The organism is Cupriavidus sp. FW305-3-2-15-C-LB2, from assembly GCF_058787575.1.
The window spans coordinates 111655-167732 of the sequence record NZ_JBYSZW010000006.1 but is presented as its reverse complement, the minus strand read 5'-3'; the positions used below and the strand labels follow the sequence as shown (position 1 = coordinate 167732).

The following is a 56078-nucleotide window of genomic DNA, read 5'->3' as shown; positions in this document are numbered from 1 at the left end:
CAGGCCGGCGCGGCGCGTTTCCACCGTGACCTTGTCGGCGACGATAAAGGCCGAGTAGAAGCCCACGCCGAACTGGCCGATCAGCGCGGCGTCCTTCTGCTGGTCGCCGGAAAGCTGCTGGAAGAATTCCTTGGTGCCCGAGCGGGCGATGGTGCCGAGGTTGTGGATGGCCTCGTCGCGGCTCATGCCGATGCCGTTGTCGGTGATCGTCAGCGTGCGCGCCTTGGCGTCGGCCTCGATGCGGATCGCCAGGTCGGCGTCGTTCTCCAGCAGGGACGGGTTCGCGATCGCCTCGAAGCGCAGCTTGTCGGTGGCGTCCGAAGCATTCGAGACCAGCTCGCGCAGGAAGATTTCCTTGTTGCTGTACAGCGAGTGGATCATCAGGTGCAGCAGTTGCTTCACTTCCGCCTGGAAGCTCATCGTCTCGTGCGGTGCGGTCATGGTTCTCCTCTTGGAAACAGGCGAATCTGGAAAGTCGGTGTGGCCACGGTCCTGTGGCCGGTGCCGCCAGACATAGGGCCGCCCGGGCCATTTTTCAAGGCCCGGGTGCTGCCGGGATGTGACTTACAGGCGTTCTAGCAGGCGCGCCAGGAAGGCCAGCATTTCCGGGTGGCCGCTGCTGGCAACGTTGAAGCGCATCCAGCCCGACGGCATCTGCGACGGCGAGAACAGGCTGCCCGGGGCGAACAGGTAGCCCTCTTCATGCCCCGCGGTGGCGATCGCGTTGGTGTCGCGGCCGGTATCGGCCCACAGGTACATGCCGGCGTGCTGGCCGGGAAAGAGCCGCAGGCCCAGGCGCTCCAGCTCGCGCCGGGTCTCGTCGCGGGCGCGGTCCAGCCGGGTGCGCACGCGCTCCACATGTTTGCGGTAGTGGCCCTCGGTCAGCACCTTGTACAGCACGCGTTCGTTGATCTCCGGCGTGGCCAGCCCCGCCAGCAGCTTGCTGTCGGTCAGCGCCGACGCCGTCTCCGGGTGCGCGGCGATAAAGCCCACGCGCAGGTTGGCCGCCAGCGTCTTGGAAAAGCTGCCCAGGTAGATCACCCGGCGCAGCTGGTCCAGGCTGGCCAGCCGGGTGGCGGCGTGGCCGGGCGGGCACAGGTCGCAGTAGATATCGTCCTCGACGATCAGGAAGTCGTACTGCTCGGCCAGGCGCAGCAGCTGGAAGGCCTTGGCCGCCGACAGCGAGGTGCCGGTGGGGTTGTGCAGCACCGAGTTGATCACGAACAGCTTGGGCCGCCGCGCCTGCACGATGCGCTCCAGCGCCTCCAGGTCCGGCCCTTCGGCGGTGTACGGCACCCCGATCACCTGGGCGCCCTGCGCGGCAAAGCGGCCGAACATCACGAACCAGGCCGGGTCGCCCACCAGCACCGTGTCGCCGGGCTGCAGGTAGAGCCGCGCGATCAGGTCCAGGGCCTGGGTGATGCCCGAGGTCAGCACGATCTGCTCGGCACTGGCACCGATCTCCAGTTCTTCCAGCCGGGTGCGCAACTGCTGACGCAGCGGCAGGAACCCCTGCGGCGTGCCGCTGGCCAGGAAATGGTTGCCGGGCTGGCGGCCCAGCCCGCGCAGCGCGCTGGCAATCAGTTCGCCGTCGAGCCAGTCATTGGGCAGGAAGCCCAGCCCTGGCGCCTTGTGCGCCTCGGCGGTATGGAACATGCTGCGCAGCAGCCAGGTTACGTCGATATTGCGCGCCACCGCCACGCCGCCGGACACCGGCGCCGCGGGCGCGGCCGGGGCGCGCTCGCGCACGTAGAAGCCGGAGCCGCGGCGCGATTCCAGGTAGCCCAGCGCCACCAGCCGCTCATAGGCCTCGACCACAGTAAAGCGAGAGATGCCCTTCTCCTGCGCCAGCTGCCGGATCGACGGCATGCGCATGCCGGAGCGGAACACGCGCTCGTCGATGCGCATGCGGGCCCATTCGGTCAGCTGCTCGACCAGCGTCATCTGCGCCGAGGGGATCGGATCCGGGAAGCGCTCGGTGGGCGGCACCACCAGCCGCAGCGCGCGGCCGGAGGCATGCCCCGATGTGCCTTGGGCGTCGCCTCCGCTATCCTTCTGACGGGCGACGGTGGCGGTCTCGCTGCCGGCGTCGCCGTCCCTGCTGTTGGCATCCATGTGCTGCTCCTGCAACTGTACTGAATACGATCCGCTCAACTGTACCGGTACTGTACCGACTACCTTGTCTACCATCAAGCCACGATGAAGCTCGCCCTCGATCACCTCGTCATCGCCGCGCCCGACCTGGACGCCGGCACGGACTACGTTGCCGGCCTGCTGGGCATTGCGCCCCAGGGCGGCGGCGCGCACACGGCCATGGCCACGCACAACCGGGTGCTGGGCATGTTCGGCGGCGTCTACCTGGAAGTGATCGCGGTCGATCCGGCCGCCGCCGCGCCGGCACGCCCGCGCTGGTTCGGCCTGGACACCGAGGCCGTGCAGCAGCGCCTGCGCGACGGCCCCTTCCTGCTGCACTGGGCCGCGCGCGTGGAACGCCCCGCCGACCTGGGCCGGTGGCAGGCGCAGTACCCCGAGCGCATCGCCCCGGTCATCCCGATGACCCGCGGCGGCCTCCACTGGCGCATCACCGTGCCCGAGGACGGTAGCCTGCCGGCCTGGCCGGGCGAAGCCGACAGCGCCGGCGACGGCCTGCTGCCCAGCCTGATCCAGTGGGACGTGGCCAGCTACCCCGGCGTCAGCCTGCCGCGGCAGGACCTGGCGCTGCGCAAGCTGTCCGGGCGCCACCCGCGTGCCGAGCTGCTGCGCCAGGGGCTGGCCTGGCTGGGCACCGACCACCTCATCGCCATCGAGCAGGCCGACGGCCCGCCTGAACTGAGCGCCGAAATCGAAACCGCGCAGGGCATCCGCACCCTGCGCTAGCCACACCCGGAACAAGCCCACCAGGAGACCCCCGATGTCCGCCACCCGCAAGCGCTTCGACGAAGACCCCTACCTCGACCACTGCACCGCCACCGTGGTGGCGGCCGGCGCCGAAGGGATCGAACTCGACGAAACCGTGTGCTACGCGCGCAGCGGCGGCCAGGCCGGCGACACCGCCACGCTGGCGCTGGCCGACGGGCGCACGGTGGCCATCGCCGACACCATCTACGCCGAAGACCGCAGCCGCATCCTGCATGTGCCCGCACCGGATGCGCCGCTGCCGCGCGTGGGCGAGCGCGTCACCGTGACCATCGACTGGGCGCGCCGCCACAAGCTGATGCGGCTGCATACCTGCCTGCACCTGCTGGGCTCGCTGATCCCGGTGCCGGTGACCGGCTGCGGCATCTCGCCGGAGTCGGCGCGCGTCGACTTCGACCTGCCGGAATCGACCCTGGACAAGGCCGACCTGACCGAACGCCTGAACGCGCTGATCCACGCCGACACCGCCGTGCGCACCACGCTGATCACGCCGCAGGAACTGGCCGCCCAGCCCGAGCTGGTGCGCACCATCGGCGCCGCGCCGCCGGCGGGCACGGCCAGCATCCGCATCATCGAAATCCCCGGGGTGGACCGCCAGCCCTGCGGCGGCACGCACGTGGCCAACACCAGCGAGATCGGCGCAGTGGTGGTGACCAGGATCGAGAAGAAGAGCCGCACCAACCGGCGCGTGGTGGTCGCGTTCGCGTGATGGCGTCCGGCTTGCTCACCGGCCTGACGGCCGCGCAGTTCCTGGCCCTGCTGACCCTGCTGACGGTGGGCCTGTTCACGCCCGGGCCCAACACCACCATCGCCGCGGTCACCGGCGCCAACTTCGGGCTGCGCGCCACGCTGCCGCACTGCGTGGGCGTGGCCTTCGGCTTTGCCAGCATCCTGGCGCTGTGCGCACTGGGCGTGGGCGCGCTGATCCTGGGCCAGCCCGCGCTGGCCGCCAGCGTGCACCTGGCCGGCGTGGCCTACCTGCTGTGGCTGGCGTGGAAGATCGCGCGCAGCACGGTGCTGGCGCAGAAGCAGGTGCTGCGCCCGCTCAGCGTGTGGCAGTCGGCGGTGCTGCAGTACGCCAACATCAAGGCGTGGATGCTGGCGCTGGCAGTCGCGGCCTCTTACATGACGGGCGCGCCCTCGCCGCTGCAGCGCGTGCTGCTGGTGTGCGGCTTGTTCGCAGTGCTGGGCTTTGTCAGCAACGGCGTGTACGGCGTGCTGGGCGCGTCGTTGCGGCAATGGCTGCAGCAAGGCCAGCGCGTGAGCTGGTTCAACCGCGCCATGGGCGCGGCGCTGGCGCTGACCGCGCTGTGGATTGCGGTCAGCGCCAGCCCGGGCGTGCCGTGACCCGCGGCGATCCGATTCCGAGCCGATGACAACCAAGACCCCGACCATGCCCGCCAGCCGCCCCGCTTCTCCGCCACTGACGTCTGCCCCACCGGCCTCCGGCGGCATGCTGCTCGGCTTTGTCGGCGTGGCGATCTTCAGCCAGACGCTGCCGTTCACGCGCATGGCGGTGGCCGAGCTGGACCCGGTCTTTGTGGCACTGGCGCGCGCCGTGCTGGCCGCGCTGCTGGCGCTGGCGCTGCTTGCCTGGCGCGGCGCGCTGTCCGCCAGCCGCCGCCCGCGCGGCGGCCAGTGGCCGCGGCTGGCCGTGACCGCGCTGGGCGTGGTGGCGGGTTTCCCGCTGTTTTCTTCGCTGGCGATGCGCGAGGTGCCGGCCAGCCACGGCGCCATCGTGATCGGCCTGCTGCCGCTGGCGACCGCGGTATTCGCCGCCTGGCTCGGGCGTGAGCGGCCGTCGCCGGCGTTCTGGCTGTCGGCCGTGGCCGGCAGCGCGCTGGTGGTGGGCTTTGCCGTCTGGCAGGGTGCCGGCGGCCTGCAGCATGCGGACTGGTACCTGTTCGCCGCCGTGGTGCTGGGCGCGCTGGGCTATGCCGAGGGCGGCAAGCTGTCGCGCGAGCAGGGCGGGCTGGAAACCATCAGCTGGGCGCTGGTGGTGTCGCTGCCGGTGCTGGTGCCGGTGGTGGCCTGGCTGACCCTGCGCGACCTGCCGACAATAGCCGCGGCGTCGCCGCGCGCCTGGGGCGGCATGGCCTATGTGTCGGTGTTCTCGATGTTTGTCGGCTTCCTTTTCTGGTACGCCGGCCTCGCAAAAGGCGGCGTGGCGCGCGTCGGCCAGATACAATTGCTGCAGCCGTTCCTGACGCTGGCGGGCGGTGCGCTGATCCTGGCCGAGCCGCTTGACGCCCCCACCATCGCCTTCGCGGTGGCGGTGATCGCCGTCGTGGCCCTCGGCCGCCGCGCCGCCGTGCAGCAAAGCGCACCCGCCCCCGCCCCGGAAACGCCACCGATCCTCCCTGGACGCATTCACTGACTGGAGCCTACATGTCCGTCTACGACACCCTTGCCCGCCTCGGCATCGAACTGCCGGCCGTCAACGCCCCCGCCGCCGCCTATGTAATGGCCGCGCAAACCGGCAACACCGTGTTCCTGTCGGGCCATATCGCCCGCAAGGACGGCAAGGTATGGACCGGCAAGCTGGGCAAGGACATCGATACCGAGTCCGGCAAGGCCGCAGCGCGCGCGATCGCCATCGACCTGCTGGCCACGCTGCACGCGCATGTGGGCGACCTGAACCGCGTCACCCGCATCGTCAAGGTGATGAGCCTGGTCAACTCGACTCCCGAATTCACCGAGCAGCACCTGGTCACCAACGGCGCCTCGGAGCTGCTGGCTGAAGTGTTCGGCGACAAGGGCAAGCATGCGCGCAGCGCCTTCGGCGTGGCGCAGGTCCCGCTGGGCGCCTGTGTCGAGATCGAGATGATCGCCGAAGTGAAGGCGGCCTGAGGCCCGCATGCGCATCGACAACCTGCCCTTCGGCACCACCGACTGGTCGGCCATCGCGCCGACCCGCCACCCCGGCGAGCAGGGCGAGGCCACCTGGCGCACGCGCCAGTTCGGCGACATCCGCGTGCGCATGGTCGAATATTCGCCGGGCTACCTGGCCGACCACTGGTGCAGCAAGGGCCATATCCTGTTCGTGCTGGACGGCGAGCTCCATACCGAGCTGGAAGACGGCCGGCAGTTCGTGCTCGGCGCGGGCACCAGCTACCAGGTAGCCGACCAGGCGGAAGCGCACCGTTCGTCCTCGCCGAAGGGCGCACGACTATTTATCGTTGACTGAGCGGCAGGCTTGCCGCTCAGCCCAGAACTCCCCCAGACCACAAGAGACACATCATGAAATGGGCCATCTCCCGCCGGGCACAGCAACTGACCAGCTCGGCCATCCGCGAAATCCTGAAGGTCACCGAGCGTCCGGAAGTCATTTCGTTCGCCGGCGGCCTGCCGTCGCCGGCCTCGTTCCCGGTAGCGGCCATGGAGGCAGCGACGGCCCGCGTATTCGCCGACAACCCGCAGGCGGCGCTGCAATACGCCGCGACCGAAGGCTACCTGCCGCTGCGCGAGTTCGTCGCCAGGCGCCATGGCGCGCCGGTCGAGCGCGTGCTGATCACCACCGGCTCGCAGCAGGCACTGGACCTGATCGCCAAGGTGATGATCGACCCGGGCAGCAAGGTGCTGGTGGAAACCCCCAGCTACCTCGGCGCGCTGCAGGCGTTCTCGCTGTTCGAACCTGAGTTCGTCTCGATCCCCAGCGATGACAAGGGCCTGCTGCCCGAGGCGCTGACGCCCGAGCTGACCGCCGGCGCGCGCTTCCTGTACGCCCTGCCCAACTTCCAGAACCCGACCGGGCGCCGCCTGCCGCTGGAACGCCGCGAGGCGCTGGTGGCCCGCGCCAAGGAACAGGGCGTGCTGCTGGTCGAGGACGATCCCTACGGCGCGCTCAGCTACACCGGCGACCAGCTGCCCAGCCTGCTGTCGATGAATCCGGACGGCGTGATCTACATGGGCTCGTTCTCGAAGATCCTGGCCCCCGGCATGCGCCTGGGCTACGTGATCGCCCCGCCCGAGCTGCACTTCAAGCTGTGCCAGGCCAAGCAGGCGTCTGACCTGCACACGCCGACCTTCACCCAGCGCGTGGCCTACGAGACCATCCGCGACGGCCTGCTCGACACGCATATCCCGACCATCCGCGAGCTCTACGGCAAGCAGTGCCAGTACATGCTGGATGCGCTCAAGCGCCATATGCCCGAGGGCGTGACCTGGAACGAGCCCGAAGGCGGCATGTTCATCTGGATGGAGCTGCCCGAGGGCCTGGACAGCATGGTGATCCTGGAAGAAGCCGTGAAGCGCAACGTGGCCTATGTGCCGGGCGCGCCGTTCTACGCCAGCAACCCGAAGCGCAACGCGCTGCGCCTGGCCTTCGTCACGGTGTCGGCAGAGCGCATCGAGCAGGGCGTGGCCATCCTTGGCGAGCTGTTCCGCGAAGCCATCGCCGCGGCCGCCGCCAGGCAACCGCGCGCGGCCTGAAGCCCGGGCGCGCATCACCACTGGAGCCGAAATGTTGCGTATCTGGGGCCGACTCTCCTCCATCAACGTGCAGAAAGTGGTCTGGTGCGCGCGCGAGCTGCACCTGGACCATGAGCGCGTGGATATCGGCGTGACCAAGGGCGACCTCGACACCGAGGCCTATGTGCGCCTGAACCCGAACCGCCAGATCCCCGTGATCGAGGATTTCCGCGGCACCGATGTCGGCGGCGAGCCCTTCGTGCTGTGGGAATCCAATGCGATCGTGCGGTACCTGTGCGCGCGCTACGGCGAAGGCACGCTGTGGCCCGAGGACGTCAAGGCACGCGCCTCGGCCGACCGCTGGATGGACTGGCAGACCACCGCCTTCAGCCCGGCCATGGTGACGGCGTTCCTGAACCTGGTGCGCAAGCCGAAGGCGGAGCGCGACGAGGCTGCCATCAAGGCATCGTGCGAGCGCACCGAGCCGCTGGCCGAACTGCTGGACAAGGCGCTGGCCGGGCGCGAGTTCATCGGCGGCGACCGCTTCACCATGGCCGACATCTCGCTGGCCTGCGCCGCGCACCGCTGGATGGGGCTGCCGCTCAAGCACCAGTCGCGCCCCAACCTGGAGCGCTGGTTGAGCGCAATGCGCGCCCGCCCCGCCGCGGACGGCATCCTGGAACTGCCGCTGCGCTGAGCCGCGGCAGTTTTTTCTTTCCTGCCGTCCTGCCTTACTTCGCCGCGCGCGAGCCCGACGCCGCGGTAAATACCCCCAGCCCGATAAACGCCGCGCCGGTCAGGTAGCGGCCGAGCGCGCGCGCCCTGCCGGCGCGGCGCAGTGCCGGCATCACCGCGGCGGCGGCCATCACGTAGCAGGCGTCCGTGGTCGCGGCGATCAGCACGAAGGCCACGCCCAGTGCCAGGCTCTGCGTCAGCGCCGAGCCTGCCGGGTTCATGAACTGCGGCAGGAAGGCGGCAAAGAAGATCGCGGTCTTGGGATTGAGCAGCGCCACCACGAAGCCGTCGCGCACCACCTGGCGCAGGCTGCGTGGCGCTGCTTCAACCGTGCCGCCGTCAGCCGCCGCGGCGCCGCCACGCAAGGCGCGGATGCCCAGCCAGATCAGGTAGGCCGCCCCTGCGTACTTGACCACCGAAAACGCCAGCGCCGATACCGAGAACAGCACCGCCAGCCCCAGCGAGGCGCCGATCGCGTTGCCCAGGTTGCCCAGCGCCACCGCGCCGATCGAGGCCAGCCCGGCCTGCCGGCCCTGCGCCAGGGTGCGCGTGACGATATAGACCACGGCCGGGCCGGGCGTGATGGCCAGCGCCAGGCTGGCCAGCACGAATGCGGTCAGCAAAGGCCAGGGGGGAAGGAATTCGGTCATGGGCAGCCTCATTCAATGGTTGGATGCGGGCGGCAGCGCGCCTGCGGCATGACGCCCGCCAGTATGCGCCGAGCGCCGGCGCTTGTGCCAGTCCCGGCATGGCTGCCGGGCCGGTCATGCAAGCCGGTGGCAGGCACGCAGACTTTTGCAACAGGCGCCGTTTAGAGTACTCTCGCCGGAGTGCCTGGAAGGCACCACGTGCGCCGCAATGCCCCCCAGGGAAACCCTGATCCCTGAATGTGGCTCATGCCAGGCATGACGCAATATACGACAGCGAACACGGAACCCGTTCCTACAATCGCTGGTTCTTTCCCGCGCGCGGCGGATGCCGCTCGCCGGGGCAAAGCGCATGCACGGCGCCGAGGGCACGCAGATCGTCCCGGCGCCTGAGCCAACCTGAGGAGGACATCGATCGTGTGGAGTCAAGTCTATGACCCGCTAGGCAATATGGCGCTGTCGACCATTGCCGCGGGCATTCCCGTCGCCGTGCTGCTGGCAGCGCTGGCGTTCTTTCATATGCAGGCCCACCTGGCGGCGGGGCTGGCGTTGCTGATCGGCATCGTGGTCGCCTCCACGGTGTTCGGCATGCCGGCGGCAATGGCCGGCAAGGCAGCGGGGCTGGGCATCGTGTCCGGGCTGTTCCCGATCGGCTGGATCGTGCTGAACATCATCTTCCTGCACCGGCTGACAACCCTTAACGGGTCATTCAAGGTCTTGCAGAACTCGATCTCCGGCATCACCGAGGACCGCCGCCTGCAGCTGCTGCTGGTGGCGTTCAGCTTCGGCGCCTTCTTCGAGGGCGCGGCCGGCTTCGGCACACCGGTGGCCGTGACCGGCGCCATCCTGATCGGCCTGGGCTTCTCGCCGCTGGCCGCCTCGGGCCTGGCGCTGATCGCCAACACGGCGCCGGTGGCCTACGGCGCGCTGGGCGCCCCGATCATCGGCCTGGCGTCGGTGACCGGGCTGGACCTGCTCGACCTGTCGGCCATGATCGGCCGCCAGCTGCCGTTCTTCTCCGTGATCGTGCCGTTCTGGCTGATCTGGGCCTTTGCCGGCTTCCGCGGCATGCTGGCGATCTGGCCGGCGATCCTGGTGGCGGGCGTGAGCTTTGCGATCCCGCAGTTCCTGGTGTCCAACTACCACGGACCGTGGCTGGTGGACGTGATCGCCGCGCTGGTGTCGATGGGCTCGCTGACGCTGTTCCTGAAGGTCTGGCATCCGAAGGAGATCTGGACCTCGACCAGGATCCTGGGCCGCCACGACGACTCCAAGGTCGACCATCCCGAAGCGCTCGAAGCCGATGCCCGCGCCAGCGCCGCCTCGGCCGGCATCTCGGTGGCCAAGGCCTGGATGCCGTGGGTGATCCTGACGGTGTTCGTCTTTGTCTGGGGCGTGCCCGAGTTCAAGAAGCTGATGGATAGCCTGTGGGCGTGGAAATTCCCGATCCCGGGGCTGGACAAGGCCATCGTCAAGGTGCCGCCGGTCGTGCCCAAGGAAGTCATCGAAGGCGCGGTCTTCAACTTCAACGTGCTGTCGATGGCCGGCACCGGCATCTTTGTCTCGGCCATCGCCGGCGGCCTGCTGATGGGCTACTCGGTGCCGCGCCTGTTCAAGGAATACTGGGAAACCATCAAGCTGGTGCGCTACTCGCTGCTGACCATCTGCGCGATGTTCGGCGTCGGCTACCTGACCCGCTACTCGGGCCTGGATGCCACGCTGGGCCTGGCCTTCGCCCACACCGGCGTGTTCTATCCGCTGTTCGGCACCATGCTGGGCTGGCTGGGCGTGGCGCTGACCGGTTCGGACACGGCCTCGAACGTGCTGTTCGGCGGCCTGCAGAAGACCACGGCGGAGCAGCTGGGCCTGTCGCCGGTGCTGATGGCCTCGGCCAACAGCTCAGGCGGCGTGATGGGCAAGATGATCGATGCGCAGTCCATCGTGGTGGCCTCGACCGCGACCAAGTGGTACGGCCACGAAGGCGACATCCTGCGCTACGTGTTCTTCCACTCGATCGTGCTGGCGATCCTGGTGGGCCTGTTCGTGACGCTGCAGGCCTATGTGCCGCCGTTCACGCATATGGTGATCCACCATCCCTGACCATTCAGAAGTTTCCGCACTGCGGTTCTGACAAGGCCCCGCCCCTGGCGGGGCTTTTCCATTGTGCAAGGCGCGTATCATGTTGTGTCTGATCCGCCGCACGCGCGCCCCCACCTCCCACGAAGACGCCAGGGCGCGCCGGGCACAACGGGAAACCTGCCATGTTGCGTCGCCTGGAAAGACTGATCGACCCCTTCCGGGGCATGCCCGACCACGAGCCGCCCGGCCAGGTCTGGCGCTTTTATGCCTGGTACCTGCGCGAAGTGTGGGGTGTGTTCGCGCTGCTGTTGCTGGTGGGTCTGGTCGGCGCACTGATCGAGGTGGCGCTGTTCAGCTTCCTCGGCCGGCTGGTCGACATGGCACAGACCACGCCAGGCGCGGAGTTCTTCAGCCGGCATCGCAACGAGCTGCTGTGGATGGCCGTGGTGGCGCTGCTGCTGCGCCCGACCTTCTTCGGCCTGCACGACGTCCTTGTGCACCAGGTCATCAACCCCGGCCTGGCCAACCTGATCCGCTGGCAGAACCACCGCTACGTGCTCAAGCAGAGCCTGTCGTTCTTCCAGAATGATTTTGCCGGGCGCATCGCGCAGCGCATCATGCAGACCGGCTTCTCGCTGCGCGATTCCGCGGTGCAGGCGGTGGACGCAATCTGGCACGTGGTGATCTACGCGATCAGCTCGCTGGTGCTGTTCGCGCAGGCCGACTGGCGGCTAATGATCCCGCTGCTGCTGTGGATCGCGTGCTACGTGGCCGCCCTGCTCCACTTCGTGCCGCGCGTGAAGCAGCGTTCGGTGGTCGCCACGGAATCGCGTTCCCGGCTGATGGGGCGTATCGTCGACGGCTACACCAATATCACCACACTCAAGCTGTTCGCCCACACCCGTCACGAGGAAGACTATGCGCGCGACGCCATGTCCGAGCAGACCGAGAAGTCGCGGCTGGCCGGGCGCATGATCAGCGGCATGGACATCACCATCACCGCCATGAACGGCGCGCTGATTGCCGGCACCACGGGGCTGGCCCTGTGGCTGTGGAGCGAGGGGCACGTCACCACTGGCGCGATTGCACTCACCACCGGGCTGGTGATCCGCATCAACAATATGTCCGGCTGGATCATGTGGGTGGTCAACGGCATCTTCGAAAACGTCGGCCAGGTGCAGGACGGCATGAAGACGATAGCCGTGCCGCGCGTGGTGACCGACCGCGCCGACGCGAAGCCGTTGCGCGTCACCCATGGCGAGGTCCGCTTCGAGCGGGTGGGATTCCACTATGGCAAGGGCTCAGGCGTCATCGAAGGCGTGGACCTGACGGTGCGCCCGGGCGAGAAGATCGGGCTGGTCGGCCCCTCCGGCGCCGGCAAGTCGACGCTGGTCAACCTGCTGCTGCGACTCTACGACGTCGAGCGCGGCCGCATCCTGATCGACGGCCAGGACATCGCCGCGGTCACGCAAGAAAGCCTGCGCGCACAGATCGGCATGGTCACGCAGGACACCTCGCTGCTGCACCGGTCGATCCGCGAGAACCTGCTCTACGGCAAACCCTCCAGTACCGAGGCTGAACTGCAGCAAGCCCTGCACCGCGCCCGCGCCGACGAATTCACCCCGCACCTGGTCGACGCCCACGGCAATACCGGGCTGGAGGCACAGGTCGGCGAGCGCGGCGTGAAGCTGTCAGGCGGACAGCGCCAGCGCATTGCCATCGCGCGCGTGCTGCTCAAGAATGCGCCGATCCTGATCCTGGACGAAGCCACCTCGGCCCTGGATTCGGAAGTGGAAGCGGCAATCCAGGAAAGCCTGGAAACGCTGATGCAGGGCAAGACCGTGATCGCCATCGCCCACCGGCTGTCGACGATTGCGCGCATGGACCGGCTGGTGGTGCTGGACAACGGCCATATCGTGGAAAGCGGCACGCACGCGCAATTGCTGGCGCACGGCGGGCTGTATGCGCGGCTGTGGGCGCATCAGACCGGGGGATTTGTGGGAGTGGATTGAGTCGCTGGTTTGCTCCCCTCTCCCGCTTGCGGGAGAGGGGAGCAAACATTCGCCTGGGCTGACGATTCAGCTAATCAATTGCCGCCAGCCGGCGGCTCCACGCGCACCGGATCGATGCGCGGCTCCTTGAGCTTGGCCTCGATCGCCTTGCCCTTGCGCGCGCGCTTGCCCACGTAGGCCTGCAAGGCCACGCCTGCCAGCTTCTGCGAGGTCGGCTTGCCGCCGCGCCCCGCGCCCGAGAGCATCAGCCCCGGCGCGCCGACGCCCACCGCCTGCAGCAGCTTCTCCTTGGGTTCCAGCTCGATCAGGATCACGCCGCGCCCGCCGGCGGACAGCACCTTCACTTCATCGAGCGCCACCAGCAGCAGGCGGCCGTTGCCGGACAGGCAGGCCACATGCGTGGCCTCGTCGCCGATCGGCGCCGGCGCCAGCGGCGTGTCGCCGTCATCCAGCGTCAGGAACGACTTGCCGCCCTTCTGCCGGCTGATCATATCGCCGACCTTGGTCTGGAAGCCATTGCCGCCCGCGGTGGCGATCAGCATGCGCTGCTCCGCGCTGCCGGCAAAGGTGTGCGCGACCTGGCTGCCGGACTGCAACTCGATCAGCGTGGTGATGGGCACCCCGTCGCCGCGCCCGCCAGGCAGGCTGGCGACCGGCACGGAATAGACCCGGCCGTTGGTGCCGAAGACCAGCAGCACGTCGACGGTACGGCATTCGAAGGTGCCGTAGAGCGCGTCGCCGGCCTTGAAGGTGAACTGCTGCGCGTCGTGGCCATGGCCCTGGCGCGTGCGCACCCAGCCCTTCTGCGACATCACCACCGTCACCGGCTCGTCGATCACGCGCACTTCGGCCGCGGCGCGGCGCTCTTCCTGGATCAGCGTGCGGCGCGGGTCCTTGTCTTCCGGGCTGTACTGCTTGGCGTCGGTCTCGATCTCCTTGATGATGCGGCGGCGCATCATGGTCTCGGACTTGAGCAGCACGTCCAGGTCGGCCTGCTCCTCGCGCAGTTCCTTGAGTTCCTTTTCGATCCGGATCGCTTCCAGGCGCGCCAGCTGGCGCAGCCGGATTTCGAGGATGTCCTCGGCCTGGCGGTCGCTCAGGCCGAAGGCCTCGATCAGCGCCGGCTTGGGCTCGTCGCTCTCGCGGATGATGCGGATCACCTCGTCGATATTGAGCAGCACCAGCATCCGGCCTTCGAGGATATGGATGCGGTCCTCGACCTTGCCCAGGCGGTGGCGCGTGCGGCGCGTGACGGTGTCGAAGCGGAACGCGATCCACTCCGACAGGATCTCGCGCAGGCCCTTCTGGCGCGGGCGCCCGTCGGTGCCGATCATCACCAGGTTGATCGGCGCGCCCGACTCCAGGCTGGTATGCGCCAGCAGCGTATGGATGAACTCCTGCTGGCCGACGTTCTTGCTCTTGGGCTCGAACACCAGCCGCACCGGCGCATCCTTGCCCGATTCGTCGCGCACCGCATCCAGCACTGCCAGCACGGTGGCCTTGAGCTGCTGCTGGTCCTGCGTCAGCGCCTTCTTGCCGGTCTTGATCTTGGGGTTGGTGATTTCCTCGATCTCTTCCAGCACCTTCTGCGCCGAGGTGTTCGGCGGCAGCTCGGTCACCACCAGCTGCCACTGGCCGCGCGCCATCTCCTCGATGGTCCAGCGCGCGCGCACCTTCAGGCTGCCGCGGCCGCCCTCGTAGATCTGGGCGATATCGGACGCCGGCGAAATGATCTGGCCGCCGCCCGGGTAGTCCGGCCCCGGCATCAGCGCCAGCAGCTCGGCCAGCGTGATATTGGGATTGCGGATCATCGCCACGGTGGCCGCGGCGACTTCGCGCAGGTTGTGCGGCGGGATCTCGGTCGCCATGCCCACCGCGATGCCCGAGGCGCCGTTGAGCAGCACGAACGGCAGCCGCGCCGGCAGCAGCCTGGGCTCCTGCATCGAGCCGTCGTAGTTGGGGGCGAAATCGACCGTGCCTTCATCGATCTCATCGAGCAGCAGCCGCGAGATCGGCGTCAGGCGCGCTTCGGTGTAGCGCATCGCCGCCGCGCCGTCGCCATCGCGCGAGCCGAAGTTGCCCTGGCCGTCGATCAGCGGGTAGCGCAGCGAGAAGTCCTGCGCCAGGCGCACCAGCGCGTCGTAGGCGGACTGGTCGCCGTGCGGGTGGAACTTGCCCAGCACATCGCCGACCACGCGCGCGGACTTGACCGGCTTGGCGTCGGCGCGCAGGCCCATCTCGTGCATCGCGAACAGGATGCGGCGCTGCACCGGCTTCTGGCCGTCGGCCACCTCGGGCAGCGCGCGGCCCTTGACCACGCTGACGGCGTAGTCCAGGTAGGCGCGCTCGGCGTAGCGCGCCAGCGTCAGCGAATCGGCCGGCTCTTCAGGTTGAAACGTGATGTCTTGTTGTTCCATGGGTAGGCAAGAATTCGGCGCGCCACGTTGAACTGCCGGCGCGCCGGGTTGCTTGTTGTTCGGGTATGCCGGTCAGGGCATGGCGCGGCGCCCGCCGATGACCATCTTCACGCGCGGGCCGTCCGCGCTGGCGCTGGCGCGCTTGAGCACCGCGCCCTGCTGCGGCTGGTACAGCCGGTAAAACTGCAGCACGGTGCTGACATACTGCCGGGTCTCCGGGTAAGGCGGAATGCGGTTGTTGTAGCGCTGCACCGCGCCCTCGCCGGCGTTATAGGCAGCCAGCACCAGCTCCAGGTTGTTCGGGAACAGCTGCATCAGCCAGCTCAGGTAGCGCACGCCCGCGGTGATATTGGTGCGTGGATCGGCCAGCTTCTGCTCGATGCTTCGGCGCGCATCGGCGTTCACGCCAAAGCGCGCGCCGGTGTCGGGGATCACCTGCATCAGGCCGATCGCGCCCTTGGGCGACACCGCGCCCGGGTTGAAGCCCGACTCGACCGCCATCACCGCCTTGACCAGCGCGGGATCGACATCCTGCTTGCCGGCGATCTGGTGGATCAGCGGCTCGACGGTCTTGATATTGGGATGGTTGACGACGTAGCGGTACAGCTTGTGCTGCTCCAGGTCGATGTCAGCGCCAGCGGCCGCCTGCGACTGCCGCGCCGCCAGGCGCGCGGTATCCAGCTTGCCGCCATCCTTCATGAACAGCTTGTAGCGCGCGTCGAGCTTCTGGTCGGCAAAGTGCGCCACGCCATCGGCATCGATAAAGCCCCACAGCTCGGCATGCGCCGCCGGCACGAAGGCGAGCCCGGCCAGCGCCACGACGGCTGCCGCCGCCTTGCGCCATGGTTTGCCGGGAGTTCTCGTCGTCATCGTGCGTTCCAGATTACTGTCCGTTGGCGGCCGTCGGGAATGACGGCCAGGCAGACTGGGGGATTATCTACCCAATCACCGGCCGCCGCTTTCCGCTCAGGTTTCGCTCAGATATCGGCCTCGACCTCGTTGCCCTTCTCTTCCAGCCAGCTGCGGCGCTGTGCGGCCTCGCCCTTGCCCATCAGCATATTCATCATCTCGACGGTCTGCGGCAGGTCGTATTCGCCCAGCGACACGGGCAGCAAGCGCCGCGTGTCGGGGTTCATGGTGGTTTCCCAGAGCTGCTCGGCGCTCATTTCGCCCAGGCCCTTGAAGCGGGAAATCTGCCACGAGTTTTCCTTGACGCCGTCCTTGAGCAGCTTGTCCTGGATGGCCAGCAGCTCGCCTTCGTCCAGCGCGTACAGCTTCTGCGCCGGTTTCTTGCCGCGCGCGGGTGCATCGACGCGGAACAGCGGCGGACGCGCCACAAAGACGTTGCCGGTCTCGATCAGCTTGGGGAAGTGCCGGAAGAACAACGTCAGCAGCAGCACCTGGATATGCGCGCCGTCCACGTCCGCGTCGGACAGGATGCAGATCTTGCCGTAGCGCAGGTTGGACAGGTCGGGCTCGTCGTTGGCGCCGTGCGGGTCCACGCCGATCGCCACCGCGATGTCGTGCACCTCGTTGTTGGCAAAGAGACGGTCGCGCTCGGTCTCCCAGGTATTGAGCACCTTGCCGCGCAGCGGCAGGATGGCCTGGAACTCCTTGTCGCGGCCCATCTTGGCCGAGCCGCCGGCCGAGTCGCCCTCGACCAGGAACAGTTCGTTGCGGGTCACTTCGGTGGACTCGCAATCGGTCAGCTTGCCGGGCAGCACCGCCACGCCGGAGCCTTTTTTCTTTTCGACCTTCTGCGCCGCGCGCGTGCGCGCCTGGGCCTGGCGGATCACCAGCTCGGCCAGCTTCTTGCCGTACTCGACATGGTGGTTCAGCCACAGCTCCAGCGCCGGACGGCTGAAGGTGGAGACCAGCCGCACCGCGTCGCGGCTGTTCAGGCGTTCCTTGATCTGGCCCTGGAACTGCGGGTCCAGCACCTTGGCCGAGAGCACGAACGAGGCGCGCGCAAACACGTCTTCGCTCATCAGCTTGACGCCCTTGGGCTGCAGCGCGTGCATCTCGATAAAGCTCTTGACCGCCTGGAACAGCCCTTCGCGCAGGCCGGATTCATGCGTGCCGCCGGCCGGCGTCGGGATCAGGTTGACGTAGGACTCGCGCACCGGCGCGCCGTCTTCGGTCCAGGCCACCACCCAGGAGGCGCCTTCGCCGTCGGCAAAGCCTTCATCGCCGGGATTGGCGTCGGGGTCGGCAAAATGCTCGCCCTCGAACATCGGGATCACCAATTCCGCGCCGCTGCCCTGCGCCAGCGCCTCGACCAGGTAGCCCTTCAGGCCCTGGTCGTACTGCCAGGTCTGGCGCTCGCCGGTCTTCTCGGTCACCAGCGTGACCTTGACGCCGGGCAGCAGCACCGCCTTGCTGCGCAGCAGGCGCTGCAGCTCAGCCAGCGGGATCGCGGCCGAGTCGAAATACCTGGCATCCGGCCACACCTGCACGCGGGTGCCGCTCTTCTTCTCGCCCCGCTCGATCTTGCGCGAGGCCAGCGGCACGGTCACGTCGCCGCCGGAGAAGGTCAGCGTCGAGCACATGCTGTCGCGCCACACGGTCACGTCCAGCTGCGTCGACAAGGCATTGGTCACCGACACGCCCACGCCGTGCAGGCCGCCCGAGAAGGCATAGGCACCGCCCTTGCCCTTGTCGAACTTGCCGCCGGCGTGCAGCCGGGTGAAGACGATCTCGACCACCGGCACGCCTTCTTCCGGGTGGATGCCCACCGGGATGCCGCGGCCGTCGTCTTCCACGCTGAGGCTGCCGTCGCGATGCAGGGTCACCAGGATCTCGGAGCCGTGGCCGCCGAGGGCCTCGTCCGAGGCGTTGTCGATCACCTCCTGCACGATATGCAGGGGGTTGTCGGTCCGGGTGTACATGCCGGGACGCTGCTTGACCGGCTCCAGGCCCTTCAGGACCCGGATGGAAGATTCGCTGTACTGACTGGTTTTGCTCGCCATGGAGTCGCTACGAAAGTGATGGTCCCGGCTGCCATGAGGCGCACAACTGTGCACGCGCCGGGGCACCGGGCACTGCATTGTAATGGAAGCGGGCGACGGCAATCCCGCCAAAAAGGCGCTTGGCCTGCCGACCCGCGCTGGCGCCGGTTTTGCCGGGCCGCCGCCGCTTTTTGCCAGGGCGCCGGCAGCGCGGGCAGCGCCGTACGCGTTTTCCCGAGCCGGAGTAAACTCGCCAGCACCCGGCCCCGGCAAGCCCGATTGCCGTCCCGGCATGGACAACAACAAGCACACACAATCCCTGTCGGCACCGCTTACCCGGCGGGACTGCCGCACATCGAGCCAAGACATGCAGAACCGACAACTCTCCCTGACCACCGTACTTGTGTGCGGTGGGCTGCTCGTGACCCTTTCAATGGGCATCCGGCACGGCTTCGGCCTGTTCAACCTGCCGATCACCCAGGCCCATGGCTGGAACCGAGAGACCTTCGCCTTCGCGCTGGCGCTGCAGAACCTGATGTGGGGCGCCAGCCAGCCCTTTGCCGGGGCGCTCGCCGACAAGTTCGGCGCGCTGCGCATCATGCTGGTCGGCGTGGCGCTGTATGTGGCCGGGCTGGTGGTGATGGCGCTGGCCACCAGCGGCACCGCCTTTGCCACCGGTGCCGGCGTGATGATCGGCATCGCCCAGTCCGGCACCACCTACAGCATCGTCTACGGCGTGATCGGCCGTGTGGCCAGCCCCGAGAAGCGGGTCTGGGCCATGGGCATCGCCGCCGCGGCCGGCTCCTTCGGCCAGTTCCTGATGATCCCGGTGGAACAGGGCCTGATCTCCGGGCTGGGCTGGCAGAACGCCCTCTATGTAATGGCGTTGATGGCCTGCGTGATGCTGCCGCTGGCGCTGACGCTGCGCGAGCCGCGCGAAGCGGCCCACACCGGCGGCCACCACCAGACCATCGGCCAGGCCGTGCACGAAGCCTTCGGCAACCGCAACTTCCAGTTGCTGACGCTGGGCTACTTCGTGTGCGGCTTCCAGGTGGTGTTTATCGGCGTGCACCTGGCGCCCTACCTGAAGGACCAGGGCCTGACCGACCCCAAAGTCGCCGTCGTGGCGCTGGCGCTGATCGGGCTGTTCAATGTATTCGGCACCTATACCGCGGGTGCGCTGGGGCAGCGCCTGCCCAAGCGCTACCTGCTGTCCGCCATCTACGTGACGCGCTCGGTGGTGATCGCCAGCTACCTGCTGCTGCCGCTGACGGTGGCCAGCACCTGGGTGTTCGCGGCGGTCATGGGCTTCCTGTGGCTGTCCACGGTGCCGCTGACCAACGGCATCATCGCCCAGGTGTTCGGCGTGAAATACCTGTCGATGCTATCGGGCGTGGTGTTCTTCTCGCACCAGATCGGCAGTTTCCTGGGTGCCTGGCTGGGCGGCTTCCTCTATGACCGCACCGGCGGCTACAACACCGTGTGGCTGATCGCGATCGCGCTGGGCGTGGTGGCCGCGCTGGTGAACCTGCCGATCCGCGAGCAGGCGCTGGTGCGCGCGCAGCCGGCGGCGGCATGATGAGCACGACCCAGGCGCGCGTGATGAAGGCAGCCGGGCTGGCGGTGCTGGCCGGGGTGCTGGCGCTTGGGTTCGTGGGTTACCTGCGGCCGGGGTTCATGGTCGACCTGACCAACATGGTGTTGGCCTGGTGCGGGTGAGGGTCGGCTTGCCTGACCCTCAGGCCCCCTCGCCTTTCGACTTCGCCTCCAGCACTTCCCAGCGCTCCAGCGCTTCCAGCAGTTCCATCTCGATCTCGTCGTGCCGCGTGCCCAGCTGCGCGGCCTTGGGCGCATCGCTGACATAGAGCGAGCCGTCCGCGAGCTGTGCCGAGATCACCTTCTGCTCGGTTTCCAGCGCGGCAATGCGCTCCGGCAGGCCGTCCAGTTCGCGCTGCTCCTTGTACGACAGCTTGACCGTACGATTGGCGCCGCGCGCTTCGCGCGAATCCTTGCCCTTCACCGGCTCTGCCGCCTTCTGCTCCGGCTTGCGCGCCGCTTGCAGCGCCGCGCTGCGGGCCGACTGCTCGACCCAGTCGGAATACCCGCCCACCGACTCGCGCCACACGCCATCGCCCTCGGCGGCCAGGGTCGAGGTCACCACGTTGTCCAGGAAGGCGCGGTCGTGCGAGACCAGGAACACGGTGCCGCCATAGTCCTGCAGCAGTTCTTCCAACAGTTCCAGCGTGTCGATGTCGAGATCGTTGGTCGGCTCGTCCAGCACCAGCACATTGGCCGGGCGCGCAAACAGGCGCGCCAGCAGCAGCCGGTTGCGCTCGCCACCAGACAGCGACTTGACCGGCGAACGCGCGCGCTCCGGCGCGAACAGGAAGTCACCCAGGTAGCTCATCACATGCTTGCGCTGGCCGTTGACCTCGACCCAGTCGCTGCCCGGGCTGATGGTGTCGGCCAGCGAGCGCTCCAGGTCCAGCGCGGTGCGCATCTGGTCGAAGTACGCCACCTGCAGGTTGCTGCCGTTGCGCACGGTGCCGCTGTCCGGCGCCAGTTCGCCCAGGATCAGCCGCAGCAGCGTGGTCTTGCCGGCGCCGTTGGGGCCGATCAGGCCGACCTTGTCGCCGCGCATGATGGTGGCGGTGAAGTCGCGCACCACCACCTTGTCGCCGTAGGCCTTGCTGACGTCGGTCAGCTCGGCCACGATCTTGCCGGAGCGGTCGGCCTGCGACACCTCCAGCCTGACATTGCCCTGCACCTCGCGCCGCGCGGCGCGCTCGTTGCGCAGCGCCACCAGGCGCTGGATGCGCGACACGCTGCGAGTGCGGCGCGCCTCCACCCCCTTGCGGATCCACACCTCTTCCTGCGCCAGCAGCTTGTCGAACTTGGCCTGCTCGACCTGCTCGGCGGCAAGCATCTCTTCCTTGCGCGCCTGGTAGGCGGCGAAGTTGCCGGGGAAGGACACCAGCCGGCCGCGGTCCAGTTCGATGATGCGGGTGGCGACGCGGTCGAGGAAGGCGCGGTCGTGGGTGATCAGCAGCACGCTGCCGCGGAAGCCCAGCAGCAGGTCTTCCAGCCAGCGGATCGCTTCCACATCGAGGTGGTTGGTGGGCTCGTCCAGCAGCAGGATGTCGGGCTCGGCCACCAGCGCCTGCGCCAGCGCCACGCGTTTCTGCAGGCCACCGGACAGTGCCTCGACGCGCGTGTGCGAATCCAGCCCCAGGCGCGCCAGCGTGGTTTCCACGCGGGTGCGCAGCTGCCAGGCGCCGGCGGCGTCGAGCTCGGACTGCAGCCGGTGCAATTCGGCCAGCGCGGCTTCGTCGTCGTGGTTCTCGGCGACGCGGTCGGCGGCGGCCTCGTAGCGCACCAGCAAGTCGTGCGCATCGCCCATGCCCTGCGAGACCGCGTCGAACACGGTGATGCCCGCCTCGAACTGCGGCTCCTGCGGCACGTAGGCGCTGGTCACGCCGCTCTGGCGCGCGATCAGCCCGTCGTCGGGCGCCGACAGCCCCGCCACGATCTTCAGCAGCGAGGACTTGCCCGAACCGTTGCGCCCGATCAAACCCACGCGCTCGCCGGCCTCCAGCGAAAAGTCGGTGTGATCGAGCAGGGCCACGTGCCCGAAGGCAAGCTGGGCGTCGGTAATGGAAAACAGGGCCATGGGAAAAAGACGAGACGACGAGGGAAAGGAGGGACGGCCTGGCAGCCAGGGCTGGCGTGGCACGGCAGCCCGCATTGTAGACGACCGGGGCCGGGCCAAGGCTGGCCCCAAAAAAGAAGGGCCCGCGCACTGCGGGCCCAAGAGTCTCTCCTCGGTGCCCTGCTCGCAAGGCACGAAGCCAGCATAACAACGCCCCCCCTGCCCGCTCCAGTCGGAAAAGTCCGTAAGGGAAAGCCCCGTCAACCGCGATTTCTGGACGCCGCCGCGGCAAATTGGTACGACCAAGGCACTCATGCGAAGATGTCGGCCGTGCCAATGGCCTGCTGCCACCTTCATGACCACCGCTTCGCTGAAATTGTCCGACCTGTCCGTGTCCGCGCTGGTCGCCGGGCTGGTCGCCACGCTCACCGGCTATACCAGTTCGCTGGTGCTGATGATCCAGGCCGGCCACGCCGCCCACCTGACCGATGCCCAGATTTCGTCCTGGATCTGGGCGCTGTCGATGGGAATGGGGATCACCACCATCAGCCTGTCGCTGGCGCTGCGCGTGCCGATCGTGGTGGCCTGGTCCACGCCCGGCGCGGCGCTGCTGATCGCCAGCCTGCCCGGCGTGCCCTACGCGGAAGCCATCGGCGCCTTCCTGCTGGCCGGGCTGATGATGGCCGCGGCCGGCATGACCGGGTGGTTCGACAAGCTGATGCGCGCCCTGCCCGCCAGCATCGCGTCAGCCCTGCTCGCCGGCATCCTGTTCCGCATCAGCGTGGATGTGTTCGTGCAGGCGCAGCACCAGACCGTGCTGCTGCTGGCGATGTTCGCCGCCTACCTGCTCGGGCGGCGCCTGTGGCCGGCCTATGCGGTGCCAGGGGTGCTGCTGACCGGGGCGGTGGTCGCCGGCGTGCTCGGCCAGCTCGATTTCTCGGGCGTGCGGCTGGCGTTGGCGGTGCCGGTGTGGACCACGCCGGCATTCTCGCTGTCAGCCTTGGTCAGCATGGCGGTTCCGCTGTTCATCGTGGCGCTGGCCTCGCAGAACATCCCCGGGCTGGCCGTGCTGCAAGCCGACGGCTACCACGTGCCGGCCTCGCGCCTGATCTCGATCACCGGCCTGACCTCGGCCGTGCTGGCGCCGTTCGGCTCGCACGGCGTCAACCTGGCGGCGATCACCGCCGCCATCTGCACCGGCCCGCAGGCCGACCCCGACCGCAACCGCCGCTATACCGCGGCCGTGGTCTGCGGCGTGGGCTACCTGGTCGCGGGCACGCTGGCGGCCAGCATCGCGGCGCTGTTTGCGGCCTTTCCGCAAGCGCTGGTGGTGGGCGTGACCGCGTTCGCGCTGATGGGCTCGATCGCCAACGGCCTGACCGTGGCCATGCAAATCCCGGCCGAGCGCGAAGCCGCGCTGCTGACCTTCATGATCACGGCGTCCGGCATGACCCTGGCGGGTGTCGGCTCCGCGTTCTGGGGCGTGGTGGGCGGCATGCTGGCGTTCCACGTGCTGCGCCGGCGCGCCGCCTGAGCATCGCCGCTAGAGCATCAGGAAAGCCACGTCCGCGTAGCCGATATCGTCGGACGACACGCCCCTGCGGCGCTGGAACAAGACATGCTGCAGCACGCGGTCGCGATGGGCCGCGAAGGTTTCCGGATCCAGGTTCAACGCCGCGCGCGCGTAGTGCTCGGCCATCAGCTTGTAGACACGATGACGCACCTGCAGCATCTCGTTCGCCGCCTGGAGCCGGCTCATTTCCCCCACATGGTCTTCGTCCAGCTGACGCATGCTGACCACCACCCGGGCATGCATGCCCCGGTAGCGATCGACCTCCGCATGGGCCTTGCGCAACTCTTCGCGCAGCGACCGCACCTCCTGCAACAGCTTCAGGTTGTGCTGCACGCCGCGTTGGATGCGCGAAGCCTCTTCCAGTGCTTGGTCCGCCGCGGCGATGGTGTCCTGCCACGGATTCGCGTCCGGCGCGGGCGCCCCGTCCCCCGGCTGCGAAGACGTCCCGGCGGACGTGCCGTCGATGCCATTGTGATGCATACCGCTCCCCTTACCCATGCCCGCCGCCGGCATCGTGGGGTTCGTGCCGGCTTGGTCGGGCCAACTACCGCGACTGCCCTGTAGGACTTGTGCCGCGGGCCGGCCATGCGCCCGCTTGTTCTCTTCGTTATAGCCACATTCAATCCTCCATCACCGCTTTGCACAACCACCGCAACGGAGGGACGCGGCTTTGGCGCAACATGCGGGAGCGCTAAGATGCCGGCTTCGGCCCGTTTCGGCCCACCCACTTGTACGCTCCCATGAACGGATACCTGCTCCTCGCCCTCGCCATCGTCGCCGAAGTCATCGCCACCAGCAGCCTGAAGGCGTCGCAGGGCTTTACGCGGCTGGTCCCCAGCGTGCTGGTCGTGACCGGCTATGTGGCGGCGTTCTATTTGCTGATGCTGGTGATGCGGACAGTGCCGGTGGGAATTGCCTATGCGATCTGGAGCGGGGCCGGGATCGTACTGGTATCGCTGATCGCGGTGGTGCTGTACCGGCAGGTGCCGGACCTGGCGGCTTGCGCTGGGATTGGTCTGATTATTGCCGGCGTCGCCGTCATTCAGCTGTTTTCGAAGACTAGCGCGCATTGATCGTAGGTATGCTCGGCAGTGGATGACCCCTCATCCACTCTTGCCGCAGTCCCATTTTGGGACTGGCATTGCCCACATGCGAATCATAGCGAAGAGGTCTTTGCTGCAATTCAGCAAGTTCCACCCCGAAGCCAGGCAACCGCTGCTTGCCTGGCATGAGGAAGCCCGCTGCGCGGCCTGGACCGCGCCCAGGGACATCAAGGCACGCTACGCCAGTGCCAGCTTCGTCGGCAGCAACCGCGTGGTCTTCAATCTCGGCGGGAACAAGTACCGGCTTATCGTCGCTGTCGCATACCGGTTGGGGTCGTCTACGTGAAGTTCATCGGCACCCGTCTCGACTATGACCGCATTGACGCCGCCACCGCGGAAATGGAGTGATCACCATGGATATCCGCCCCCTGCACACTGAAGCCGACTACCAGGAAGCGCTGGCCGCGGTCTCCGCCCTGGTCGACGCAGACCCTGTGCCCGACACGCCTGAGGGCGACAAGCTGGAAATCCTCTCCATGCTGGTGGAACGGTATGAAGCCGGGCACTTTCCGATGGATCTGCCGGATCCGATCGCCGCGATCCGCTTTCGCATGGAACAAGCTGGCCTCACGCCACGCGACATGCAACCGTACCTGGGTAACCTCAACCGCGTATATGAAGTGCTCAATGGCAAGCGCGCGCTGAGTCTGGCCATGATCCGGCGGCTGCACCGTGACCTGAAGATTCCCGCGAACGTGCTGATCGCCGAACGCAGTGCGGCATGAGCACTTGCGCAGCGACTGGCGCGCGTGCTAGCCAAAGCGCGCATCGATCTGCTTCCTGGCCCAGTCCGAGGCATGCTGCCATGCCTCGCCTTCGCTGAAGAACTGGCCCGGAACAAGATGGTGATCGAAGACCTTGAGTGGCGCGCCATCCGCCGCTTTCGCGCAGATGGTCACCTCACCTTGCCAGGGGCCGCCAACGCCAAGGGACGTTGCCGATGCTTCATACCAGTGGTCGCGGTAATACGTGAACCCTTGGAGATCCATGTCTTTCTCCACTAGTGGCATTCAGGAAGTGTCAGTCGTTGGCGTCGCCTGAAGTGGCCTGGTCAATCTCCCGTTTCGCGCACGCATAGGCGTTATCGATCGCGACCGATTCCGTGGGAGCAAGCGCCCCGGTGTTGTGCCGGTGTCCGTGACCGCGGATGCCATATGACCAGTCCCACTGGCCGCTCGCGTCCTTTATGACCTGGATCGAGATCTCTCGGCCTTTGTATTTCAATTCCATGGCTGCGCTCCGGAGTCTGGAGGATTGATATCTAACGGAATGTGGCCGCTGTCGGCGGGGCTAGTCCACAGTAACGCCGCCTGAGGTCAGTCACCCCGCCGCTTGTCCTCATGCCGCGTCAGGCATTTCTGCAGGAAGCGGAACAGGTTGGTGCCGCAATGCACATGGACTCGCGGCAGGCCGAAAGGGTCGTCATCGGCACGCGCCAGCCCGCGCTGCGTCAGCGTGGCGTTGTCGTAGCCAGCTTCGCGCACCATTTCCCGGTGCGTCGCCTGCTGTTCGCCATAAGGGTAGCAAAAAGCAGTGACCGGCATCGCCACCAGGTCCTCCAGCGCTGCCTTGGAGGTTTCAATCTGCCGGCGGGCTTCCGCCGCCGGCAATGCCGGCAGGTGCACGTGGTCGACCGTATGGGCGCCGACCTCATGGCCGAAGCGGGCCCATTCCCGCACCTCTTCGGCGTTCATCAGCGGAGCAGGCGGCACGCCTTGGCTGGCGTCCCAGACATTGCTGCCGTCGATCTGGCCGGACACAAAGTAGGTGGTGGCACTAAAGCCGAACTCCGCCAGGATGGGCAGCGCATACCGGTAGACATTGCGGAAGCCGTCGTCAAACGTAATCCCGAACACTTTGCCGGCAGACTCGCCCCGAACATAGGGCATGAGTTCGCGCATCGACAGGCCGCGATAGCCCAGCTGGCGCATCCAGGCGATCTGCTGGCGGAACTGCGCGGGACTGACGGTCAGGCCACGAAACGGCGTGCCATGGGGCGGCACGATATCAATCTGGTGATAGGTCAGGATCGGGATCGACATGTCGTACGAAGTGCGCGGTTACTGGCTGGTGCTCTGGGTCAGCGCGGCTGACACGGGCTGAGGCGGCGCCCCCCGCTCGAGAACTGCCTGGTACACGGTGAGTGTGCCGGCAACAAAGGCATCCATGCCAAAGTACGTCCGACTCTTGGACAGGGCAGCATCACCCATCTCGGCCAGCCGATCGGGCGCTGACAGGATTTGCTCCAGCCGCGCCCGTAGTGCCTCGATGTTGGCGCACGGCACCACCCAGCCGTCCTGCCCATCGGTCACGTTCTCGGGCAGGCCGCCGGCATCGGAAACCAGTACCGGCAGGCCCATCGCCATCGCTTCGCGGCAGGCAAACGACAGAGTCTCACTCCGCGACAACACAAAGGCGGTGTGCCCTGCCCCCAGGGTGGGACGAACATCGTCCAGCAAGCCCGTAAAAACGACCTGAGATCCGAGTCCCAGCGCCGCGACCTTCCCGGTCATGCATGGCAATGGCGCTTCGCCAGCCAGGATCACGCGTACACCGCTACGCAAGTGGGCGGGCAACTGCGCAACGGCTTCCAGCAGGTCCGTCCAGCCTTTCTCATAGCGGGTACCGGCGGTACTGACGAAGACCGTGCATGCCGAGCCGGCACCGAAGTATCGCGCCCGCAGCGCATCGGCCTCCGCCGGCGCCGGCGGTGCAAAGTGCCCCATGTCGACGCCATGGGACACGGTGGACACCGGCACGCGGCTATACGGGGAGGCGCGCAGCTTCCGGGCGACATAGTCGCTGACCGCAATTACATGGTGGGTACCAAGCCGCGCGCGCAGCCAGTTGCCGACACTGTTGCTGCGGTGATCGTTGTGTTTGGTATAGACAATGCGCGGCCGGCGCAAGGCAACCAGGCGTACGAGCATGACCAGCTTGTGGTCGGCTGAACCGTTGACATGGACGATATCGAAGCGCCCAAGGCTGATGAGCCGCCAGAGCGCCCACAACTCGCGCAGCCAGCGCAGGCCCCGCGGTGCATAGTCGACCGCCGCCACCTCGACGCCGGCGCGGTCGCTGGCGAGCCGGAACAGACGGCTGGTCGGTGGAGCCGCCACCGTCACTTCATGGGACGGCGCCAAGCCTGCCAGCAGGCTGATGACATAGGTATCGTGCCCGCCACCGTTTCCACGGTGGAAGTTCGTGAATAGCACCCGCAATTTCTCCTCCACCTCTGGGAGCTCTTTTGTGGTCAGAGCATCCCTCAATCATTACAAAAAATTACAAGGCACCCCATAGGGGCTGGCCCAAACCCCGAAGCGATTTGATCGGCTTTCGCAGCCATCTTCATCGAAAAGAGAGGAAAAATCCTCAGGACACTCAAGGAAGCGGGTGCCGCTGTCTTCGCAGACCGACTGGCTTCTGCGAGCGATGTAAGATTCCGTAACGTATTGAGAACAGTTCTCGTTGACCGCCCGTGTGGGGGAAAGCGAGCGGACGAAACTGGCGGTGGGAAGTCCCCAACTCGTCGCCACGCGCAGCGACTAAGTCTGGTACGAAGGGAACCGTGCGGGGCCGGGACCCGCCGGCAGAATAACGGCCGAACCTTTGCGTAGGGATGCTTGGGGATTCGCGGGGACAGTCTGATGAATGGTCCCGCCGACAGGAATCGAACCTGTATCTAGCGCTTAGGAGGCGCTCGTTCTATCCATTGAACTACGGCGAGGGACAGGACTGTCAGGATCGGGAACCGCGGGCGCGGTGATCCTGGAGACGGGCCGGAGTATATCAAAATCCGCACCGGCCCGGCTCGCCCGCAGTGGCGGACCCGTCCCGGCGGCCTCGCCCGGCAAGGCGGCCGGACGACGGCAGGCGCGTCGGCCGGCCGGCATGGCGCAGGGCGCGGCGCCCCGGCCGGTGGTGGCCGCGGGCGCAGTTGGCGGCGGCAGTGGCGCAGCTGCGGTGGCAGGCTTGTCCGCGCAGGTTGCAGCGCAGTTCCCAGTCGATCAGTCCGGACATGGCAGGCTCCTTGATTCGGTGATGGCCGCGCGGTTAGGCGAGGTCCAGGTTCAGGCCGCCCAGTTGGGCTTGCAGCAGCGCGCCCAGCAGCAGCCAGCCGATGTGCAGCGCGGCGCGCGGGCGGCGCATGCATGTTTCCACCTGCTCGCTGCGGCTTTCGCCGGACAGGCACCAGGAGCAGAAATGCTCACAGTTGTTGGTCAGCAAGTGGTAGGCGTTTTCGCCAACGCGGGAACGGGCGCGTTCGACGGCCTGGCGGCCGGCGAAGCGGGCGCAGGGTTCCGGCCTGACGGCGATGCCGAATCCGGCGGCGAAGGCTTCGAGGGTAGTTTCTTCAACTGGCGCGGCTTGCAGGGAGCGGGCGAAACCGGCGTAGTGGATGACGCGGCCGGCGCCGGCATAGATCCCATGATGGGCGTAGCCGTGGCGCTTCGTGACCAGGTGCGCGCCGAGCGGCAGCGGGTCGGCGAAACGATCGTCGCTGCCGGTAGCGCGTTCTTGTTGTTCCTGGATGTTCATGGCTGGCCTCGGTCTGTCTGGTTGCTGCAGGCATTGCTGCTTCATGCCAGACCAACAGCATCAACCATGCCAATACCAGGGAGGCACGGCAGGACAACGGTTTGGCGGGAATCCGGGGGTTTTGGAGGGGATGGACTGTCGGATGGCAGCCAACCGCGTGGCGGCAACTCTGTTGGCTGGTAGCCACCATTCGCCGTGCGCCGCGGGGCCTGGACGGGCTGGCGGCAGCGATCGCGCGATGCGTACGCTGTGGTGGGCGCATCCCGACACTGGCTGGCCGGGTGTCGGGTCCAGGCCAACGTGGCAGGCCCGCCGGGGTGGGCCCCGTTGTCGCCACTCCGCCCTGCAGCCCGCGCCGGCCTTGGGTTTCCAGTCGCCCGCCTGCCACACCCATGCTGTGGCAGGCGCCTTGCTAAATACCGGTACCGCCCCCCGGCGCCACGCCACATCCACCGGAGACCGATCATGGCCACCCTTGCGATCAACGATCCGCCCGTTCGTGCCCTCGTCTCCGCTGCCGCTCGGGACGGTGATCAACTTTTACGAGATCAACTACAGCTTCTATGCTGATCAGATGAACAACCAGTTCCAGAACATCGATATCCGCAACAACGCGCCAAACGCCAACATCAATGTCCAGGGCGACCAGGGCGCGAGGAACGACGGCCGGCTGATCTGATGCTGATCTGAGCGCCAGCGCCGCCGTGGTAGTGCCCCGGCTGGTCCGGGGCTTCACGCGGACCGGAGACAAGATTGGGTTTCGACTCGCACTTCCAGTGGACCTCGGCCGCATGCACGGACGTCGGGCGCGTGCGCGAACGCAACGAGGACGCTTGCCTGGACCTGCCCGGCCAGGACCTGTGGGCGGTAGCCGACGGCATGGGCGGCCATGCCGTGGGGGACTTCGCCAGCCAGGCGGTGGTCCAGGCGCTGGCCACGCTGCCGCCGCAGCCCCGGCTGGAAGACCGGGTCGACGCCACGCGCGCGGCGCTGCAGGGCGTGAATCTGGCGCTGGTCGATGAAGCGGCGCGCCTGGGCGTGCGCTGCATCGGCAGCACGGTGGTGGTGATGCTGGCGGGCGATCGCCGTTGCGCCTGCGTGTGGGCCGGCGACAGCCGCCTGTACCGGCTGCGCGGCGGCCAGTTCGCGCGCCTCACGCGCGACCACAACCAGGTCGAGCGCCTGCTGGCGCGCGGGCTGATCACCCCGGAAGAAGCGCGCCACCATCCCGCGCAGAACACCATCACACGCGCCGTCGGCGCGGCCCCGACGCTGGCGCCGGAGCAGCTGCTGACCGAGGTGGCCGATGGCGACGTCTACCTGCTGTGCAGCGATGGCCTGAGCAACGAGGTCGACGATGACGACATCGCGGCGGTGCTGGCGCAGCAGGACGTTGCGCAGGCCGCGCCGACGCTGGTGCAGATGGCGCTTGATGCCGGCGGCCGCGACAACGTGTCGGTGGTGGTGCTGCGTGCGGCGGACCCCTACGGCTCTGACAAGACGCTGGTCAATCCCGAGCTGGACGCCTGAAGGCACGACCGCCGGCAGCCTCGGCCCCCTGCCCCTTGCTACCCCTTGCCGCCGTCGGCCTGCCGGTTGGCGCGGAAATCCTTCGAGTGGATGCCGTGCTTCTTCAGCAGCATCTGCAGGTGCGAGCGGTTCATGTCGAAGCGCCGCGCCAGTTCGGCGACGGTGCCGCCGACTTCCTGCAAGCCCCGTTCGAGGAAGGCCCGCTCGGCCTCGTCGCTGGCGGCGCGCTTGGCCTCGCTCAGCGACGTCGCCATGGTGATGTCCGCGGCTGCCGTGCCCGCGCCGACCACCGCCAGCGCGGCCGGCCTGGGCCGGATGTCCTGCGGCAGGTGGGCCAGGTCGGCGGTGTCGCCGGCCAGGCAGCTCAACCGGTACAGCAGGTTGCGCAGCTCGCGGATATTGCCCGGGTAGTCGTAGTGCAGCAGGAAGTCGCGCAGCCGCGGCGTCAGCTTGAGCGGCCGGCGCTTGAGCATGCCTGCGGCCTCGTCACTGAAGTACGACACCAGCAGCGGGATCTCGTCGCGCCGCTCGCGCAGCGGCGGCAGGCTGACGTGGATCACGCTCAGGCGGTAGAACAGGTCCTCGCGGAAGGTGCCGGCCTGGCTCATGCGGCGCAGGTCCTTGTTGGTGGCCGCGACGATGCGCGTATCGACCGAAATCGCCTCGTCCGAACCCACGCGCTGGATCTCGTGCGCCTCCAGCACGCGCAGCAGCTTGACCTGCCCGGTCAGCGGCAGCTCGCCGATCTCGTCCAGGAAGATGGTGCCGGTATGCGCGCTCTCGAACTTGCCGCGCCGGTCGTTGCTGGCGCCGGTGAAGGCGCCCTTCTTGTGGCCGAACAGCTCGGATTCAAGCAGGCTGTCGGGAATCGCGCCGCAGTTGACCGAGATAAACGGCTTGTCGGTGCGGGAGCCATTGGCATGGATCACCTTGGCCATCAGCTCCTTGCCGGTGCCGCTCTCGCCATCGATCAGCACCGGCAGGTCGGTCGGCGCCGCCTTCTCGGCAATCTCCAGCGCTTCCAGCAACTTGGGGTTGTCGCCGAAGGTCCCTTCGAAAATAAAGCTGCGCTCCACCAGCGCCTGCCGGCGCTCGCGCGGCATGCGCTCGACTTCTTCCTGAGGCGCGGCGGCCTCGGCCGATGCCGCCTGCACGAAGCGCTCCTTGTGCGACAGCCCCATCACCTCGTCGCGCAGCGTGGTGGCCTGCTTGAGCAGCTTCTCGATCTCGGGCCGGTCAAGCCGCGACGACCAGCGCAGCGTGGAGCGCAGGATCTCGATCTTCTCGATCAGGCCGGCAAACGACACCGGCGAGGTGGCCGAGGCGGGGGTGGCACCCTGGTTATATAGCTTCATGCGGCACTCAGTTGCTTCTGCACCAGTTGGAAATACATGCCCTTGCGCTCGATCAGCTCCTCGTGCCGGCCCTGCTCGACGATGGCGCCTTCATACAGCACCAGGATCTTGTCGGCCTGCATGATGGTGCTGAGCCGGTGCGCGATGATGACCGCGGTGCGCCCGCGCAGGATCTCCTGCATATTGGCCAGGATGTTGCTCTCTGACTGCGTGTCGAGCGCCGAGGTGGCCTCGTCGAACACCAGCAGGCGCGGGTCGTGGTACAGCGCGCGGGCGATGCACAGGCGCTGGATCTGCCCGCCGGAAAGCCCGATGCCGCGCTCGCCCACCACCTGCTCGTAGCCCAGCGGCAGCTTGCTGATAAAGGCGTGGGCATCGGCCATGCGCGCCACCTCCTCGATGCGGCGCCGGTCCGGGCTGTCGTCGCCGCAGGCGATGTTCTCGGCAATGGTGCCCGAGAACAGCAGGTTGGACTGCATCACGTAGCCCACCTGAGCGCGGTAGAACGCCGCGTCGATCACGTTCAGGTCGTAGCCGTCCACCGTCATCGAGCCCTCGGTAGGCTTGTAGAAGCCCACCAGCAGCTTGGCCAGCGTGGTCTTGCCGGAGCCGCTGCGCCCGACGATGGCCACCATCTCGCCCGGCCGGATGGCGAAGCTGATGTTCTCCAGCACGTAGGGCGTGTCTTCGCCGCCGTAGCGGAAGTACAGGTCCTTCATCACGATCTCGCCCTGCAGGTCGGGCAGCATCACGCGCGACAGCACGTCCTGCGGCTTCTGCTCGGGCTCCAGGTCGAGCACGTCGCCCAGCCGCTCCATCGCCACGCCGGCGTCGTTGAGCTGGCCCCACAAGGCCACCAGCCCCATCAGCGGCGCCAGCACGCTGCCCATGAAGGCATTGAAGGCGATCAGCTGGCCGATGGTGAGCTCGCGCTCCAGCACCAGCGTCGCGCCCACCCACAGCACCGCGATGGTGGTGGCGGCGTTGAGCAGCTGGCTCACCAGCCCCACCAGGATATGGAAGGCCTGCGCCCGGTATTGCGCGTCCAGGGCCTTGGCGTACTTGCGCTCCCAGCGCAGCCGCACCGGGCGCTCGATGCCCATGCCCTTGACGGTCTCGGCGCCGCCCAGCGTTTCCATCAGGTAGGCCTTGGCATCGGTCGATGCCGCGAACACCTCGCGCGCATAGGTCTTGACCTTGGGCGTCACCACCACCGTCAGCGCCGCGATCGGGATCACGAAGGCGATCAGCAGCAGCGTCAGCTTGACGTTGTAGAGGAACATGATGGTGAAGTAGATAAACACCATCAGCAGGTTCAGCGCCGTGGTCACCGTCGACTCGGTCAGGAAGGCGCGGATGGTCTGGTTCTCCTGGAAGCGCGCGAAGATGTCCCCGGTCTTGCGCTTGGCAAAGAACGACAGCGGCAGCGATAGCGTGTGCTTGAAGAACTGCGACATCATGGCGAAGTCCATGCTGCGCACCATGAAGTTGGCCAGGTAGGCGCGGATGGTCGCCATCAGCTGCGAGAACACGCTGGAGATAATCAGCCCCGCGATCAGCAGGTGCAGCAGCCCCACGTTCTGGTGCACCACCACGCCGTCCAGGATGTTCTGGATGATCAGCGGCGGCACCACCCCCAGCATCTGGATCACGAAGGTAGCCAGGAACAGGTGCGACAGGATCTTCTTATACGGCGCCAGGTAGCCGATAAAACGCAGCCACGGCGAGCGCGACACCGACAGCTGGGTCATGCTCTCGCCCGGCGTGAACAGCAGGCAGGTGCCGCTCCAGCCGCGCTCGAACTCCTCCGCGCTCATCTTGCGGAAGCCGATGGCCGGGTCGGCCACCCACACCCAGCGCGACGAGATCCCGTACACGACCACGTAGTGGTAGCCCTCCCAGTGCACGATAAAGGGCAGCTCGAAGCCCATCAGCGAATCCCGCGTGCACTGCACCCCGCGCGTGGTGAAGCCGAGCGATTCGCCGGCTCGTGCCAGGCTGTCCAGCGTGGCGCCCTGGGTGGTCACGTTGGCCAGCTCGCGCAGCTTGCCCAGCGTCATCGGGATGCCGTAGTGCCGGCAGATCATCGCCAGGCAGGCCGCGCCGCAATCCATCTCCTCGGCCTGCTCCACCAGCGCGAAGCGGCGGATCAGCTTCTCGCCCAGCTCCGGTTTGGAATGCAGGTCGAGCAGCACCGGGCGCTTGCGCCGTTCGGCCAGCTTCTTCTGCCGATGCAGCTCGCGGTCCAGCACGCGGATGCGCTCTTCCAGCACCTCGCGCAGGCGCGGGTTACGCTCCAGGATCAGCTGCACCGTCTTCTCGGGGATCACCAGCAGGCGCACGTCGGTTTCGGCAATGGCCGAGGCCAGCTGCTCCTGCCGCATCACGCAGGCGCGCTCGCCGAAGATATCGCCCTGCCCCAGCGTGGCCAGTGGGAACTCGCTGCCCTCTTCGCTGCGCACGATGCGCACCGTGCCCTGGCGCACCACGTACAGGCGCCGGTCCTCGCGCCCGTCCTGCTTCAGGATTTCCTTGCCGGCCGCCACGCGCTTGACGCCGACGCTGCGCACGGCGTCTTCCAGCTCCTGCTTGTCGAGCTTGCCGCGCAGGTCGAAGAGCCGCGCGACAAAGCCGCCGGCCGAACTGATCGCGACATAGCTGGTGATAAAGGCCAGCGCGGCGGGGTTGCCCGCCACCACGGGCTCGCCCACGCTGCGCGGGATCATCAGCAGCTCGGTCTTGCCGGAGGCGCGCACCGACGACTCATGCCGGTAGTCGCGCAGCAGCGCGATATCGGCAAAGACCTCGCCGGTCTTGCGCACGCCCATGCTGATTTCCTTGCCGTGCTCCTCGTTGAACACGCGCACCGAGCCGGACTTGACGACAAACAAGCCCGGCGCCGCTTCGCCGGCATTGCAGACGGTGTCGCCAAAACCGAAGGTCAGCACCTGCGCGGCTTCCGCCAGGCGTGCCAACTCCTCCGGCGTCAGCACCGACAGGATCTCGACGCTGGCCAGGAAGGCGGCCAGCGCCGATCCTGCCTCCGGCTTGTCCGGGGCAGCCGCGGCGGCGCGATCACCGGCCTGGCCGGACTCGCTAGCGGGCTTCGATGACATGTTCCTGCGCCCTGGCCATCAGCCAGTTCTCGCGCAACAGGCGCCGCACTTCCACCGCCACCTCGCTGTCGAGCGTGGCCTGGTGCTTGTCGCGCACCAGGAACACCTCGAAGAAGGAGCGGTCAGCGGCGGGGAACGGCCCCAGCAGGTCGCCCGGCTCGGCATTGAAGACCTTGGCCTCGATATCGGTCTTGAGCGAGCCGCGCAGCACCTTGCCGATCTCGCCGCCGCGCTCGCGCGTGTCGGCAATGGAATGCTCGCGCGCCATCTCGGCGAAGGCCTCCGGATCATCCTGCAGGTATGAGATCAGCTCCTTGGCCTTGCCCTCGCTGTCGACCACGATATGGCTGACCTCGATGCTGTCGAAGCGCGGCGAGTTGAGCGCAAAGTACTCCTGCACCGCGGCGTCGTTGCAGACCTGCTCCATCATCCGCTCCTGATACAGGTTGTCGGTGATAAAGGCCTCGAACTCGTCCAGGCTGACGTTCAGCGCATCCAGGTAGTGGTTCATGTCGGCGGCGCGATGCAGGCCCTGCACGCGGCGGAACTGGTCGGCGCGCTCCTGGATCTCCTCGGGCGTGACCACCAGGCCCTGCCGTTTCGCGGCGTGCACGGTCAGCTTGTCGCGCACCATCTGCTCGACCAGGCCCTCGAACTGCCCGGTCAGCTTGAGCAGCCGCACGAACTCCTCGACGCCGAACACCTCGTCGTCGATACGCACAATGCCAGTCATTTCTCGGCTCCTTTGACGGCCCCTGCGCTTGCGCACCGGGCTGTCCAGATCGGCTGTTTTCGTGTTTCCCCCCGGCTGCGCTACCCTGCCACCTCACGGAAGGGGTCAAGCCCCAGATCGATCAGGCGACGTTCGCGCACAACGATCTCTGCCGTGGCGGTCATGCCGTAACGCAACGGATACTTGTTGTCGGACACCGCGTAGTAGTCGCGTGCCAGGCGCACACGGCCCTCGTAGACCGGCTGCTTGTCCGGCCCCGGCTTGGTGGCGGGCGAGATAAATTCCAGCGTTCCTTCTATGATCCCGTAGCGCTGGTACGGGAAGGCGCTGAACTTGAGCTTGACCGGCAGGCCTTCGCGCAGGAAGGCGCGGTCGCGCTCGGCAATGACGATCTTGACCACCGGGCGCGCATCCTTGGGCGCAATGCCCCCCAGCGGCGTGTTGGCCTGCACCTTGTCGCCGCGCTGGGTGGAGGTGACATCGGTGATCACGCCCGACACCGGCGCCAGGATCAGCAGGAAGTTGTCCTTGTCGATGTTCTCGAAGCGGATGCGCGCCGCCGCGTCTGCCACCAGGCGGGCGGTCTGCACCTGCAGGCGCAGCTTGTCCTCGGTGTTGGCAATCTCGCGCAGGGCCGCCTCGTACTGCACGCGCAGCCCGGCCAGGTCCTGGCCGCTGCTTTCAAGCTCGGAACTGGCCTGGGTGAGTTCGCGGCCCAGGCGCGCATCCAGTTCACTCAGCCGCGACTGCGCCACGCGCAGGTTGTTCTCCGCGTCCTGCGCCGCGGCGCGCTTGGTGTCAACCTGCGACTGCGAAACGCCACCACCGCCCGGCAGCGCCAGCAGGCGCGCATAACGGTCCTGCTCCTGGCGCGCGAACTCGCGCGCGCGGCGGGCGTTCTCGAGGTTGCTGCGTGCTTCCTGCAGCTGGGCGCGCTGCTGTTCGGCAAGCCGCGTGGTGCCTTCTGCAATGCGGGTCTCGTGCTGGCGCGTGGCCACGTCGATCTGCTGCTTGAGCGCCGCGGCCCGGCGTTCCATCAGCGCCTTCTTGTCCGGGAACTGCTTCCACTCGCGCTCGGAGTCTTCCAGCTTGAGCTGCGCCTCCAGTGCATTGGCCGCGGCCTCGATTGCGCCGCGCGCATTCAGGCGCGCCAGTACGTCGTCCTTGGACACCGGCTGCCCTTCGGCCACATAGAGGTCGGCGAGCTCGCCGTCCACCGGGGCATAGAAGCGCCGCACCTCGGATTCCGGCGCCAGCGTGCCCTGCGCCGTGACAATGACATCGGCATGCCCGACGAAGGACCACACCAGCCCGCACAACACCAGTGCAAAGGTCGTGACGATGGTCAGCAGTCCCAGGCGCGACGGCTCGGCACTCAACAGGCCAATGCCCTCGGCGCTGTGGTCTTCCAGCGCCTCGGAGAGTGGCTTGAGGCCGCCCTGTCGGGCATCGTTCTTCATGGCTGCCCCGCTTGCTGTGGCGCCGCGGCAGCAGCGGCTGGCTCCGGCGCCTTGCCGGTGTCTTCACCGCCGATCAGCTCCAGCTTGGTCTTGAGCACGGCGGGATCGAGCACGGTGCGCAATTCGTGCAGCGCGCGCCGCTGCTGGTCGGCCTCGGCGCGGATCTCTTCCTCGATCTTGGCGAGCTGTGCCAGGTCGGCGCTTTCCCCCGCGCGCAGTTGCGTAAAGATACGCATGCCCTGGCGCGCGTCTCCCTGCGCCTGCGACAGCAACCGGGCCTGCGCGCGGAACCTGGGCGAGATGCCGGGCTCGAGCCGCTGTTCGCTGCCGATCACGCCATTGCTGCGGTATTGCTTCCATGCGGCGACGGCGCTGCCCATCAGCTCCCGCGCGCGCCGCAGGGCGCTGTCGCGCACGCCGTTGACGTCGGCCTCGACCGCCTTGGCGAAGTGGCCGTCTTCTTCGGCATCGAGCATGGCGTAGAAGCCCAGCAGCCGGTCCTCATAGCCCTTGCTGCCGCGCGCGGACTGCAACTCGGCGTACTGCGCCGCCACCTTCTGCTTGTGCGACAGGTCGCGCGCGAGGTCGTCGGCCCAGGGTCCGCCGCTGATCTGCTTGATCCCCGCCAGCGCAGCGGCGCTGTCGCCCTGCTGCCACGCCCTGGCCGCACTGGCATACTGACGCACCATCTCCGGCGGCGGCAGGCGCGCGGCCAGGTTGTTGAACTGTGCCTGGAACGGCGGCGTGGCGAAGCGGCTGTCGGCGAGCCGCGCCACCAGCGGCCCGGGCCGGCGCGCGCGCAGTGCCTGCATCAGCGCGGTGTAGCGGTCCAGGTCTGACTGCACGCGGTCCAGCCCGGCCAGGCGCGGATACTTCTCGCGGTACTCGGCGATGACCGGCTGCAACGCCTCCGGGCGGTCGCGGCCGAGTTCGGCAGCGATGGTGGCGTTCAGCCGGTCGATCGCCGCCAGGTAGACCGAGGCATCATTCTGCAGGCGGCGCACATCACTGAGCGCATCGGCATAGAGATCGCGGAACGCCGGCACATCGGCCGCGATGCGCCCGAGTGCGCGCTGGTGCGCGGTAGTGTCCTGGTTCCAGTACGCCAGCAGTTGCCGGATCGGAGCCTCATCGGTGTAGAGGCGGATCGGCGCGTCGGCGCCGCGCTGCGCGGTGAAGCGTTCGAGCCGGCCGATCCAGTCGAGCTCGGCCACCAGCGGCCGCGCATCGGCGTTGTGCGCACTGGGCTTGCGCATCCGGGCCAGCGCGGCATCGGCGCCGCTGACATCACCGGCCTTCAGCCTGGCTGCAAAATCGGGCACGTAAGCGCGCATCAGTGCCTCGGCGCCGAGGGCCTGCACCTGGGCATCGTCGGGATGACGCGCCAGGTAATCGTCGGCGGCCTGCGCCGCGCGGGCGTGATCGCCGGCGGCAAATAGGGCCTGCACTTCGCGCTCCGCCGCACCGCGCCAGTACACGGCCGCGCCCGCCAGTATTGCGAGCAACAGCAACGCGCCACCCCATCGCGCCGCGCGCCGCGTGCGTGCGGGATCGTCCAGGCCGAACAGCCTGGCGCCCTCCGCCAGCAACAGCGCGGCACGTCCGCGCTTGCGGCGTGCCTGCGCGCCGTCGTGCGCCGCAGTGGCCGCCGCGGCCTGTGCCTCGGCCTCGGCGTTGACCTCGTCGTCCTGCTGCGCGGCGTAGTCGACGCAGAAGATGTCGAGGAAGGAATCGGCCGCACCGACAAAGGTGGTGCGGTCATCCTCGTCGCGCGCGGCCGGCGTCGGGGAAGCGGCCGGCGTGTCCGGTGCCGCGGCGACGGGCTGCAGCATCGAGCGCGTCGCGGTGGCATCGCCATCGCCCGTGCGCTGGACCTGCGCCTGGTAGACAAAGTGGTTGCCGCCGAAGGCGATCAGGTCGCCGTCGTCCAGCGGCACGCCGTGGTCTGCCAGGCGCTTGCCGTTGACGAAGGTGCCGTTGGTGCTGCCCAGGTCCTCAACGAACGGCACGCCACCCTTGAGGTACACGTGCGCGTGGCGCCTCGACAGGTAGTTGACCTGCTGAGGATAACTGTCGCGGTAGCGCGCGAAGGCATCGTCGGCCTTGCTGATCAGGTACGGGAAGCCGTCCACGTGCAGCGGCTGCAGTCCGACATCTCCGCGTTCGGGCACCAGCGTCACCGCCACCCGCGGCGGCTCGGGCTGCGGCGCGCGCGGCAACAGCCGGACCCGGAACGACAGCGCGGGCCCGAAGGCCACCTCATCGCCGTCGCTGAGCTGCGCCGGCTGGCGCGCCACCGCCGCGCCGTTCACGCGCGTGCCGTTCTTGCTGCCGAGATCCGCCACATAAACCGCGCCATGCTCGGCGAAGATGCGCGCATGCCGGCGCGACAGCGGCGCGGCCAGGTCTTCCGGGTAGGTGGCGAACGGCAGCTCGCTGCGGCCGACGGCGAACAGGTCTTCGTCAATGCGGATTTCGCCCAGCTCGGGGCGCGCGACGGGCGTCAGGAATACATCGAATTCCTGCGCCAGATCGTGAGAGAACTCCCGCGTGAATCCCTGGGCCATTTTCACCGGCATTTCCATGATCAGTGCTTCGTCAGGAGCCATGTTTCCAGCGAGCCAACAGCGCGGCTGCCGCGGCGGCAGGCCAGGGGAGTGAAGCGACTAAGAACATAGTAGGCGACGGCTAAGGCTAGTCAATCGGGCGCGGGACGCGCGGTTGGCACGGGAGCGGCACATGCAGCGGGGCAAGCGGCCAGGGCTATGGACGCGTTGCGCAACGCGTTGCTTACGCCGGTATCACATGAACACCGCCAAGGAACCTCTGGCAGCACTTATTGCGTTGGATTCGAGGCCGCGTTGCGCACATCGGTATCGGGCCAGCCGCCGCCAAGCGCCTTGTACAGGGTGACGGTGTCGGCCAGGATCTGTTGGTGGACCGCCAACAACTGCAGTTGCGCGGCCAGCAGCGAGCGCTCGGTCTCAAACACTTCCAGCTGCGAGACCACGCCCTCCTTCAGTTGCGCCTCGATCTGCGCGGACACGACGCGCAGCTGCTCAACCTGCTGCTGCAACTCGATGCGCTGCTTCTTGTGCGCGTCGACGTTGACCAGCGCGCTCTCCACCTCTTCGAACGCGGTCATCACGGTGCGACCATATTCGTTTTCCACCACGCCCACCTGCGCCTCGGTGGTCTTCACGCGCGCCCGCACGTTGGGATCGAGCATCGGCAGGTTGATGCTGGGCGCCAAGCCGAAGGTGAAGGACTTGAGCAGGGAGCTCAGCGCAAAGCTTGCGGTGCCGCCGCTCGCGGTCAGGCTGATGGTGGGCAGTTGCGCCAGGCGTGCCTGCCCGACGATGTTGTAGGCCGCCAGCACGCGGTATTCAGCGGCCACCACATCCGGACGGCGCGCCAGCAGCTGCGACGGCAGCCCGGCCGGCACCGCGGGCGGCTGCACGCGGTCCTGCAGGCGCCCTGCCGGAACCTTTAGATTGCCCGCGGGCACGCCGACCAGCGTCGCCAGCGCGTTTTCGGCGACATCGCGCGAACGGCGCAGCTCGAGCAGGTCCTTGTTGAGACGGTTGATTTCCGCCTGCTGCTGCATCACGCGGATCTTGGGCACCAGGCCGTTCTGGTACATCGCCTGAAAGGTGGACAGGATCTGCCCGTTCTTGGCGACGGTGCGCGATTGCTGCTCGATCTGCTCGTCGAACTGCAGGATCTGGAAGTAAGTGGTCGACACATTGGACACCAGCGTCAGGTAGCCGGCACGCCAGTCGGCCTCGGTCGCGTTGAACTCGGCGGTCTGCGCCTGCACGCCCTTCTCGACCTTGCCCCAGATATCGATGTCCCAGTTCAGCTGGGCGGCGGCGTTATAAATCGTAGTGGACTTCTGCCCGGTGGTCTTTTGGAAGTTCGCGCTGGCGCCGATACCGATCACGGGCAGCGCTCCCGCGCGGGCCTCGCCGATCTGCGCGTTGGCCACGCGGATGCGCGCCGCCAGCACCTTGATGTCATAGTTGCCGCCCAGTGCCTGTTCGATCAGCTTGTTCAGGTAGGGATCCTTGAAGCCGTGCCACCAGTTGGGCTGCACCGCTTCGGCCGGCGACACCGTAATCGAACCCTGGCGCGTCCATTCGGCCTTGGCCGGGGTTTCCGGGCGCTGGTACACCGGCGGCCGGAAGTCGGCGCAGCCTGCCAGCAGCGCCGTGCAGGCAGCCAGCGCGGTCAGCCAGGCAGTACGGTGCGGCGCGGCGGTCGACGTAACCCCGGGCGAGGCAATGATGGATTCGGGCACGATGGGTTCCTGCGTGCGACGGCGGCGGGCGGGATGCACTTGAGTTATCCATGGCATGCCGGGGCCGCGAAGTCTGTCTGTATTGTGGTGCGCGCGGACGCGCACACCAACCCCGATATGCATGGGGTCAGCGGGAGGTGTTGTCTATGGGGTTGGTCTCGAGCATCGGGTTGGAAAGGACAACAGCAGGGAGCGTGCCAGCTCCAGCGCCATGCCCGCGCGGATCACGGAAGTGCCTGTAAACACGGGGGTTTTTCATTGCAGCCGGCGCCGGCCGCGGATGCGCGGCGAGCTGGCGTCACGGCGTACTGGCGGGGCGCAACCAACAGATCGCGCGTCGGTGTTGGATGGCACGCGACACTTGCGGAGCCGGCGCAAAAAAAACGGCGGCACACGCGCGCCGCCGTCACCGCAAGATCCGGGTCACTTCACGTAGATCGTGATCTTCTTCGAATAGACCGGCGGGTTGGTGGGAATGTGCTTGTCATCCCCCATCAAAAGCTGCAGCGTATGCTTGCCAGGCGGCAGCTCGATCATGGTCTCGGTCTCCCCCGCCCCGAAATGCAGGTGATTGCGGTCGTTGGGGATTTCCTTGTCCATCGGCGGCAGATCCGCATCGATCAGCAGATGATGGTGCCCGGTATTGGGATACTTCACATCCTTCGGCGCCACCCCCATATTGCGCAGCCCGAACCACACCTTGAATGGCTTGCCCGCGGGCATCGTCTGCCCGTCGTTGGGCCAGCCGATATACAGGTAGGCGTTGGGCGGCGCCGGCGTCGAACCACCCTGCACCACCGCTGACAGCAGCAGGCTGGCGGCAAAGACAGCCGCGGCAAGTAGTCTGGACATGGTGCTCTCCCCTGTTTCCTGATCGACCTGGTTCGGCTTCCGCGGCGCGCGCTGCACCGCTATTTCACCGTGATCGTGATCTTCTTCGAATAGATCGGCGGCTCGAACGGCACGTGCTTGGCATCGCCCATCAGCAACTGCAGCGTATGCTTGCCGGGCGGCAACTCAATGCGCGCGTCGGTCTCGCCCGCCCCGAAGTGCAGGTGGTTCTTGTCCGAAGGGATTTCCTTGTCCAGCGGCGGCAGCTCGGTGTCGACCAGCAGGTGGTGGTGCCCGCAGCGCGGCGACTCGACGCCCTTGGGGCAGACGCCCATATTGCGCAGGCCCATGCGCACCCACAACTTGCCGCCGCTGATGACCGTGCCATCGTGCGGCCAGATGATGTAGGCCTCGGCATTGGGCGGGGCTGCCGTCGACAGCGAAAGCGACGGCGCAGCGGCCAGGGTGGCAGCCGCCAGCAGGCGGAACAGGAATCGTCTGGACATACGCGGCGCCTCCCGGAAACAGTCCGAAACCCGATCACGTTGTCCCGAAAGCCCATTCTTGTTGCTTGTTGGTCAGCGCTCGGCGATTCGTCATTCAGGTTAGGTCGCAAGCCCGGAAAAAGCGAACCCGGCGCGTCGCGGCGGCATGGCAATGCCCCGCCGGAGACACAAGCGCTGTGCTATCTTGAAGCAAGCCCGGTCGACGTCTCGGCAACACCACAATGCGCCCCCGACGCATGTGCCGGCAGCTACCGGCATGCAGCGGGATCGCTGCGGCTCCAGCGAGGTGTGAAGATGTGGCGCAATCTACCAGTCGTATGCGCGGCCGCCATGGCCGCCATGGCCGCGATACTCGCCGGCGCGCCGCTGCCTGCGCAGGCGGCCGCCGCTGCCGCAGGCCCCGCGGCCACGGAACCGCTGCTGCTCGCCGGCATCATGCCCAAGAACACCGACGAGCAGTACGAGCTGAGCTTCTGGGAATCGATCAAGAACAGCAATTACGCCGGCGACTACGAGGCCTACCTGAAGCAGTACCCCAACGGACGCTTCGCGGTGCTGGCCAGGGCGCGCCTGGAGCGGCTGGCGGCGTCCGCCTCCGCACCCAAGGCCCAGGCGCCCGCGCCCGCCCCGCCGCCCCGCTCCGGCACCTCTGCCGCGGGCCAGGTCACGCGGCCCCCAGCGCCCGCCGCGGCAGCGCGTCCGGCATCGCCGCCTGCTGCGCCACCGGCAACTGCATCGCCGCGCCCGGGCACGGCGGCGGGCGGCGCGGTCAGCCCCACATTGCGCACCGGCGAGATCCGCGATTGCCCGACCTGCCCGGTGCTGGTTTCCTTGCCGGCGGGCAGCTTCACCATGGGCAGCAGTGCCAGCGATCCCGCCGAGAAGCCCCCGCATCACGTCACCATCGGCCAGCCGTTTGCCATCGGCCGCTATGAGGTCACGGTCGAGCAATGGAATGCCTGCGCCGACGCCGGCGGCTGCCAGCGCGTCCCTACCGTCGCCGACAGCCCGAAGACCGCGCCGGTGCGTGATGTCAGCTGGGACGACGCGCAGCAGTACGTGGCCTGGCTCAGCAAGACCACCGGCAAGGCCTACCGGCTGCCCACCGAGGCGGAATGGGAATACGCAGCGCGCGGCGGCACCGCCAGTGCCTACTGGTGGGGCGACCAGATGCGCAAGGGCAATGCCAACTGCAAGGACTGCGGCGACCCGTGGAGCCAGGATGCGCCGGCCGCGGTCGGGACGTTCGCGGCCAACCCGTACGGCCTGCACGACGTCAACGGCAGCGTGTGGGAATGGGTGGCCGATTGCTGGCACAGCTCATACAAGGGCGCGCCCGCCGACGGGCGCGTGTGGAACGAGAACGCGTGCGGCGCACGCGTGATCCGCGGCGGCTCCTGGCGCGAGGGGGCGAGCTACATGGTGTCGTCGACGCGCTTCAAGTACAGCCCCAGCGTGCGGCAGTCGCAGAACGGCTTTCGCGTGGCGCGCGACATGAAGTAGCGGCTGGCGCAATTGGCAAGCGGCAATCAGCGCGCGCGCGTGGAGATCTGCACCAGGTCCGCGCTGATGCGGTCCCGCCCATAGGTGCGTGCCATCTGCGCCAGCGGCTTTTCCAGTGCCTTCAGGTAGTCCTTGTGCGACTCGACCTCTGCGCGCCGGCCATCGAACAGCGGCGCGGGCGTGGTCAGCAACACCACCAGCTCGGTGCCGAACGGCCCGGAGATGATCCAGTCGCCACCGTCGCCAACCGTGGCGCCATGGCCGGGCGGCGCCTGGTGGGCGGGCACGCGCGCGCTCGGCACCATGTGCGCCACCTTGCCGTCGGCCGCGAAGTAATCGACATAGACATAGGAGTCGCGCGCCGGCGTGCGCAGATCCAGCACCAGCGGTGACCCTTCGGTCAGCTGCGTGCCCTGGCCGCGCAGCCGCAGCGACGAAGCCGTGTCACCCTCGCGGTGGCCCGACCAGTACGGCGCGATCAGGGTGGCCACGTCGCACTTGTCGGCGGCCAGCGGCTGGGTGTCGATCGACACGCCCTTGAGCTCCTTGACGCCCGGCAACGCGCTGAGCTGCTCGCGCAGCCGCACGGCGCCGACGCTCTCGGCCAGGAAGCCGCGCACACGCAACGTCTGCGCCTGCTGGGTGGCGGTGAGCAGCGAGCACGGCACCGCAGCCAGCATCTTCGTGACGTCGGCCATCGACAGCACCGCCGGGCGGGCAGCCGGTGCGGGCGGGATGACCGGCGCTGCGGGCACAGGGGTAGCCGGGGCCTCGACGCGCGCATCGCCAGCCGGTGCTTCGGCCTGGCGCTGCGAATGCCAGGCGTAGTAGCCGATCGCCGACACGCCCGCCAGCACGGCCAGCGCGCCGCCTGCCATCAGCGGCGAGGGGCGCCGCGTGGACACCACCGGCACCGCGCTCATGCCATGCAGGAAGCGCGCGACGGTGGGCGTGCGTGTCTCGCGGTCGAGCGACAGCGCCTCGCGCAGGGTCTTCCACTGCGTGCGGCTCAACTGCGGCGGCTGCGCCGGCTTGAGCCCGGCATCGCGCGCCTGGTTGGCCGAGAGCCGCTGGTAGGGATGCTTGCCGGTCAGCAGTTCATAGGTCACGCAGGCCAGCGCAAAGATGTCGTCGCGCGGGTCGGGCTCGCAATGGTCGAACATCTCCGGGCTGGCGTAGGCTGGCGTCATGCCACCCAGCGAGCCGGGATCGAACACGGTCCGGTCGGACTCGTCGGCCGGCGGCAGGAAGCCGCGCGCGATGCCGAAGTCGATCACCTTGACCTCGCCGTTGGCGGTCAGGAAGACGTTGGCGGGCTTGAAGTCGCAGTGCACGAAGCCGCGCTCGTGCGCGTATGCCAGCGCATTGCCCATGCCGTTGATGATCGACATGGCGCGCGCCATCGGCATGCCGGTGAAGCCCGGGGCCTTGAGCACATGGTTGAGCGAAGAGCCTGACAGGTATTCCATGGTCAGGAAGACCACCGGCCCGTCGCGGTCGAAGTCATAGACGGTGACGATATTCCGGTGCGCCAGCGTCTGCGCCTTGCGCGCCTCGCGCTGCAGCGCCATCAGCGACTTGGGGTGCCCGCTGAACTGCAGGTTCAGCACCTTGATGGCGATATAGGGCTTGCGGTCCGAGGCTTCCAGCTTGCGCAGGTCGAGCGCCTTGTAGACCGTGCCCATGCCGCCCACGCCCAGGCATTCTTCCAGCACGAAGCGGCCGTTCAGCGTATCGCCCACGCCCTTGGTATGCGCCGCCTGCGGCAGCGTGCCCGGCTCGGGCGAGGTCGCATACAGCGAGCCCGTCTGCGTGCCGGCCAGGCGCGTGGCCTCGGTGGCGCCGTCGTACTGCGTGGCGCCGCGGCGCTCGATGCGCCGCATGACTTCGGCATAGACCGCGGGCGGGAACGGGAAGCGCGTGTTTTCCTCGATGACCACGCGCGCGGCCTGGCTGGGCGTGGTGGGGTCCTGCGCCAGCGCCGTTTCGAACGACGCAACAAACTCGTCGTCGGAGAGACCGCCGTTCTGGAACTTGCGGATCAGTTCTTTGAGACTGGCCACGGGATGCCCCGACATGGTTGCTGGCACGGCCCATCCCACAGTGCAGATATGCCCTGCCTTCGAGATGGATACTAGTGCGCACCCATGGCATGCGCAAACCGCGCGAGGCCGGCGTGCAACGCGGCGCGCGGGCGCTCTTTGCGAATCGCGTCACCTGTAGCGCGCCACTGTCGCGGCCGCGCCAACACCAGCACGCCGGCTGTTGCCTGCGGCCCGTCACCCGCGGCATGCGGCAGGCCTTACAGCCAGCGGGCGCGAGCCGACATCGAAAATAAATCCCCCATGCTTTCAGGCAGTTGCGCGTGCCTGGCGGGGGCCGGCAACGGCGTTGGCACATTCCCTGCGTTAGTACCTCCCGATGGGCCGGCAATTGCGCCGCCATCTGAGCGCACCGCGCGGCGGTCCGGCGGGCAAGACCGCGGACCGCCTCGCCTATACTGAAGCGGTTCCGCGGCCGCATGGCCGTGGCGCCACTTGACCGGAGACAGCCATGGCAGTGATCGTCATCAAGGATTTGCCCGACAGCATGGATCTCGACCGGCAGGCCATGACCGCCATCCTGGGCGGCGGGCGTACCGCCGGCGGCCAGGCATGGCATGGCTTGCGGCGCCAGGGCGCCGCGCGCATCGTCGACTACCCGGGCGGATTGCCGGGCAACCGCCATGTGATGCCGCAGGAGCAGCCGCTAGGGCGGCTGCCGCGCAAGACCGCTGGCAAGGATGCAGAAGACTGAACCGCAACCACAACCGCCAAATGAAAAGCCCGCCATCGCTGGCGGGCTTTGGATGCGGACGGGCCCGGACCACCTGGGTCACGCGGTCAGCAGTTCGGTCATTCTGTTCCAGGCAGGCTTCCCATGATTCCGCCCATGATGCATGAAGCGGACGCCCATCCGGACCACCCGGAGAGTCGCAGGAAGTCTGGCGCGTGGAGTCAATGACCGCAGTGCTCGCCGCGAACAGCGGCCCAATGCCGCTGCAGGAGGTCGAGCGGGAGCGTTTTCGTCCGCCCCGTGCGGGCATCCTGTGTGCTCGCGCCTCCAGTATAGGCGGGGGTTTTCGGCTTTCAACCAGCGTGGCGCGGGGCGCGTCCGGAAGGTGACGAGCGCCTGACATATCCGGTTACGTTTTCGCAGTGCAACAAAAATTCCGTACTCTGCTATAATCCGCGCCGTGAGTTTCGCAACTGTGAGATCCGCCAAACGCCCGGCTTCCTGCCGCGGCGAATCCGCTGCCCTCCCAAGCTCTGTTTCCTCGCTGCCGGACGCCTAGTCATCACTTCATGGCCCCAGCCGCCCAGCAGAACGCACCGCTCACCTGACGTCGCCTCGTCTCCGATCCTGTTGAACAGCCTGAAACCTGAGCTGTTTGCCTGCCAGGGATACGGCCGGACCGCCTAGCGGGACCAGCCACCGCCCTGCCTGCCGCCGTACTGCCAGCTGTGTCTGTCGTAACGGCCTCACCGATTGGCGCCGAAGCCTTTTTAAGACTTTGCACTGCGCCCACCCCATTTTGCTTTGCCGGGGTGCCATGCATTTATTTGACCATTCCGACATGACCCAGCACGACATTCGTGCGGAGCAAGCTATTGCCTCCGCGACCGACGCTTCGATCACTTCCGACGCTGCCCAGAGCCCGCTCGACAAGCTCGACGCCCTGCTCAACCCCAGCCCGGCAGTTGAAGAAGCCCCGGCCGTGGAAAGCGGTTTCGCCACGCTTGGCCTCGATGCGGCCATCCTGCGCGCCCTCTCCGAACTGAACTACAACACGCCCACGCCGGTGCAGGCCCAGGCCATCCCGGCCTTCCTGGCCGGCCGCGACCTGCTGGTCTCGAGCCAGACCGGCTCGGGCAAGACCGCCGCGTTCATGCTGCCCGCGATCCAGCGCATCAGCGAAATGCCGGCGCCGCAGCGCGCGACCGAGCCCGCCAAGCGCATGAAGGGCAAGCGCCCCCGCCCGTCGCCGGCGCAGCCCGCACTGCTGGTGCTGACCCCGACGCGCGAACTGGCCCTGCAGGTGACCGAGGCCGCCGCCAAGTACGGCCGCAACCTGCGCCGCATCGTCTGCGCCAGCATCCTGGGCGGCATGCCCTACCCCAAGCAGCTGGCCGCGCTGGCCAAGATGCCTGACATCCTGGTGGCCACGCCGGGCCGCCTGCTCGACCATATCGACGCCGGCCGCATCGACCTGTCGGCCCTGCAGATGCTGGTGTTCGACGAAGCCGACCGCATGCTCGACATGGGCTTTGCCGACGACATCGACGCCATCGTCAATGCCACCCCGGCCACGCGCCAGACGCTGATGTTCTCGGCCACGCTGGATGCGCGCATTGCCCAGCTGGCCTCGCGCCAGCTGCGCGACCCGCAGCGCATCGAGATCGCCGCGGCCCGCGCCGACCAGAGCCATATCGAGCAGCGCCTGCACTTCACCGACGACATGTCGCACAAGGAACGCCTGCTGGACCACCTGCTGCGCGACGCGACGCTCAAGCAAGCCATCGTCTTCACCGCGACCAAGCGCGATGCCGATTCGCTGGCCGAGCGCCTGTCCGACACCGGCTTTTCGGCCGGCGCGCTGCACGGCGACATGACCCAGGGCGCGCGCAACCGCACCCTGACCGCGCTGCGCCGCGGCAACCTGCGCGTGCTGGTGGCCACCGACGTGGCCGCGCGCGGCATCGACGTGCCCGATATCACCCACGTGGTGAACTTCGACCTGCCCAAGCAGGCCGAGGACTACGTGCACCGCATCGGCCGTACCGGCCGCGCGGGCCGCTCGGGCACCGCCATCAACCTGGTGAACCACAACGACATGTTCCAGTGGAAGCGCATCGAGCGCTTCACCAACCAGCGCATCGACGCTTCGGTGATCGAAGGCCTGGAGCCGCGCCGTTCGCCCAAGCCGCGTTCCAACTTCGGCGGCAAGCCGGGTGGCGGCCGTGGTGACTTCCGCGGCAATGGCGGCGGCTACCGTGGCGGCGAACGCAGCTTCGGCGACCGCAAGTTCGGCGGCGGCGAAAGCCGCACCGGCTTCGGCGAGCGCAAGTTCAGCGGCGAGAGCCGCGGCTTCGGCAACCGCCCGGAAGGCGCACGCCCGTTCGGTGACGACAACCGCGGCGGCTTCGGCAATCGTGAAGGCGGCTACCGTGGCCAGGGCCAGGGCGGCCAGGGCGCCGGCTACCGCGGCGCCAACGACGGTGCGCGTGGCTTCGGCAACCGCGAAGGTGGCCGCAGCTTCGGCGACGACAACCGCGGTGGTTTCGGCAACCGCGACGGCGCCGCCCCCCGCAGCTTTGGCGACAACAACCGTGGTGGCTTCGGCGACCGCACTGGCGGCGGCTATCGTGGCAACACCGGTGGCAACGGCGACGGCCGCAGCTTCGGCAACCGCGACGGCAACCGTGACGGCAATCGCAGTTTCGGCGGCAATGGCAGCGGCAACCGCAACAGCCGTTCGCGCTACGAGCGTTGACGCGGTGGTGCGCTAAGCGCACCTGCCAGGCAGAAGAAAGGGCACCCTCGGGTGCTCTTTTTTGTTGTCGCGTACAGCCCGCTACGGCGCGCAGGTGCGAAAGCCGATGAAGGACAGGTCGTCCTCCGGCAACCGCGCCCACCTTGCCCGCACATGGCGCAGCCGCGCGGGGCTGGCGAACGACACACCGCGCACCGCCTGGTGCGTGCCGAAGCGCCCCACCACCTCGCTGTCTGACGGCGCGGCGGCAAACCCGGCGTACGGCTCATAGGGCGTGGCAGTCCACTCACGCAGCGTCCCCCACTGCAGGCCGCGGTTCTGCGTCGCGGCAAGCTCCCATTCCGATTCCGCCGGCAGGCGCCGCCCCGCCCACACGCACCACGCTTGCGCCTCGTACAGCGTGACATGGCGCACCGCCTCATCCGGATTGAGCGTGCGCCGCGTTCCGAAGCGCTCCACCATCCAGGCGCGCGATTCCGGATGGCGCGACCAGTAGCGCGGCGCCGAGCGTTCCTGCGTCATCAGCCACTGGCGCCCCGCTGCCGACCACCACGCCGGGTGCTCGTAGCCGCCGTCCTCGACGAACTCGAGAAACTGCGCGTTGCTGACCGGCGCCATGTCCATTTCAAACGCGGGCACGTAGGTGGGCTGCGGCGGCAGCTCATCGGGCCAGGCAAAGCCGTCGGGATCGCTCCAGCCGAGCGTGAAGCGACCGCCCGGGAAATGCAGGGTGCCGCCATGCCCCGCAGGCTGCACCGGACCGGCGCCGATGGCCTCCGCGGGAGCCATGCCCAGCGCCTGCAACAGCGCGGCCACGCCTTCGCCCTGGGCATCCTCATGCAGCAGCGCGCGGCGGTACGGGTACAGGGTCAGGTCGCTGTCGTCGGCCAGCAGCGCAATCCGGCGCAGCACGCCGTCGAGCACGTGGCCGGCGTAGCGCTTGACCACCGCGACGTCGGGCAGCGTGACCTCCCAGCGCTCGTCGGGGCCGATGCGGTCCGGGTCGAACCACTCGTCGGCGCCGTCCAGCAGCGACGGCTCAGATGCCACCGGCACCGGCACGCCGCCGCGGTCCACCTGGCGCACGCCGCGCAGGCACCACCACTCCGCATGCCAGGCCACGTGCCCGAGCGTCCACAACGGCGGATCGGCATCGTACTGATGCGGCACGTCCCAGGCGCGGCGCGTCTGCCCGAACGGTGCCAGCCACGCCAGCGTGCGGTTGCGCGCATCGACCAGCGCCTGCGCCAGCCCTTCGCGCGGCAGCCGGCGCGGGTCGGACCAGGTCGCCTTGCCGCCGGTGAAGTAGAGATCGGGAAGCATGGGAAAGCCGCTCATCGGGAAAGTCCGTGCAGGGGAGTGAACAGTGGACAGGCAGTGACCGAAGCAGGCAACTGCTGGCCCGGCGCTCGCACGCCAGGCCGGCCGCGGTCATTATGACACTACCTGCCATCCCCGCCGGATGGCGCCCGCGCGGGCGGATCAGCCGCGCGCGTGGAACACGGCGAACCAGCCGCTCGGGTCGGTCCAGTACACCGGGTCGTCAAACCCGGCGGCTTCCAACAAGAGCGTGAAGTCCTCCGGGCGGTACTTGTAGGAGTCCTCGGTATGAATCCGTTCGCCGGCGGCAAACTCGCGCGCGCCGCCCTGCCACTGCACGCGCACGTCGCGGCACGCCTGCAGGTGCATCTGGATGCGCGAGGCCGCGCGGTCGAAGCTCGCCACATGGCGCCAGTCGTCCAGCGAGAAATCCGTGCCGACGATGCGGTTCACGTTGCGCAGCACGTTGCGGTTGAACGCGGCGGTGACGCCCAGCGCATCGTCATAGGCAGACACCAGCGTGGCTTCGTCCTTGTGCAGGTCGACCCCGATCAGCACGCCGTCGCCGCGCCCGGCCGCGCCGCGCATGCGCTGCAGCAACGCCAGGGCCTCGACCGGGGCGAAATTGCCGATGCTCGAGCCCGGATAGAAGAACAGCCGCCTGCCGCGCCTGACGTTGGCGGGCAGATCGAACGGCGCACACAGGTCGGCGCCCAGGCCCAGCATCGGGATGTCGGGATGCTGCTGCTGCAGCGACGACAGCGTCGCGCGCAGGAACTCTATGGAGATATCCAGCGCCACGTACTGCGCCGGGCGCAGGGTGCCAAAGAGCCTGGCAGCCTTTTCGCAATTGCCTGCACCCAGGTCCACCAGCACGCAGCCGCTGCCGGCACGCGCGGCGATGGCGGGCGCCGCGCTGGCAAAGATCGCGGCCTCGGTACGGGTCGGGTAGTACTCTGGCAGGTCGGTGATGGCTTCGAACAGGCGCGAGCCCAGCACGTCGTAGAAGAACTTGGGGCTGATGGCGGCCTGCCCGGCACGCAGCCCGGCCAGCACCTGCTCGCGCAGCGCGCCGCTGTCCTCGCGGTACTGCTGCAAGAACTCCGGCTGGGGCGGCTGCCGGTGCGCGCGGCCATTGGCCAGCGCGACCAGGGCGGGCGGTGCGGCCGCATGGCCGTTGTGGTGGTTCAGGGGTGGGAGAGGTGTCTGCGGGGCTTTTTTCTGGAAGGGGGTATTCGGCGGATTCGGGACAGCCGGCATGTCGTTTCCTTGTGTGGTCGCGAATGGTCACTGCTTCACTGCGTATTCCCCAAGGCCGCGCTGTGCATGTCGTGCGCGCCGGTCTCCGCAACGCCTCCCTGTGCCGTCCGGGACGCATCGGGCGAAGCCGAACCTAAAGGATAGGCCCATCCGGCGGATCGCGCACCGCCGATCGCCGGATGCGCCGCACGCAGCACATCAAGAACTTTGAGTCAGTATCTTTCCTAATGGGGCATATCCCTTGCAGTTCGTTTATAATCCCGCCCAGCGCGGCCCCGAAACGGGTCGTGTCCCTCAAAGGGGAGTAGCTCCGGGGCCCATGCCCTTAGCACAATCGTCATTCCGGGACCCTTGTCCCCGGTTGTGCTGACTACCGGCGTGCATACCGCGCCAGTGGTCGAGCAAGACCTTTGCAACCTGGACTTCATGGTTTGCAAAGGCGCCCCCACGCTCCCGTGCTACGTGAAACCAGGCGAACCCGATACGCGCACTTGCGCTGATTTGTACCCTGAGGAGAGTTCATGGAGTGGTTTACCGATCTGTTCACGATGCAGTTCCTGACGGCACTGCTGTCCATCGTCGTCATTGACCTGGTGCTGGCTGGAGACAATGCCATCGTGATCGCCCTGGCGGCGCGCAACCTGCCCGCCCACCTGCAGAAGAAGGCCATCATCTGGGGTACCGTCGGCGCCGTGGTGGTGCGCTCGGCCATGACGATCGGGGTGGTCTGGCTGCTGAAGATTCCGGGGCTGATGCTGATCGGCGGCCTGGCGCTGGTGTGGATTGCCTACAAGCTGCTGTCCGACGAAGGCGACGGCGAGGGGCACGGCTCGGGCGCCTCGACCCTGTGGGGCGCAATGAAGACCATCATCATCGCCGACGCGGTGATGGGCGTGGACAACGTGCTGGCCGTGGCCGGCGCCGCGCACGGCAGCTTCCTGCTGGTGGTGCTGGGCCTGCTGATCAGCATCCCGATCGTGGTGTGGGGCTCGAGCCTGGTGCTCAAGCTGATGAGCCGCTTCCCGATCATCATCTACCTGGGCGCAGGCGTGCTGGCGTTCACGGCAGTCAAGATGATCGTGCACGAGCCGATGATCAAGGCGTTCTTCGAAGCCAACCCGGTGGTCAACTGGGGCCTGTACGTGCTGATCGTCGGCGGCGTGCTGGGCGCCGGCTACCTGGTGCAGAAGCGCCGCGTGCAGCAACCGGCCGGCAGCCACTAAGGCGGCAAGCCGTGCCAGGCATGGCCGGGGCACCCGCCCCGGCCATGCCTCTGAAGGGCCATCCTGAGGGATGGCCCTTTTGCTTTAAAATGCCAGCTTTGCGGGACCAGTACCCGCGTCACTCCCGATCCCGCCCCGCGCCGATGAAACAGTACCTCGACTTCATGCGCCATGTGTACGAGCATGGCACCGACAAGGCCGACCGCACCGGCACCGGCACGCGCTCGGTGTTCGGCTACCAGATGCGCTTCGACCTGCGCGCAGGCTTCCCGGTGGTGACCACCAAGAAGCTGCACCTGAAGTCGATCATCTATGAATTGCTGTGGTTCCTGCAGGGCTCGACCAACGTGCGCTGGCTGCAGGAGCACGGCGTCACCATCTGGGACGAGTGGGCCGACGAGAACGGCGAACTGGGCCCGGTCTACGGCTCGCAATGGCGCTCGTGGCCGACGCCGGACGGCCGACATATCGACCAGATCACCGACCTGGTGGCGCAGATCCGCGCCAATCCGGATTCGCGCCGCCTGATCGTGTCGGCCTGGAACGTGGCCGACATCCCGCGCATGAAGCTGCCGCCCTGCCACGCGTTCTTCCAGTTCTACGTGGCCGATGGCCGGCTGTCGTGCCAGCTCTACCAGCGCAGCGCCGATATCTTCCTGGGCGTGCCGTTCAATATCGCCAGCTATGCGCTGCTGACCCACATGATGGCGCAGCAGACCGGGCTGGAAGTGGGCGACTTCGTCTGGACCGGCGGCGACTGCCACCTGTACAACAACCATTTCGAGCAGGTGCAGACCCAGCTGGCGCGCGAGCCGCTGGCGCTGCCGCAGCTGAAGATCCTGCGCAAGCCCGACAGCATCTTCGACTACCGCTACGAAGACTTTGAACTGGCCGGCTACCAGTCGCACGCCGTCATCAAGGCACCGGTGGCCGTATGACGCTGCTGACACTGGTCGTCGCCCGCGCCCGCAACAACACCATCGGCCGCGACAACACGCTGCCGTGGCGCCTGCCGGAAGACCTGGCGCACTTCAAGCGCACCACCATGGGCGCGCCCGTGATCATGGGCCGCAAGACCTGGGACTCGATCGGCCGCCCGCTGCCGGGGCGCCGCAATATCGTGGTCAGCCGCAACCCGGACCTGCGCATCGAGGGCGCCGAGGTGGCGGCCTCGCTGGAAGATGCCCAGCGCCTGTGCGTGGGCGCGGAGCAGATCTTCCTGATCGGCGGCGCGCAGCTCTACGCCGAGGCCATGCCATGCGCGGACCGGCTGGTGGTGACCGAGATCGATGCGGATGTGGAAGGCGATGCCTTCTTCCCGGCGATCGACCGCACCCAATGGGTGGAGACCGCGCGCGAGACGCATCATTCGGAGGCCAATGGCTTCGACTATGCGTTCGTCACGTACGAGCGGCCGCCGTCGGACGAGTCGTAAGCCGTTGCGCGGGCAATAAAAAAGCAGGCCGTCAGGCCTGCTTTTTTATTGGGTGGCGCGCGCCGCTCAGGTGCCGGCAATCGTCATCTGCTCGAGCAGGATCGAGCCGGTTTCCTTGGTGCCGCGCACCAGCGAGTCCGCGCCGATGGCGACGATCTGCTGGAACATCTCGGCCATATTGCCGGCGATGGTGATTTCCTCCACCGGGTACTGGATCACGCCGTTCTCGACCCAGTAGCCCGAGGCGCCGCGCGAATAGTCGCCGGTCACGTAGTTGACGCCCTGCCCCATCAGCTCGGTCACCAGCAGGCCGGTGCCGAGCTTGCGCAGCATCGCCGGGAAGTCGTCGCCGGGCTCGGTCAGCGAGCTGGTCAGTGTCAGGTTGTGCGAGCCGCCGGCGTTGCCGGTGGTCTGCATGCCGAGCTTGCGCGCGGAATAGGTCGACAGGAAATAGCCCTGCACCACGCCGTCGCGGACCACGTCGCGGGCACGGGTGCGCACGCCTTCCTCGTCGAACGGGGCGCTGCCCATGGCGCCGGGGGTGTGCGGCTGCTCATGGATCTGGATATGCGGCGCAAACACGGCCTGGCCCAGCGAATCGCACAGGAACGTGGATTTGCGGTACAGCGCGCCGCCCGACACCGCCTGCACGAAGGCGCCCAGCAGCCCCGCGGCAAGCGGCGCCTCGAACAGCACCGGGCAGCGGCGCGTGGACAGCTGGCGCGCCTGCAGCCGCGCCAGCGCGCGCTCGGCGGCGTAGCGGCCGATGTCCTCGGGCGCGGCCAGCGCCAGCGGCGAGCGCTTGGACGAGTACCAGTCATCGCGCTGCATGCCGCTGCCGCTGCCGGCGATCGGCGCGCACGAGATGAAATGGCGCGAATACGGGTAGCCGCCCGAGAAGCCGCGCGTGGTCGCCAGCACGAACTGCGAATGCTGCGCCGACAC

The 56078-nt window shown here is 67.7% G+C and carries 49 protein-coding genes, 1 tRNA gene and 1 pseudogene (2 of these 51 only partly in view); 24 read left to right on the top strand and 27 right to left on the bottom strand.

The window, feature by feature from the left end; genetic code table 11:
- Positions 1–441, bottom strand: the 5' portion of a protein-coding gene (gene htpG, locus AC3WRR_RS07365) for a molecular chaperone HtpG (protein WP_010813553.1). 1461 nt of this gene lie to the left of the window's left edge; the window shows 441 of its 1902 coding nt (coding positions 1–441); it begins with the start codon at positions 439–441; its stop codon lies beyond the left edge, outside the window.
- A gap of 123 nt (positions 442–564) precedes the next feature.
- Positions 565–2115 (bottom strand): aminotransferase-like domain-containing protein, encoded by a 1551-nt coding sequence (locus tag AC3WRR_RS07360; RefSeq protein WP_492296547.1) that lies wholly within the window; start codon positions 2113–2115, stop codon positions 565–567.
- 84 nt (positions 2116–2199) lie between these two features.
- On the opposite strand from AC3WRR_RS07360, the gene AC3WRR_RS07355 reads away from it, so the two are divergent.
- Genes AC3WRR_RS07355 through AC3WRR_RS07320 form a run of 8 tightly spaced genes read left to right on the top strand, consistent with a single transcriptional unit; the run spans position 2200 to position 8023 of the window.
- Positions 2200–2877 (top strand): VOC family protein, encoded by a 678-nt coding sequence (locus AC3WRR_RS07355; RefSeq protein ID WP_492296545.1) that lies wholly within the window; start codon positions 2200–2202, stop codon positions 2875–2877.
- A gap of 34 nt (positions 2878–2911) precedes the next feature.
- Positions 2912–3625 carry an alanyl-tRNA editing protein gene (locus AC3WRR_RS07350; RefSeq protein WP_010813556.1) on the top strand — a complete coding sequence of 238 codons (714 nt, stop codon included), beginning with the start codon at positions 2912–2914 and terminating at the stop codon, positions 3623–3625.
- Positions 3625–4263 carry a LysE family translocator gene (locus tag AC3WRR_RS07345; protein ID WP_454751413.1) on the top strand — a complete coding sequence of 213 codons (639 nt, stop codon included), beginning with the start codon at positions 3625–3627 and terminating at the stop codon, positions 4261–4263. Before AC3WRR_RS07350 ends, AC3WRR_RS07345 begins: the two co-directional genes overlap by 1 nt.
- Before the next feature lie 46 nt (positions 4264–4309).
- Positions 4310–5293 carry a DMT family transporter gene (locus AC3WRR_RS07340; protein ID WP_492296558.1) on the top strand — a complete coding sequence of 328 codons (984 nt, stop codon included), beginning with the start codon at positions 4310–4312 and terminating at the stop codon, positions 5291–5293.
- Between the two features lie 11 nt (positions 5294–5304).
- A complete protein-coding gene (locus tag AC3WRR_RS07335) occupies positions 5305–5766 on the top strand; it encodes a RidA family protein (protein WP_010813559.1) in 462 nt (153 codons plus the stop codon).
- 7 nt (positions 5767–5773) lie between these two features.
- Entirely contained in the window at positions 5774–6103 is a 330-nt protein-coding gene (locus AC3WRR_RS07330; RefSeq protein WP_010813560.1) for a DHCW motif cupin fold protein, read from the top strand.
- Positions 6104–6156: 53 nt separating this feature from the next.
- Complete coding sequence (locus AC3WRR_RS07325) at positions 6157–7347, top strand: aminotransferase-like domain-containing protein (protein WP_439668085.1); 1191 nt, start codon at positions 6157–6159, stop codon at positions 7345–7347.
- A 31-nt stretch (positions 7348–7378) separates the two neighbouring features.
- Complete coding sequence (locus AC3WRR_RS07320; protein ID WP_010813562.1) at positions 7379–8023, top strand: glutathione S-transferase family protein; 645 nt, start codon at positions 7379–7381, stop codon at positions 8021–8023.
- Between the two features lie 34 nt (positions 8024–8057).
- On the opposite strand, the gene AC3WRR_RS07315 is transcribed toward AC3WRR_RS07320, so the two are convergent.
- On the bottom strand, positions 8058–8711 hold the full coding sequence (locus AC3WRR_RS07315) for a LysE family translocator (protein WP_011615762.1): 654 nt from the start codon (positions 8709–8711) through the stop codon (positions 8058–8060).
- Between the two features lie 414 nt (positions 8712–9125).
- Here AC3WRR_RS07315 and AC3WRR_RS07310 point away from each other — a divergent pair, with 414 nt between their 5' ends.
- Positions 9126–10808 carry an L-lactate permease gene (locus AC3WRR_RS07310; RefSeq protein WP_439670816.1) on the top strand — a complete coding sequence of 561 codons (1683 nt, stop codon included), beginning with the start codon at positions 9126–9128 and terminating at the stop codon, positions 10806–10808.
- A gap of 161 nt (positions 10809–10969) precedes the next feature.
- Entirely contained in the window at positions 10970–12799 is a 1830-nt protein-coding gene (locus AC3WRR_RS07305; RefSeq protein WP_492296543.1) for an ABC transporter ATP-binding protein, read from the top strand.
- 74 nt (positions 12800–12873) lie between these two features.
- Here AC3WRR_RS07305 and parC read toward each other — a convergent pair whose 3' ends face one another.
- The 3 genes from parC to AC3WRR_RS07290 form a co-directional block, all read right to left on the bottom strand.
- Entirely contained in the window at positions 12874–15216 is a 2343-nt protein-coding gene (gene parC, locus AC3WRR_RS07300) for a DNA topoisomerase IV subunit A (protein WP_010813566.1), read from the bottom strand.
- 72 nt (positions 15217–15288) lie between these two features.
- On the bottom strand, positions 15289–16086 hold the full coding sequence (locus tag AC3WRR_RS07295; protein WP_058696637.1) for a lytic transglycosylase domain-containing protein: 798 nt from the start codon (positions 16084–16086) through the stop codon (positions 15289–15291).
- A gap of 107 nt (positions 16087–16193) precedes the next feature.
- The gene (locus AC3WRR_RS07290) at positions 16194–18185 is read right to left on the bottom strand and encodes a DNA topoisomerase IV subunit B (protein ID WP_492296541.1); all 1992 of its coding nucleotides are present in this window, start codon (positions 18183–18185) and stop codon (positions 16194–16196) included.
- A 346-nt stretch (positions 18186–18531) separates the two neighbouring features.
- On the opposite strand from AC3WRR_RS07290, the gene AC3WRR_RS07285 reads away from it, so the two are divergent.
- Together AC3WRR_RS07285 and AC3WRR_RS07280 are read left to right on the top strand one after the other, a co-directional pair.
- Positions 18532–19743, top strand: a complete 1212-nt coding sequence (locus tag AC3WRR_RS07285) for an MFS transporter (RefSeq protein ID WP_037023614.1) — start codon at positions 18532–18534, stop codon at positions 19741–19743.
- Positions 19740–19883 carry a hypothetical protein gene (locus tag AC3WRR_RS07280; protein WP_155737093.1) on the top strand — a complete coding sequence of 48 codons (144 nt, stop codon included), beginning with the start codon at positions 19740–19742 and terminating at the stop codon, positions 19881–19883. Before AC3WRR_RS07285 ends, AC3WRR_RS07280 begins: the two co-directional genes overlap by 4 nt.
- A 19-nt stretch (positions 19884–19902) precedes the next feature.
- Here AC3WRR_RS07280 and AC3WRR_RS07275 read toward each other — a convergent pair whose 3' ends face one another.
- The gene (locus tag AC3WRR_RS07275) at positions 19903–21834 is read right to left on the bottom strand and encodes an ATP-binding cassette domain-containing protein (RefSeq protein ID WP_492296539.1); all 1932 of its coding nucleotides are present in this window, start codon (positions 21832–21834) and stop codon (positions 19903–19905) included.
- A 334-nt stretch (positions 21835–22168) separates the two neighbouring features.
- Here AC3WRR_RS07275 and AC3WRR_RS07270 point away from each other — a divergent pair, with 334 nt between their 5' ends.
- Positions 22169–23347: a benzoate/H(+) symporter BenE family transporter gene (locus AC3WRR_RS07270; protein ID WP_010813572.1), complete on the top strand. Its 1179-nt coding sequence runs from the start codon at positions 22169–22171 to the stop codon at positions 23345–23347.
- Positions 23348–23356: 9 nt separating this feature from the next.
- Here AC3WRR_RS07270 and AC3WRR_RS07265 read toward each other — a convergent pair whose 3' ends face one another.
- Positions 23357–23866 (bottom strand): hypothetical protein, encoded by a 510-nt coding sequence (locus AC3WRR_RS07265; protein ID WP_492296537.1) that lies wholly within the window; start codon positions 23864–23866, stop codon positions 23357–23359.
- Positions 23867–24126: 260 nt separating this feature from the next.
- On the opposite strand from AC3WRR_RS07265, the gene AC3WRR_RS07260 reads away from it, so the two are divergent.
- The 3 genes and pseudogenes from AC3WRR_RS07260 (at position 24127) to AC3WRR_RS07250 (ending at position 25214) form a co-directional block, all read left to right on the top strand.
- Entirely contained in the window at positions 24127–24459 is a 333-nt protein-coding gene (locus tag AC3WRR_RS07260; RefSeq protein WP_010813574.1) for a DMT family transporter, read from the top strand.
- Between the two features lie 76 nt (positions 24460–24535).
- A pseudogene (locus AC3WRR_RS07255) lies at positions 24536–24837 on the top strand (type II toxin-antitoxin system HigB family toxin).
- 5 nt (positions 24838–24842) lie between these two features.
- The gene (locus AC3WRR_RS07250) at positions 24843–25214 is read left to right on the top strand and encodes a helix-turn-helix domain-containing protein (protein ID WP_011615769.1); all 372 of its coding nucleotides are present in this window, start codon (positions 24843–24845) and stop codon (positions 25212–25214) included.
- Positions 25215–25241: 27 nt separating this feature from the next.
- On the opposite strand, the gene AC3WRR_RS07245 is transcribed toward AC3WRR_RS07250, so the two are convergent.
- From AC3WRR_RS07245 to AC3WRR_RS07215, 7 genes are all read right to left on the bottom strand, one after another.
- Positions 25242–25478 (bottom strand): hypothetical protein, encoded by a 237-nt coding sequence (locus AC3WRR_RS07245; protein ID WP_010813577.1) that lies wholly within the window; start codon positions 25476–25478, stop codon positions 25242–25244.
- Positions 25479–25509: 31 nt separating this feature from the next.
- Positions 25510–25719, bottom strand: a complete 210-nt coding sequence (locus AC3WRR_RS07240; RefSeq protein WP_439668091.1) for a hypothetical protein — start codon at positions 25717–25719, stop codon at positions 25510–25512.
- A gap of 86 nt (positions 25720–25805) precedes the next feature.
- The gene (locus AC3WRR_RS07235; RefSeq protein WP_439668092.1) at positions 25806–26531 is read right to left on the bottom strand and encodes a polysaccharide deacetylase family protein; all 726 of its coding nucleotides are present in this window, start codon (positions 26529–26531) and stop codon (positions 25806–25808) included.
- 18 nt (positions 26532–26549) lie between these two features.
- Entirely contained in the window at positions 26550–27710 is a 1161-nt protein-coding gene (locus AC3WRR_RS07230; protein WP_439669044.1) for a glycosyltransferase family 4 protein, read from the bottom strand.
- 431 nt (positions 27711–28141) lie between these two features.
- Positions 28142–28216: transfer RNA gene (locus AC3WRR_RS07225), tRNA-Arg, on the bottom strand.
- A gap of 62 nt (positions 28217–28278) precedes the next feature.
- Complete coding sequence (locus AC3WRR_RS07220) at positions 28279–28509, bottom strand: hypothetical protein (protein WP_010813590.1); 231 nt, start codon at positions 28507–28509, stop codon at positions 28279–28281.
- 33 nt (positions 28510–28542) lie between these two features.
- Positions 28543–29028, bottom strand: coding sequence for a lecithin retinol acyltransferase family protein (locus AC3WRR_RS07215; RefSeq protein WP_439668093.1), 486 nt, complete (start codon positions 29026–29028; stop codon positions 28543–28545).
- Positions 29029–29527: 499 nt separating this feature from the next.
- Here AC3WRR_RS07215 and AC3WRR_RS07210 point away from each other — a divergent pair, with 499 nt between their 5' ends.
- Together AC3WRR_RS07210 and AC3WRR_RS07205 are read left to right on the top strand one after the other, a co-directional pair.
- The gene (locus AC3WRR_RS07210) at positions 29528–29707 is read left to right on the top strand and encodes a hypothetical protein (RefSeq protein ID WP_234788091.1); all 180 of its coding nucleotides are present in this window, start codon (positions 29528–29530) and stop codon (positions 29705–29707) included.
- A 74-nt stretch (positions 29708–29781) separates the two neighbouring features.
- Positions 29782–30558 (top strand): PP2C family protein-serine/threonine phosphatase, encoded by a 777-nt coding sequence (locus AC3WRR_RS07205; RefSeq protein ID WP_010813593.1) that lies wholly within the window; start codon positions 29782–29784, stop codon positions 30556–30558.
- A gap of 38 nt (positions 30559–30596) precedes the next feature.
- On the opposite strand, the gene AC3WRR_RS07200 is transcribed toward AC3WRR_RS07205, so the two are convergent.
- The 8 genes from AC3WRR_RS07200 to AC3WRR_RS07165 all read right to left on the bottom strand — a co-directional run bounded on the left by AC3WRR_RS07200 (position 30597) and on the right by AC3WRR_RS07165 (position 42859).
- The gene (locus AC3WRR_RS07200; RefSeq protein ID WP_010813594.1) at positions 30597–31913 is read right to left on the bottom strand and encodes a sigma-54 interaction domain-containing protein; all 1317 of its coding nucleotides are present in this window, start codon (positions 31911–31913) and stop codon (positions 30597–30599) included.
- Positions 31910–35029, bottom strand: a complete 3120-nt coding sequence (locus AC3WRR_RS07195; RefSeq protein ID WP_010813595.1) for a peptidase domain-containing ABC transporter — start codon at positions 35027–35029, stop codon at positions 31910–31912. The genes AC3WRR_RS07200 and AC3WRR_RS07195 overlap by 4 nt, the downstream gene beginning before the upstream one ends.
- Entirely contained in the window at positions 35010–35762 is a 753-nt protein-coding gene (locus AC3WRR_RS07190) for a peptidylprolyl isomerase (protein WP_010813596.1), read from the bottom strand. The genes AC3WRR_RS07195 and AC3WRR_RS07190 overlap by 20 nt, the downstream gene beginning before the upstream one ends.
- An 80-nt stretch (positions 35763–35842) precedes the next feature.
- The gene (locus tag AC3WRR_RS07185; RefSeq protein WP_058696643.1) at positions 35843–37222 is read right to left on the bottom strand and encodes a beta-barrel domain-containing protein; all 1380 of its coding nucleotides are present in this window, start codon (positions 37220–37222) and stop codon (positions 35843–35845) included.
- Positions 37219–39831, bottom strand: a complete 2613-nt coding sequence (locus tag AC3WRR_RS07180) for an FHA domain-containing protein (RefSeq protein WP_058696644.1) — start codon at positions 39829–39831, stop codon at positions 37219–37221. Before AC3WRR_RS07180 ends, AC3WRR_RS07185 begins: the two co-directional genes overlap by 4 nt.
- 227 nt (positions 39832–40058) lie before the next feature.
- Positions 40059–41579, bottom strand: a complete 1521-nt coding sequence (locus tag AC3WRR_RS07175) for an efflux transporter outer membrane subunit (protein ID WP_058696645.1) — start codon at positions 41577–41579, stop codon at positions 40059–40061.
- A gap of 366 nt (positions 41580–41945) precedes the next feature.
- Positions 41946–42374, bottom strand: coding sequence for a DUF4399 domain-containing protein (locus tag AC3WRR_RS07170; protein ID WP_010813600.1), 429 nt, complete (start codon positions 42372–42374; stop codon positions 41946–41948).
- A 59-nt stretch (positions 42375–42433) separates the two neighbouring features.
- On the bottom strand, positions 42434–42859 hold the full coding sequence (locus AC3WRR_RS07165; protein WP_010813601.1) for a DUF4399 domain-containing protein: 426 nt from the start codon (positions 42857–42859) through the stop codon (positions 42434–42436).
- Between the two features lie 294 nt (positions 42860–43153).
- Here AC3WRR_RS07165 and AC3WRR_RS07160 point away from each other — a divergent pair, with 294 nt between their 5' ends.
- On the top strand, positions 43154–44362 hold the full coding sequence (locus tag AC3WRR_RS07160; RefSeq protein ID WP_058696646.1) for a formylglycine-generating enzyme family protein: 1209 nt from the start codon (positions 43154–43156) through the stop codon (positions 44360–44362).
- 26 nt (positions 44363–44388) lie between these two features.
- On the opposite strand, the gene AC3WRR_RS07155 is transcribed toward AC3WRR_RS07160, so the two are convergent.
- On the bottom strand, positions 44389–46440 hold the full coding sequence (locus AC3WRR_RS07155) for a serine/threonine-protein kinase (RefSeq protein ID WP_454751418.1): 2052 nt from the start codon (positions 46438–46440) through the stop codon (positions 44389–44391).
- 475 nt (positions 46441–46915) lie between these two features.
- On the opposite strand from AC3WRR_RS07155, the gene AC3WRR_RS07150 reads away from it, so the two are divergent.
- Both AC3WRR_RS07150 and AC3WRR_RS07145 read left to right on the top strand, forming a co-directional pair.
- Positions 46916–47158: a hypothetical protein gene (locus AC3WRR_RS07150; RefSeq protein ID WP_439668094.1), complete on the top strand. Its 243-nt coding sequence runs from the start codon at positions 46916–46918 to the stop codon at positions 47156–47158.
- Positions 47159–47978: 820 nt separating this feature from the next.
- A complete protein-coding gene (locus AC3WRR_RS07145; RefSeq protein ID WP_010813605.1) occupies positions 47979–49895 on the top strand; it encodes a DEAD/DEAH box helicase in 1917 nt (638 codons plus the stop codon).
- A gap of 81 nt (positions 49896–49976) precedes the next feature.
- On the opposite strand, the gene AC3WRR_RS07140 is transcribed toward AC3WRR_RS07145, so the two are convergent.
- Together AC3WRR_RS07140 and egtD are read right to left on the bottom strand one after the other, a co-directional pair.
- A complete protein-coding gene (locus AC3WRR_RS07140; protein WP_010813606.1) occupies positions 49977–51233 on the bottom strand; it encodes an SUMF1/EgtB/PvdO family nonheme iron enzyme in 1257 nt (418 codons plus the stop codon).
- A gap of 144 nt (positions 51234–51377) precedes the next feature.
- On the bottom strand, positions 51378–52475 hold the full coding sequence (gene egtD / locus AC3WRR_RS07135; RefSeq protein ID WP_439670821.1) for an L-histidine N(alpha)-methyltransferase: 1098 nt from the start codon (positions 52473–52475) through the stop codon (positions 51378–51380).
- A 521-nt stretch (positions 52476–52996) separates the two neighbouring features.
- On the opposite strand from egtD, the gene AC3WRR_RS07130 reads away from it, so the two are divergent.
- The 3 genes from AC3WRR_RS07130 to AC3WRR_RS07120 all read left to right on the top strand — a co-directional run bounded on the left by AC3WRR_RS07130 (position 52997) and on the right by AC3WRR_RS07120 (position 55133).
- Positions 52997–53698: a TerC family protein gene (locus AC3WRR_RS07130; protein WP_010813608.1), complete on the top strand. Its 702-nt coding sequence runs from the start codon at positions 52997–52999 to the stop codon at positions 53696–53698.
- A gap of 143 nt (positions 53699–53841) precedes the next feature.
- On the top strand, positions 53842–54636 hold the full coding sequence (locus tag AC3WRR_RS07125) for a thymidylate synthase (protein WP_492296532.1): 795 nt from the start codon (positions 53842–53844) through the stop codon (positions 54634–54636).
- Positions 54633–55133 carry a dihydrofolate reductase gene (locus tag AC3WRR_RS07120; protein WP_010813610.1) on the top strand — a complete coding sequence of 167 codons (501 nt, stop codon included), beginning with the start codon at positions 54633–54635 and terminating at the stop codon, positions 55131–55133. The genes AC3WRR_RS07125 and AC3WRR_RS07120 overlap by 4 nt, the downstream gene beginning before the upstream one ends.
- A 66-nt stretch (positions 55134–55199) precedes the next feature.
- Here the strand turns inward: AC3WRR_RS07120 and pmbA are convergent, their stop codons facing one another.
- Positions 55200–56078, bottom strand: partial view of a metalloprotease PmbA gene (gene pmbA, locus AC3WRR_RS07115; RefSeq protein WP_010813611.1) — the 3' portion only. Its footprint extends 489 nt past the window's final position; the window shows 879 of its 1368 coding nt (coding positions 490–1368); the start codon falls outside the window, past its right edge — the gene reads right to left on this strand; it ends in the stop codon at positions 55200–55202.

What these genes read in the sequence shown, in the direction of transcription:
- AC3WRR_RS07305 (WP_492296543.1), top strand. Translation starts at nt 10,970, where the DNA reads ATGTTGCGTCGCCTGGAAAGACTGATCGACCCCTTCCGGGGCATGCCC.
- AC3WRR_RS07125 (WP_492296532.1), top strand. Translation starts at nt 53,842, where the DNA reads ATGAAACAGTACCTCGACTTCATGCGCCATGTGTACGAGCATGGCACC.
- AC3WRR_RS07315 (WP_011615762.1), bottom strand. Translation starts at nt 8,711, where the DNA reads ATGACCGAATTCCTTCCCCCCTGGCCTTTGCTGACCGCATTCGTGCTG.
- AC3WRR_RS07140 (WP_010813606.1), bottom strand. Translation starts at nt 51,233, where the DNA reads ATGAGCGGCTTTCCCATGCTTCCCGATCTCTACTTCACCGGCGGCAAG.
- AC3WRR_RS07185 (WP_058696643.1), bottom strand. Translation starts at nt 37,222, where the DNA reads ATGAAGAACGATGCCCGACAGGGCGGCCTCAAGCCACTCTCCGAGGCG.
- AC3WRR_RS07270 (WP_010813572.1), top strand. Translation starts at nt 22,169, where the DNA reads ATGACCACCGCTTCGCTGAAATTGTCCGACCTGTCCGTGTCCGCGCTG.
- AC3WRR_RS07235 (WP_439668092.1), bottom strand. Translation starts at nt 26,531, where the DNA reads ATGTCGATCCCGATCCTGACCTATCACCAGATTGATATCGTGCCGCCC.
- AC3WRR_RS07290 (WP_492296541.1), bottom strand. Translation starts at nt 18,185, where the DNA reads ATGGCGAGCAAAACCAGTCAGTACAGCGAATCTTCCATCCGGGTCCTG.
- AC3WRR_RS07345 (WP_454751413.1), top strand. Translation starts at nt 3,625, where the DNA reads ATGGCGTCCGGCTTGCTCACCGGCCTGACGGCCGCGCAGTTCCTGGCC.
- AC3WRR_RS07200 (WP_010813594.1), bottom strand. Translation starts at nt 31,913, where the DNA reads ATGAAGCTATATAACCAGGGTGCCACCCCCGCCTCGGCCACCTCGCCG.
- AC3WRR_RS07155 (WP_454751418.1), bottom strand. Translation starts at nt 46,440, where the DNA reads ATGTCGGGGCATCCCGTGGCCAGTCTCAAAGAACTGATCCGCAAGTTC.
- AC3WRR_RS07275 (WP_492296539.1), bottom strand. Translation starts at nt 21,834, where the DNA reads ATGGCCCTGTTTTCCATTACCGACGCCCAGCTTGCCTTCGGGCACGTG.
- AC3WRR_RS07150 (WP_439668094.1), top strand. Translation starts at nt 46,916, where the DNA reads ATGGCAGTGATCGTCATCAAGGATTTGCCCGACAGCATGGATCTCGAC.
- AC3WRR_RS07245 (WP_010813577.1), bottom strand. Translation starts at nt 25,478, where the DNA reads ATGGATCTCCAAGGGTTCACGTATTACCGCGACCACTGGTATGAAGCA.
- parC (WP_010813566.1), bottom strand. Translation starts at nt 15,216, where the DNA reads ATGGAACAACAAGACATCACGTTTCAACCTGAAGAGCCGGCCGATTCG.
- AC3WRR_RS07280 (WP_155737093.1), top strand. Translation starts at nt 19,740, where the DNA reads ATGATGAGCACGACCCAGGCGCGCGTGATGAAGGCAGCCGGGCTGGCG.
- AC3WRR_RS07260 (WP_010813574.1), top strand. Translation starts at nt 24,127, where the DNA reads ATGAACGGATACCTGCTCCTCGCCCTCGCCATCGTCGCCGAAGTCATC.
- AC3WRR_RS07285 (WP_037023614.1), top strand. Translation starts at nt 18,532, where the DNA reads ATGCAGAACCGACAACTCTCCCTGACCACCGTACTTGTGTGCGGTGGG.
- AC3WRR_RS07360 (WP_492296547.1), bottom strand. Translation starts at nt 2,115, where the DNA reads ATGGATGCCAACAGCAGGGACGGCGACGCCGGCAGCGAGACCGCCACC.
- egtD (WP_439670821.1), bottom strand. Translation starts at nt 52,475, where the DNA reads ATGCCGGCTGTCCCGAATCCGCCGAATACCCCCTTCCAGAAAAAAGCC.
- AC3WRR_RS07220 (WP_010813590.1), bottom strand. Translation starts at nt 28,509, where the DNA reads ATGTCCGGACTGATCGACTGGGAACTGCGCTGCAACCTGCGCGGACAA.
- AC3WRR_RS07180 (WP_058696644.1), bottom strand. Translation starts at nt 39,831, where the DNA reads ATGGCTCCTGACGAAGCACTGATCATGGAAATGCCGGTGAAAATGGCC.
- AC3WRR_RS07250 (WP_011615769.1), top strand. Translation starts at nt 24,843, where the DNA reads ATGGATATCCGCCCCCTGCACACTGAAGCCGACTACCAGGAAGCGCTG.
- AC3WRR_RS07240 (WP_439668091.1), bottom strand. Translation starts at nt 25,719, where the DNA reads ATGGAATTGAAATACAAAGGCCGAGAGATCTCGATCCAGGTCATAAAG.
- AC3WRR_RS07190 (WP_010813596.1), bottom strand. Translation starts at nt 35,762, where the DNA reads ATGACTGGCATTGTGCGTATCGACGACGAGGTGTTCGGCGTCGAGGAG.
- AC3WRR_RS07330 (WP_010813560.1), top strand. Translation starts at nt 5,774, where the DNA reads ATGCGCATCGACAACCTGCCCTTCGGCACCACCGACTGGTCGGCCATC.
- AC3WRR_RS07320 (WP_010813562.1), top strand. Translation starts at nt 7,379, where the DNA reads ATGTTGCGTATCTGGGGCCGACTCTCCTCCATCAACGTGCAGAAAGTG.
- AC3WRR_RS07295 (WP_058696637.1), bottom strand. Translation starts at nt 16,086, where the DNA reads ATGACGACGAGAACTCCCGGCAAACCATGGCGCAAGGCGGCGGCAGCC.
- AC3WRR_RS07340 (WP_492296558.1), top strand. Translation starts at nt 4,310, where the DNA reads ATGCCCGCCAGCCGCCCCGCTTCTCCGCCACTGACGTCTGCCCCACCG.
- AC3WRR_RS07130 (WP_010813608.1), top strand. Translation starts at nt 52,997, where the DNA reads ATGGAGTGGTTTACCGATCTGTTCACGATGCAGTTCCTGACGGCACTG.
- AC3WRR_RS07350 (WP_010813556.1), top strand. Translation starts at nt 2,912, where the DNA reads ATGTCCGCCACCCGCAAGCGCTTCGACGAAGACCCCTACCTCGACCAC.
- AC3WRR_RS07120 (WP_010813610.1), top strand. Translation starts at nt 54,633, where the DNA reads ATGACGCTGCTGACACTGGTCGTCGCCCGCGCCCGCAACAACACCATC.
- AC3WRR_RS07265 (WP_492296537.1), bottom strand. Translation starts at nt 23,866, where the DNA reads ATGCATCACAATGGCATCGACGGCACGTCCGCCGGGACGTCTTCGCAG.
- AC3WRR_RS07215 (WP_439668093.1), bottom strand. Translation starts at nt 29,028, where the DNA reads ATGAACATCCAGGAACAACAAGAACGCGCTACCGGCAGCGACGATCGT.
- AC3WRR_RS07145 (WP_010813605.1), top strand. Translation starts at nt 47,979, where the DNA reads ATGACCCAGCACGACATTCGTGCGGAGCAAGCTATTGCCTCCGCGACC.
- AC3WRR_RS07335 (WP_010813559.1), top strand. Translation starts at nt 5,305, where the DNA reads ATGTCCGTCTACGACACCCTTGCCCGCCTCGGCATCGAACTGCCGGCC.
- AC3WRR_RS07165 (WP_010813601.1), bottom strand. Translation starts at nt 42,859, where the DNA reads ATGTCCAGACGATTCCTGTTCCGCCTGCTGGCGGCTGCCACCCTGGCC.
- AC3WRR_RS07325 (WP_439668085.1), top strand. Translation starts at nt 6,157, where the DNA reads ATGAAATGGGCCATCTCCCGCCGGGCACAGCAACTGACCAGCTCGGCC.
- AC3WRR_RS07170 (WP_010813600.1), bottom strand. Translation starts at nt 42,374, where the DNA reads ATGTCCAGACTACTTGCCGCGGCTGTCTTTGCCGCCAGCCTGCTGCTG.
- AC3WRR_RS07195 (WP_010813595.1), bottom strand. Translation starts at nt 35,029, where the DNA reads ATGTCATCGAAGCCCGCTAGCGAGTCCGGCCAGGCCGGTGATCGCGCC.
- AC3WRR_RS07355 (WP_492296545.1), top strand. Translation starts at nt 2,200, where the DNA reads ATGAAGCTCGCCCTCGATCACCTCGTCATCGCCGCGCCCGACCTGGAC.
- AC3WRR_RS07175 (WP_058696645.1), bottom strand. Translation starts at nt 41,579, where the DNA reads ATGCCATGGATAACTCAAGTGCATCCCGCCCGCCGCCGTCGCACGCAG.
- AC3WRR_RS07160 (WP_058696646.1), top strand. Translation starts at nt 43,154, where the DNA reads ATGTGGCGCAATCTACCAGTCGTATGCGCGGCCGCCATGGCCGCCATG.